Below are 57671 nucleotides of genomic sequence, written 5' to 3'. Positions count from 1 at the left end.
TTTTTAGGTGAACTAGGAAATAGAATTCCTGAATTATGTAAAGAATATGATATCGATCAAGAATTAGTAAGAGTTATTTGTGTGGAAGCAGCACCTTCTGCTTTACCAGGATTTGATCCAGAACTTGTAAAGTATGCAATGGCACACCTAGAGAAAAAAGGTGTTGAATTCATGATTGGAACAGCTATTAAAGAAGCTACTCCTGAAGGAATTAAAGTTGCTAAAGGTGAAGATGAAATAGAAGAAATTAAAGCTGCTACAGTTGTTTGGGCAGCGGGTGTTCGCGGTAACCCAATTATTGAAGCATCAGAATTTGAAAACATGCGTGGACGTGTAAAAGTGGATGCTAACTTACGTGCTCCTGGTTTGTCAGATGTATTCATCATTGGAGACTGTTCATTAGTAATTAATGAAGAAATCAATCGCCCATACCCTCCAACAGCACAAATTGCAATGCAGCAAGGTGAACTTGTAGCTAAGAATATTGCTAATTTAGTTAAAGGGAATACACATTTAGAGACATTTGTATTTGATAATAAAGGTACAGTTTGTTCTTTAGGTCATGATGATGCAATTGGGGTTGTATTTGGTAAAAAAGTAACTGGAACAACTGCTTCATTTATGAAGAAAATGGTCGATAACCGTGCTCTATTAATGGTTGGCGGTGTAGGTCTTACATTGAAAAAAGGAAAATTTAAATTCTTCTAATAGAATGGCTTTGATAAAGTTCATTTTTGTTAACAACTTTATTGATTGTAGCGGATGTACACGAGACTCCTGCGGGAACAGCACGAGCCGAAGATCCACTTGGCAATGCGGTTTTCTTTGCCAAGTTAGCTGAGGCCGTGCCCGCGGAAAGCGAGTGTACAGGAGCGAAGATCAACAACAGAGCTTATAGAATAATTTGAAATGTGCAGAGTCTTCATGACTCTGCTTTTTTTATATTTGTAGTCATCAACTGCTTCATCAATTGTCATAATATCGTCGCTGGATTTATATTGACGCTGAAGTTTAGATTAAGTAAACTGTAGTTTAGTGTTAAATCAAGGGGGTTCATGGCGATGACTTTGCCACTTCTACTAATATCTATGCTATTATTTTGTGTCTTATTTTTCGGTATCGGATTTATACTTAATATGCTTTTGCGAATGACATGGTTAATGGCATTTATTTACCCAATAATCGCTTTACTAATCATATCAGATGCGAAATTCAGTGAATATTTTACCAATACTTCTGATTCATTCTCTTCATTAGGTTACAATATTGTTCATCTAGCACCTGCTGATATTATGATCCTACTATCAGGACTCTTAGGTGCAATACTTTCAGGTCTCACAATGAGAATCTTGAGGGCAAAAGGGTATCGCATGTTTTAAACTATTCAAAAAAGGTCTCCAATAAGTCATATCAGGACTTGTTGGGGATTTTTTCATGTAAACAATTTAGTATTCCACTTTGAGCAACATAGCTAGGAAATTAATTTTGAATAACTTCTCTAAAAAAAGGAAAGGATTATCTTTGAGAGGAGTGTAGAAATGGTATTTTTGCAAAAGTGGAGTAAAAGGTTGTTAATGATTAGTTTATTCATCTTCGCTTTAAGTGTAACTGTAGAGTCAATTACAGGATTAAATACAAAAACATTTGCAGCATGGTCTATTTCTAAGGTGAATATCCAAGATGAAAATAATAACGGGTTCTTCAAGCCAATAAAATCTTTCTATACTGCACTAGGGAATTATACATATCAATTAGCATCTAGTTCAAAGATAGCTCAATCATCTGTTACGTTAGAAGACTCTGATGATTGGACAAAGTATCCTAGTAAGCAAGTTGTAGCAACTGGATATACTGCTGGAGTTGAATCTACAGGAAAGAATCCCAATCATCCAGCATATGGGATTACATTTTCTGGTGTTAAAGTAAAACGTGATTTATTTTCAACAATTGCTGCTGATCCAGATGTTTTTCCCTTAGGTACAGTACTATATATACCTGATTATGGATTTGGTGTTGTTGCAGACACAGGGTCCGCAATAAAGGGGCATACGATAGATTTGTACTATGAAACCGTTGAGGATGTCTATAATGAATGGGGAAAACGGACAGTTGATGTTTATATTATTAAAGAGGGCAATGGTACGTTAACAGAAGAAGAGCTTACAGCATTAAATGAGAATAAATCAATGCAAGTATTCCGACAACAATTTATCAAAAAGAATAAAGAATAATAAGAAAAAAGCGGTTGGGTTGCCGACCGCTTTTTTTCATCCATTCATCACAATATCGATAATCTGATACACTAGTAATGCCCAGATAATTCCTGTTAAACAACCAAAGAATACTTCAACAGGTTTATGCCCTAATAGCTCCTTCAGTTTTTTAAATTCCCTATTTTTTTCCTCCGGCGTTTTTCCATGCCACTCGTGAATATCTGTGAACATTTTTTGGAAATCAATCGCTAATCTATTTAGAACAGCAGCTTGTTCTCCAGCTTGCCTTCTAACGCCAGTTGCATCAAACATGACGATTACAGCAAATACAGCAGATACAGCAAATAAATTGGAACCAACTCCAGATTCGATAGCAATACTTGTAGTTACTGCCGATACACCTGCGGAATGGGAACTAGGCATTCCACCCGTAGATGTGATTAGTGTCCAGTCAATTTTGCGTGACATGATATAGTGGAGAGGGACTTTAATAAATTGTGCAAAGAATATTGCAGTAATTGCTGTCCAAAGAGGGAAATTTAGCAGGAAATCCATAGGAAACATCCTTTCCATAACAGTGAAACATCAACATAATTAAGTTTATGATACCACAAATAGTCCATCTTAAATCAATTTCCTTTTAGTATTTATACTTCGAAAATCGAAATAAAAATGATAATAGGATATAATCAACATTGAGGTGAGAAGAATGTTTAATGTATTACAGGGAAATGTATTTGAAACGGATCAGGAATGTGTAATAGTTGGCTTATTCGATCGACCAGAAAAATTTGCAGGGAAATTAACCAGCCTTGATGAATTATTTGCTGGTGAATTAAGTGAACTTGTGAAGTCAGGTGATATTTCTGCTAAGAGGAAAGAAGTCTCATTAATTCATGGATTAGGTAAATCAAAGGTAAAACGTTTATTATTTGTTGGTCTCGGAAAGGAAAAGGAATTAAATTACTCAGAACTTAAATTAGTATTAGGTACTGTAAGTAAAAAGCTTACATCTATGCGTATTGAATCATTTGCAGTCATGTTAGATTCATTTATATGTGAGCGAATCCCGTCCGACGATATTGCACATGCATTTGCAGAAGCATACACATTAGCTACATATGAATTCGCTAATTATAAGCAAAAATCAAATGAACCCGAAGTGAAAATTAAAGAGATAAATGTGTATACAGAGGAAGAGTCCTCAGAAATAGAATTAGCATTACAAACAGGTTATACGTATGGAAATGCAACGAATTCGGCTAGAACTCTTGTGAACTTACCTGGTAATATGTTGACACCAACTGAATTAGCTACTTATGCGAAAGATCTAGCAACAAAATATGAATTAGAGGTTGAAATATTAGACAGATCAGAGATCGAAAAGCTAGGTATGGGAGCATTTCTTGCTGTAAATAAGGGATCTGTAGAGCCACCTTATATGATTGTACTTAAATACCAAGGGAAGAAAGAGTGGAATGATGTAATAGGTCTAGTTGGAAAAGGAATTACTTTTGATACTGGGGGATATTCTTTAAAACCAAAAGATGGTATCGTTGGTATGAAAACAGATATGGGTGGAGCAGCAGCTGTACTTGGTGCAATGGAGATAATTGGGGCGACAAAACCTGAACAAAATGTTGTTGCTGTTATCCCTACTACGGATAACATGGTTAGTGGTGATGCATTTAAGCCAGATGATGTTATTACGTCTATGAGTGGTAAAACTATTGAAGTACTTAATACGGATGCAGAAGGACGTCTTGTACTTGCTGATGCAATGACATATGCAAAGCATCATGGAGCAAATTATTTAGTTGATATTGCTACATTAACAGGTGGAGTGATTGTAGCGTTAGGATTAGATAAAACTGGAGCACTTACAAATAATGAATATTTATTTGAACAGATATTAGAAGCATCGCATGAAGCAGATGAATTTATCTGGAGATTACCATACACTGAAAAAGATAAACAACGTGTTCGAAACAGTAAGATGGCAGATTTAAATAATTCTCCAGGGAGAGAAGGGCACGCTATTATGGGTGGTGCCTTTGTAGGAGAATTTGCAGAAGATACGCCTTGGGTTCATTTAGATATTGCTGGTACTGCTACGACAAAGAGTGCGCACGAGCTAGGACCTGATGGTGCTACAGGTGTAATGGTTAGAACATTAGCTATATTTATCGATAATTTTAATCCAAATAGAGAATAATGAGTAATATACGTAATCCTTAGAGCTAGAACAGCTTTAAGGATTCTTTTTTGTATATAAACTATTATGTGTAAAAATTATCCATTGACGAAAATAGGTAGAACAGGGTACACTAGTTCAGTGTTTTTAACACTCTACCAATTTAGTAAGGTAAAGTGTGTGCTGGAAAGGAGTTTTTACAAGATGAATGCAGTCGTTGTAGCTGTTCTGATTATGTTATTATTAAGTCTTTTACGTGTAAATGTCGTATTCGCACTTATTGCCGGAGCTTTTGTAGGAGGGTTATTTGGTGGGCTAAGTACAACAGAAGTTGTAGAAGCATTTTCATCCGGTGTTGGTGGAGGAGCGAAAATCGCTTTGAGTTATGCATTACTAGGTGGATTTGCAGTAGCAATTACATATACAGGTTTACCAAAATGGCTTGTTGAAAAACTGTTGAAAATTGTGAGTAATCAGGGAGATTCCCGTAGGAAAGCATTATCGAAGTCACTAATCATATTAATTATCTTAATCATTTCCTGTTTTTCTCAAAATGTTATACCAATACACATTGCGTTTATTCCTTTATTAATTCCGCCAATTTTATATATATTAAATGAGCTACAATTAGATCGTCGTTTAATTGCATGTGTGTTAACATTTGGATTAATAGCGCCGTACATTTTACTACCAGTCGGTTTTGGCCAACTCTTTCAACAGCTTCTAGTTGATAATATACAAGCGAGTGGTCTTAATATAAGTATGAATGATATTCCAAAATCCTTGCTAATTCCAGTAGGTGGAATGTTAATAGGGTTACTTTTCTCTATCTTTATTTCGTACCGGAAACCACGGAAGTATAAACAGGTTGAAATGAAGGTAAATGAGGAGGAAGAAGTAACATATTCTTATTCAAGAATTACATTTGCCATCCTTTCCATTATTGTGACAATGGTGATTCAAATCATAACGGATTCCATGATTTTTGGTGCGATGGCAGGAATAATTGTTATTTATATTAGTGGTTCAATTAAGTGGAGTGAAGCTGACCCACTATTGACAAAAGGAATGCAAATGATGGCATTCATTGGATTTGTCATGATAGCAGCATCTGGTTTTGCAGAAGTAATTGAGCAGACAGGGGATGTGGATACACTTGTTCATAGTGCAGCAAACATTATTGGAGATAATAAATCACTTGGTGCATTATTAATGCTCATTGTTGGCCTCCTTGTAACAATGGGAATTGGTTCATCCTTTTCAACGATTCCAATTATAGCGACAATCTTTGTACCATTAGCGCTAGAAATTGGATTTAGTCCACTTGCAACAATTAGTCTAGTTGGTACTGCTGCTGCGCTAGGGGATGCGGGATCACCTGCTTCTGATAGTACATTGGGACCGACATCTGGCTTAAATATGGATGGACAACATAATCATATATGGGATTCATGTATTCCAACTTTCTTACATTATAATATTCCACTAGTGATATTCGGTTGGATTGCAGCGATGGTATTATAAGAAATAATTCATTAAAATCTAGGATTGCCCATGCCATCTTCTCCTTCATTGCATAAACAGATAGAGAGATACTTTATATAAAGATGAAGGAGGTAATGATATTGCGTTATTATCGTGGTCCGGTAAGACAAGATGAAAGGTTCTTTTTCTTAGGTGCCCCGTTAATTGGTGGTTTTGTTGGTGGTTTACTAGGCAGTGCTTTAGTTAGACCACGTCCATTTGTGTACCCATATCCACCACCAGTTTATTATCCATATCCTTACGGAGGTCCAACACCATACGGGTATGGTCCATATAATTATTAAAATTGATATTAGGCTCTCTAATTTTTGGAGAGCTTTTTGTTTTTATTCCATAAATCACTATATAATTACATATATATAGGGATGAAACGGGGTGATTAATACATGGAGACTAAAAATACATTAATAGAAGCATTAGGAATAGAACTAATCGAGATAGGTCAAGGGAAAGTCATTGCTACCATGCCTGTAGATAATCGGACAAGACAGCCTGTCGGTTATTTACATGGAGGAGCTTCTGTAGCATTAGCAGAAACGGTTGCGAGTATCGGAGCTGCAGCATTAATCGATTTGGATAAAGAAATTTGCTTTGGTCTAGAGATAAATGCAAACCATATTCGCTCAAAACAAGAAGGTCTTGTGACAGCAGTAGCTGAAGTTCTACATCAAGGAAAATCAACGATGGTGTGGGATGTGAAAATCCGAGATGAAGAGGAACGGTTAATATGTGTTTCAAGGTGCACAGTAGCGATAGTTCCTAAAAAGAAATAATTTAAATTATATAAAGGCTATTGGAACAAAGAGTTTAAGGGGAAATAGAAAAAGTCGAACTTTTACTTGGATTATACAAGTTAGTTCGACTTTTGTATTTCTATATGTGAGCTCGAAAATCGCTCCTAGTCTTATAATACGTTAAAGTACCTAGCATCTGGATGTGCAAATACAATTGCAGACACAGATGCTTCAGGTTCCATCATAAATTCTTCTGTTAGTTGGACACCTATATCCTCTGGTTTTAGTAATTGGAATAGCTTTGCTTGGTCTTCTAGATTTGGACATGCAGGATATCCGAAGGAGAAGCGTTGTCCTTGATATTTAGCTGCAAATCGGTCACGCATTGTGAAATCTGTGGAATCTGGAAAACCCCATTGATCTCGTATTTCTTGATGTAATCTTTCTGCAAATGCCTCAGCGAGTTCAAGTGCAGTTGCTTGTAATGCATGACTCTCTAGGAATTTCCCTGCTGTTTTTAATTTTTCAGCTGCTTCACGAACTCCATGTCCTGCTGTTACCTGCATAAAGGCAACATAGTCCATTTCCCCACTATCAACTGATTTTAAGTAATCAGCCAAACAAAGAAACGGTGTTTTAGCTTGTCTAGGGAAGGTAAATCTCTCTATTTCTGTTTTTGAATCCGTAGGATCATAGATGATGACATCGTCGCCATCTGACTGAGCCGGGAAAAATTGATACATACCTGCTGGTTTTAAAGTATCTTCCGCTAAAAATCCAGTAACTAAATCATGAAGATCTAATGCACGCTCTTCGCCGTTTTCTAACATTTTTTCCACATTACCACGGAGTCCAAGGTGATGACCTATTAACGTACGCATATTAATATATGGATACAAATGTGATAAGGAATAGTTTCGTATTACATGTCGACGTAGATCAGATGGAATAAAAACTGGGACATTATCACGAACCGTTTTTACAGCTTTAACAGAAACATCCACATCCTTTATAGATGCTCGGTAAGCTTCTGATTCGATTCTCTTTAGTCGTTGTTCTTCCAACTCTTGTAGTAATAGAGCTTTTTCTTCATCATTTTGAAGCCTGTTTGCTATATCTAGCCCTTGCATTGCATCCTTCGCATAAATTACTGGTCCATCATATTCAGGAGCAATCTTTGTTTCTGTAAAACGGCGGGTAAGAGCAGCACCTCCGACTAAAATAGGTATATCGACACCTGCAGCTTTAAAGTCTTGTGCGGTTAATACCATTTGTTGGGCTGATTTCACAAGTAAACCTGAAAGACCAACCATATCTGGTTTTTCTTTTCGAATAACCTCAATTAATGTTGCAGGAGTTACCTTAATTCCAATATCAAGCACCTTATATCCATTATTACTTAAGATTATATCTACTAGGTTTTTTCCAATATCATGAACATCGCCTTTTACAGTGGCAAGTACAATCTTGCCTTTCCCTGAGTCATCCTCACTTTTTTCCATGAATTGTTCCAGAAAGGAGACAGATGCCTTCATAACTCCTGCACTTTGAAGAACTTCCGCAACAATTAATTGGTTATCGTTAAATAGTCTACCTACCTCAGCCATTCCATCCATCAATGGCCCATTTATAACATCTAATGGCGTGTCGTACATTTTTAATGCAGCTTCTAGATCTGGAATAAGTCCTTCTTTCGTCCCTTCGATAATATAATAAGCAAGTCGCTCTGGAACTGTTTTTGGTATATCATCTTCTGATTTTTCCTTTTTCTTATCACGGTAAAAATCTGTAAAGTCTGCAAGAGTTTGATCATTTGTATGGAATAAAAGATCATTTGCTAACTTTATTTCATTTTCAGGAATAGATGCATAGCGTTCTAATTTTTCCGTATTAACAATTGCATAATCAAGTCCTGCTTGCGTACAGTGATATAAATAGACTGCATTTAGTACTTCACGTCCAACTGGAGGGAGGCCAAAGGAAACATTACTTACTCCTAATGTTGTTAATGTACGTGGAAGTTTCTCTTTAATCAGCCTAATTCCTTCAATTGTTTCGATTGCGGATCCAATATATTGTTCATCACCTGTTCCAACTGGGAATACGAGGGGGTCAAAGATGATATCCTCCGGTTGTAGTCCCCATTTATGGACAAGTAGGTCGTAGGAGCGTTTGGCTATTTCTAGTTTCCGTTCACGTGTGACAGCCATTCCGGTTTCATCAATCGTTCCAACTACAACAGATGCACCATACTTTTTCACAAGGGGAAGGATGACATCAAAACGGTCCTCACCATCCTCTAAGTTAATAGAATTAATGATGGCTTTTCCTTGTGAAAATTTTAAAGCTGCCTCAATTACTTTTTCATCAGTAGAATCAATAACAAGAGGTACTTTTACCTTCTTAACGACTTCCTTCATAAAATTAACCATGTCTTCTAGCTCATCGCGATCTGGGTTGGCAAGGCAAATATCAATAACATGTGCTCCGCCTTTTACTTGTGCACGAGCAATTTCTGCAGCTTCTTCAAATTTACCTTCAATGATTAGTCGTTTGAATTTACGTGACCCAATAACATTTGTACGTTCACCAATTAATAATGGTCGCATCGATTCATCATAAAAGAGTGGTTCTATTCCAGAAACAGCATGCCCATGTGCCAATTCCGGTTTTTTTCTAGGTGCTTTATCATCAACAGCATCACGAATTGCACGTATATGGGCCGGTGTTGTACCACAGCAACCACCAACAATATTGAGCCAGCCTTTATCAGCAAAACCTGCTAATTTTTTTGATAAAGATTCAGGTGACTCATGATAATGTCCTTCCTCATCGGGAAGACCAGCGTTTGGATAACAGCTAACATAACTTGTCGCTAAATCAGATAGAGAACGCAAATGATCTGTCATAAATTCTGGTCCAGTAGCACAGTTTAGTCCGACAGATAGAGGTTTAATATGTTCAATGGAGATATAGAACGCCTCAATACTTTGGCCAGCAAGAGTTGTTCCCATTGGCTCGATTGTTCCGGAAATCATCACTGGGATTTCGAAACCAACTTCGTCAAAAGCCCGCTTTATCCCAAGTGTGCCAGCTTTCACATTAAGCATATCCTGGCTTGTCTCTAACAAGAGTAAGTCACAGCCACCCTCAATTAATGCTTTTGCTTGTACATAAAAGTCATCAGAAAGTTCTTCAAATGTTATTCCACCAGTCACAGACAACGTTTTTGTCGTTGGCCCCATAGCACCAGCTACAAAACGTGGCCAATCTGATGTGGAAAATTCCTTTGTACATTTTTTAGCCATTTCTGCTGCCCGGAAGTTAATCTCATATGCCTTATCTCCGAGATTGTATTCATTTAATACAATAGGAGTTCCACCGAAAGTATTAGTGGAGATAATATCGGCACCTGCTTCTAAATACTCCCGATGTATGTTGTAAACTACTTCGGGTTTTACTAGATTCAAGTATTCATTGCAACCTTCATATTCTTCTCCACCAAAATCATCCGCTGTTAAATTAGCATTTTGTAGCATCGTACCCATTGCACCATCGAAAATAAGTATTCGATTCTGAAGTTGTTGTTCAATTGATTGATTTGGCATAGGTATCTTCTCTCTCTTTCTTGTTATCGATTTGATGGATGTGCTGAACTAACTGTAAAGACATGTCATATCTTAGGAGTGGAGTTATAATATAAATACCATTAAATAAATCAGCAGCAGTATCAATTAGTTCTTTTGCAATTTGAACACCCTCTGCTGTCGCTTGTTCACGATTTTCTCCACATGCCCGCATACGCTCTAATACTTCATCTGATAGTTTTATTCCAGGTACCTCATTGTGTAAAAACTCGGCATTTCGTATGTTTGTAAGAGGCATAATACCAATGAAAATCGGTTCTGATAAATGTTTTGTTGCTTCATAGATATCAATAATTTTTTCCTTCGTATAAACAGGCTGTGTAATGAAATAATCAGCACCTTTGGCTATTTTCTTCTCTAGGCGTTGGACGGCACGGTGTAATTGGTGAACATTTGGATTAAAAGCAGCTGCGACAGAGAAATTAGCTTTCTTCCGCAATGGCTTTCCGGAAAATGAAATACCTTCATTCAGCTTTTTAATTAGTTGAAGTAAATCCATACTAGAAACATCATATACACTCGTAGCACCAGGGAAATCTCCTATTTTCGTTGGGTCACCAGTAACAGCGAGAATATCATGAATTCCAAGTGCATCCAGTCCCATTAAATGTGATTGTAGTCCAATTAAATTTCTATCTCTACACGTAATATGAGCAAGAGGACGAATGTTGTTTTCCATTTTTAAAATGGATCCCATTGCCATATTACTAATTCTCGGAGATGCCAAGGAGTTATCTGCCATTGTGATAGCATCAATTCCAGCTTCATTTAGCACTTTTGCTCCATCAATAAACTTAGTGGTGTCAAGGTGTCGAGGTGTATCTAGCTCCACAATTATAGTCCTTTTCTTTTTCGCCTTTTCATGGAGTGGTTCGTTTTTAGTTGGCTCAGCTTCTCGAATAACGATTGGTTTTTGTGGAGTGACAGTTTTCTTGTTTATTGGAGGAATTTCTCCAATTCGTTTTTTTACAGCGGCAATATGCTTTGGTGTAGTCCCACAACAACCACCGATTAAACGAACACCTTCATCACGTAGAAGGAGAGCGGCACGTCCAAAATAATCAGCTTCTGATTCAAAGACGACACGACCATCTTCTACATCAAGGAGACTTGCATTTGGAAATGCAGATAAAAATGCGTTTTTAGGTAATGTTACAGATTCAAATGCTTGGATGGTATGATATGGACCAAGTCGACAATTAACACCGACAACATCAGCACCTATCGATACAAGTTGGTGTAATGCTTCGTTTAGTGCTAGTCCATTTTGTAATACACCAGGATCATGCATAGAAACTTGAGCAATAATGGGGGTGTCTGTTAATTTTCGTAAATGAGTTACTACTGTGGATAGTTCTTCAAAATCATAATATGTTTCTAGTAAGAGTCCATCAGGATTACCTGCTAGGAGGTATTGTACTTGTTCATTTACAGATGTAATGATTTCTTCTAATGTTGCATCACTTTTGCGAATTCCACGTATGCCACCAATTGTTCCAAGGACATATTGTCCACCAGGTGCAGCTGCTTGTTTAGCAATGTTGATAGCGGCTTCGTTAATTGCTTTTACTTGGTTTTCTAAACCATGACGAGCTAGTTTAATAGCATTGGCACTATAACTATTTGTTTGAATAATATCAGCACCGGCTGAAATATACTCTTGATGAATTTTCTCTATTATTTCTGGTTTTGCAAGATTTAATTCTTCATAACAATAATCAATACCGTATGAGTATAGTAATGTTCCCATGGCTCCATCTGCGGTTAGTACATTAGATTTTAATTTTTCTAGTAAATTCATACATATTTTCTTCCTTTCGTTAAAAAAAAGCCTTCAAAAGAAGGCTTTACGAGTTTATGACATTCGTTCCTTCTCATCTTTCGAACCTAAAAAGTTCGCTGGATTTAGCACCTTGCCAGTAGGCTGGTTGCTGAAGCTTCATTGGGCCAGTCCCTCTGCTTCTCTTGATAAGAAAAGTAATTCAATTGTTAAATTATTAGAATAATCATAACGTTAGTAATATGATGATGTCAAGATGAATTTTTGTATTAAATTTACAAATGCAAGGTGATACATAAACAATTTTATTTGGATTTTATCTCTTTTGTCTTAACGTCTAAGTCGTCTTGTACACTACGCTTATGTAGTTTTACTCCTGAAAAGTAAGCAGCGCGTGCTATTAAATGACCTGATACAGGAGCAGTCAAAAAGATAAATACTATTCCCAATAAAATTCGTGGGTTTATTTCTCCGTCTGCAGAGTAAAAGTAAAGCAATGTTGCTCCTAATGTTACTAATACGCCTAGCGTTGTAGATTTGGATGCTGCATGGTTACGAGTGTATACATCAGGTAAACGCAAAACACCTACACTTGAAACAATGCTTAAAAATGTACCAATTAAAACTAGAACACATATTGTAATTTCAATCCCTGCGCTCATATTCAATAATATCCCCTTTCTGTAAGAACTTCGAAAATGAAACAGTTCCGATGAAAGAAAGGATACCAAATAAAATAATCACATCGAGAAACGCCTTTGTACTTAATAACATAGAAGCTAGTGCTGTAATTGCAGCCAAATTAATTCCCATTGCATCAAGTGCAACTACTCTATCAGGTGTAGTAGGTCCTTTTACGATACGTATTAATAAAAATAGGGATGATAGCGCAAATCCAAAAAGTGCGATTGTTAATACAGTTTCAAGCACTAGCGACTCACCTCCATAATGGTCTTCTCAAAAGTATTTCTAATACTTTTCACCGTATCTTCCACATCTTTAATATCCATTGCATGGATATAGAGTGTTTTTTTATCATTTGAAACGTTTATTACAAGTGTCCCTGGAGTTAAAGTTATTAAGTTTGCAAGCAGGGTGATTTCCCATTCTGCTGTAAGCTTTGTATCAAGAGCAAATATTCCAGGCTGAATGGTAAGTTTAGGACTTAATATATTTCTTAAAACTGCTAGGTTCGAATATATTAACTCACGTATAAAGATCAACAAGAGTTTTATTATAGCTAGTATCCGATAAAAATAAAATCGCGATGAAAAGAAGCGGCGCATAATAAATATAATCAATAATCCTAGAAGGTAGCCTACTGTAAATGTCGTTACAGAAATTGAATTTTGGAAAAACATCCAAATGGATGCTAGTAAAAAATTTAATAAAATTTGAAAAGCCACTTTTTGCATTCCTCCTTACTGTGGTTAATACAACACTGCGTCAATGTATTGTGAAGGATTAATTAGAACTTCTACAGCTTGCATGACATAAAAATTAACTGTTTCAGAAAACACACCGTACGAAACGGCAGAAATCATCAATATCACCACAGGAATGAGCAATTTCCCAACATGTATATCCTTGTTTGGTTTGCTTTTTGTTGTATCACCCCAGAAACTGTTGATAAATACTCTCATAAGAGAATAAAGAACAAACAGGCTAGATAACAAGATGATAAGTGCTCCAACTATATCGCCACTACCAAAGCCACCACTAGCAATTAATATTTTTCCAACAAATCCACTCAACGGTGGAATCCCCGCTAGGGAAAGTACAGCAAGGAAGAATACCCAACCTAGGAATGGATAATGTTTTATTAATCCACTATATTTTTCATACTTACTAGAACCAGTAATAGCAATGATGATACCTGCAAGTAAGAACAATGCTGCTTTAATAAGCATGTCATGTATTAAGTAGAAAACAGCACCACTTAAGCCATCACTATTCATTAATCCTATACCATACATAATTACACCAATGGCAATAATGATGTTATATATGATGATTTTCTTAATATCTTTGTATGCAATTGCTCCAATACAGCCTAATATCACTGTTGCTAGTGAAAAGACAATTAGAATCTCATGCGTAAATCCTTGATCGTGGTAGAAAATCAATGTGTAGGTTCTAAGTATTGAATAAACACCAACCTTAGTAAGTAATGCACCAAATATCGCCATTACTGGTGCAGGAGGTGCATAGTAAGAACCAGGTAACCAGAAGAATAAAGGGAAAATAGCTGCCTTTAGTCCAAAAACAATTAAAAATAACACTGCAATAACAGTAACAATTCCAGGCTGATTCACTTCAGCAATTCTTTCAGAAATATGGGCCATGTTTAAAGTACCGACGATAGAGTAGAGGTAACCAACAGCAATAACAAATAATGCAGAGGAGGTCACATTAACTAACAAATATTTTATCGTTTCTCTTAATTGAACTTTTGTACCACCAATAACAAGGAGTACATAAGAGGCCATTAGCATGACTTCAAAAAAGACAAATAGATTAAAAATATCACCAGTTGTAAAGGCACCATTTACACCAACTAGTAAAAATTGCACCATCGAGTAATAATAAAATTTCTCCCTTGCTTGTCCAATACCTTTAAAAGAATAAAGAATACAACACAATGCAATAAAAGAAGCTGTTGTAACAAGGAGTGCAGATAACATATCAGAGACGAGTGTTATTCCAAATGGAGCATCCCAATTACCAAGGTTTAATGTTTGAATACCATTTTTATCAACTTTATTAATCAATAGAAGGGAAGCAGTAATAGTCCCGATCATAGAAATTGTAGATATCCAGCGTTGAACAATAATTTTCTTTGAGAAAAAAATCAATATTGCCGCTGTAATTAGCGGAATTATGATTGGAAGAATTAATAAGTTAATCATTATTTTCAGTACCCCTCATCTCATCGACGTTATCTGTTTTTAGTTCTTGATACGTGCGGAAGGCAAGTACAAGGAAAAATGCGGTGACTCCAAAACTAATAACAATCGCGGTCAAAATTAGTGCTTGTGGTATCGGGTCCGTGTAACTCTCAGCATTTTCTCCAAGAAGTGGTACCGTTCCACGTTTCACACCTGCCATTGTTAGCAACAATAAGTGTGCCCCGTGACTTAAGAGTGATGTTCCAATAATAATCCTAAGTAAACTTTTTGAAAGCATTAAGTAAACGGCACAAGCAAATAATAGACCAATTAATACAGACATTAAAATCTCCATTAATCGCTCTCTCCAATCGTTTGTATAATGGTCATCGTTGTACCAACAACAACTAAATAAACCCCAATATCAAATAATACCGCTGTATGGAGCGATGTTTTTCCTAAAATGGGGAGATGAAAATAATCAAAAGCATGGGTAAGGAAGGGAACATTAAAGATTAATGCCCCAGCACCTGTTCCTATGGCAAATAATAATCCAATGGCAATCATCCATTTATAATCAATGGGAAGACTGTTTGCTACAGTCTTAATATCGAATGTTAGTAATAAAAGGATTATTGCTCCTGATGTTAGAAGGCCACCAACGAACCCACCACCTGGATAATAATGTCCAGCAAAGAAAATATGGAGTGAGAATAAAATGATAACAAATGTTACTACTTTTGTTGTTGTTTTTAATATGAGGTCATTTGTATTCATTTTTCATTCCTCCCATTAAGACGTAGTTTAATCATTCCAAATATACCTAGTGCAGCAATCCCTAATACGGCAATTTCAAACATCGTATCAAATCCACGGAAATCAACGAGAATGACATTCACCATATTACCACCACCAGCTTTATCTGCTGTATTTTCAATATAGTACTCTGATATGGATGAGAATAATTTAGTACTATGTGCTGATAATGCAACAAGGGTAACAATAACACCCACTGCGCCAGCAACAATTGCATTTGATAGCTTAAATTTTCTGTTCTCCACTCTTCTATTCATCCGTGGTAGTCGATAAAACACAAGTAAGAATAGTGCAACTGAAATTGTTTCAATTACGAGTTGTGTGAGCACTAGGTCAGGTGCTCTAAATAGAACGAAAATTAATGATACGGTATATCCTACAGCACCAAGCGCAATGATAGAAATTAATCGCGATTTTGCGATTAAAATGGTGAAAGAGGCTATCACAATAATCAATACGAGAACCACTTCATATAAGCCAATTGGCGCAAGATTAGAAGTATCTATCGTAAATGCATCTTTTTCAATTAGAGCAAAACACATGATACCAACAAATGAAATGAATATATAAATCATATAGCTTCTAATCGATCCGGTCATATATACATTTGTTAGTTTATTCGAAGCATTTTCCGTATTAACCAAACCTGTATTATACATGTGATTGAACGTAAAATTATTCGGAAACTTATCATACAACGTTCCCCATTTTGGTAACGTCTTGTACAAAATAATCCCTAGTATTACAACACCAATCGTCATGAACAATTCAGGTTTAAAACCATGCCAGAATGAGATATGCACGTCAAAATGATGTCCAGCTTCCACTAATCCAGGCATAATCGCTGCGGCTGCTGGCTCAATAATAGACTTGGACAAGAGGTTTGGAAAAAAGCCAAAAACGATAACGAGTGCTCCTAATATGATAGGTGATATGAGCATTCCAATTGGAGCTTCGTGAGGCTTTACTTCTAATTGTTCAGGCTTGAATTTTCCAGTAAATGTTCTGAAAAATAACATCATGCTGTAAACAAATGTAAATACACTTCCAATCCATGCGAAAACAGGGAAAATCATGCCCCATGTATCAAGATTGAATATATCTAAAGATAAAACATTAATCATGCCAGTGAAGAACATTTCTTTACTCAGGAAACCATTGAATGGTGGTAAACCTGCCATGGAAAATGTACCAATTAAAGCAATCGTTGCGGTTACTGGCATAATTTGAAACAGCCCACCCAACCTGCGAATATCTCTTGTGCCTGTTTCGTGATCGACTATTCCAGCCACCATAAACAAACTACCTTTAAATGTAGCATGGTTAATTAAATGGAATACTGCAGCAACCGTTGCAACCATATAAATGTTCTCGTCTAAGTGATCATAATGAAGAGCTGCTGCACCTATGCCAAGCAAAGACATGATGAGACCAAGTTGACTAATAGTGGAGTAGGCAAGAATCCCTTTTAAATCTATTTGCTTCACTGCATTGAAAGAACCCCATAGCATCGTTAATAATCCTATTCCACCGACTAACCAAATCCATAATCCTTCTTCGGCAAATACTGGACTCATTCTTGCTACTAAATAAATACCAGCTTTAACCATTGTTGCTGAATGCAGATAAGCACTTACTGGCGTAGGTGCTTCCATTGCATCTGGTAACCATATATGGAACGGGAATTGTGCGGATTTCGTAAAAGCACCTAGCAATACAAGAATTAGAGCTACAATAAAATATGGCTCCGTGCTTATATCTCCTGCCATTGCAATTATTTCGCGAACGCTAAATGATCCAGTCATTATATAAAGTAGTACGAATCCACCTAACATGGTTAGTCCACCAAATACAGTAATTAACATGGATTTTTGTGCACCATAACGTGAACCTTGTCTTTGATACCAATAGCCAATTAGTAAAAATGAAGAGAAGGAAGTAAGTTCCCAAAAAGTATATAAAACGATTAGGTTATCAGATAAAACAACACCTAACATAGCTCCCATAAACATGAGTAAATAAACATAAAAGTTTCCTAAACTTTCCTTTTCCTTAGACAAGTAATAAATGGAATACAGAACAACTAGTGTCCCTATTCCCGTGATTAATAGGGCAAATAAAAGACTTAGTCCATCTACATAAGCTGTGAAATTAATCCCTAAAGATGGAATCCAGTCGAAGGTGTCTTGAATACTACCATGATCTTTGACTTCGGGAATTCGTTGTAGGAAGTAAACAAATAATATTGCTGGTAGAAATAATACAAACCACCCTGTATGTATGCGGGGAAGATATTTATAAAATAAAGGTATAAATATAGCCAATAGAAGTGGGGCTATGATAGCTATATGTAATGGTGACAAGAAAACTCCTCCTTTTTCAATTTGTAACAAACAACATCAATAGTCTAACATGATTATAACGTAGTTTTTTATCTGTTCCATTATTATCTGCTTATATAATGATAACTATCACAAAGATAATAAATAGGAAGGAATAGATTATTGGAGAAGTAAATGTAATAATTTAGTCACAAATACAAAATAAAAAAACAGCCTCTAGAAATAAGATCTAGAGGCTGCTTTCATAATGTTGATTTACTTGTTCGGTACTATGGCGAAGACTCCACCATAATATTCCAATCGCACATATAAATAAACTACCTGTTACATAAAATACAGAAGAAATTCCTGCATGACCTGCAACAAATCCACCTAAGGCTGGACCAGTAACATTCCCTAAAAATCTGAAGCTTTGATTATAACCTAAGACTTCTCCCTGCATCTGAAGAGGAGCTTCCATTCGAATATAAGCAGTTATACATGGTAACATTCCACCAACAGCCATTCCATAAAGGAATCGTAATAGGACAAGTTGCCATAATTCTGTTACGAGTGCTTGTGGCACAATTAATATGGATGCGAGTATGAGTAAGATTAATAATACTTTTTCATATCCTATGGAGTCACCAAGTTTTCCCCATTGTCTCGTTAATAATAAATTACCAAAACCTGTGGCAGAAAAGGCAAGTCCAGATAGAAAAGCAACAGCAGTAGTTTTTGTTAAATCTTCTACATATAGAGCGAGTAGTGGTTGAATACTGAAGTTTCCAATTTGGACGATTAAAGCAACAATCATTACCATTACTAGTGCTTTGCGATTTATAATTTGTTTTAACACATCTTTTCGAGTATGCGATGCTTTTGCTTTATCTGTTTTCGATTGTTTTATTTCTTTTATTCCAAATAAAACAACAGTAGTGGCAAGTGCGACACAAATTGATGTAATGATGAATGTATATTCAAAACCAACAGCATCCGCCATGAATCCGCCAATTAGAGGACCGAATAGGCTTCCAGATACATTTCCAGTCTGTAATGTCCCCAGTACTTTTCCTGCTTCTACTTTACTAGTTTGTTTGGAGATTAATGCGATAGAAGTAGGGATAAAACCAGTAACTATCCCCATAAATAATCGAACAATAAATAGTCCAATTACACTGCTAGTAATACCCATTAAAAAGACGGATATAGCAATCCCAAATCCATTGATTAATAGGATCTTTTTAAACCCATATTTATCTCCAATTCTTCCCCAAAGAGGAGACATTAGAAAAGCACTCAGGAATGTTATTCCAAATATAAATCCAGCCCAACGTTGAATAAAATCATCACTAAAGTCCCCAAAAGTACCAATATATAACGAGATAAAAGGGATGATCATTGTCATACTGGCTGCTACAAGGAAGTTACATATCCACATGATGAGCAGATTGCGTTTCGCAATAGTAATTGAAAACACCTTCTTAATTTTTAGTGCAGCAAAGCATCATGAGCTTATACTAATTTGTTCATCATGATCTGCTGTCACATTGTTATTTAACACAAAAAGTATTTCGCCTTCCTAAATAATAGTATAAATTAATCACAAATAATTTCAACCTTATAGCTCGGATTAATTGCAGCTCATATGAATTTTTTTCGTTAATATAAAATTGTGAAAGAGACTGGGGCAAAGGAATATAGATAAAAAAATCGAACTATCATTTAATTTTAAGATAGTTCGATTTTTATCTTTTAGTGTAATGTAATTATCACGTAAGGATCAGATCTCTTTAGGAATTTATAATTAGAAGCGGATTGTATTTGTTAAGCAGGTATAGATATAGGATTTCCATACAGCTCGAATTGTATTGTAGATTCTCTTGTTATTGGAAAATTAATTAAATTGTATGTCGTACATTAATTCATATTCTTTTTTTACGGATTGTAGTGCTTCTAAACTGCGGATGTTGTATTGATTATCAGGGTCTTTTTCCAATGTTGTTTGCAATTTATTAACAGCTTCTTTTAAGGATTGTTTATAATTTGGCACTCCATCATTGTATGGTTTGACCATTTTTAATGGAATGTTTGTTTGTTCACGATATGCAAGTGCTTTGCGCTCATGAAAGAAAGGCACATCTGCTTGATTAGGGTTGTGTAAATCACCTTGTTTAGGGTGAATTAGAACAGCAAGAATTCGTACAGTGTATGTATCATCATTAATCGATGTAATTTCGCCAACGTATTTACCTGTATTTTTAAATCCAGTTACAATATCATTAATTTGCAATTTTAGTCTCCTCCTATTAATTTATTATCTTCTATTATGAAAGACTCCGATAGAAAAGTGAAGGAGGATGATTTTTTTTCTCAAATAATGTAAAGTAGTCTTCGGAGGGTTTTAGATGAAAAAGAAACTTGTATTTGGTACCGTTTTATTTCTGTTTGTAGGACTATTGTTTGCATGCGGTAAAGGTGAAGAGCTTAAGCTGGATAGTAAACAAAAAGAAGAGAGTACTGAAAAAAAAGATTCACAATCACAGGATTCACAACAAAGTGACAAATCTAATCAAAAGGCAGGAGATGCAGAAATGGCAGTATATCCACAATTATCACTAGAAGTAGCAGAAAATGAAAGATTAGTACAAATGAATACTAATATGGGTTCTATCAAAATTAAACTCTTTCCAGAAGCAGCACCAAAAACAGTAGAGAATTTCATTACTCATGCGAAAGATGGGTACTATAATGGAATCATTTTCCACCGCGTTATTAATGAATTCATGATTCAAGGTGGAGACCCTACTGGAACTGGTATGGGTGGAGAAAGTATTTATGGTGATGCATTTGAAGATGAGTTTACAATGACTCTTTTCAATATTAGAGGTGCTTTATCAATGGCAAATGCAGGCCCTAACACGAATGGTAGCCAATTTTTCATTGTGCAAAAATCTGATGCACCTGCCACTGCAGAGCAATTGAAAAATGGTGGATGGCCAGAAGAAATTGCAAAAGCGTATGAAGAAAATGGTGGTACACCTCACTTAGATCAAAAACATACAGTGTTTGGACAAGTAATTGAAGGCATGGATGTTGTTGATAAGATTGCTAATGTAGAAACAGCACGTGGGGATAAACCAGTGGATGATGTAGTAATTGAGAGTATTGATATTCTTAAGTAATGAATATAAAAAGCTGTCCAAAAGTACATTTTGGGCAGCTTTTTTATGAAGGTTTAATTTTAAAATGTTGATAGTTGATTTCCGCTCTAGGCGGACGCTTTCCGCGGGGCGAGCGGTGAGCCGCTTCAGTCGCACTGCTCCTTGCAGGGTCTCACCTGCACGCTAGTCCCGCAGGAGTCGCCGCCTGCCGCTCCAATCAACAGTGTCCGCAACTAATAGTGTGTATATATGAGGCTTTATTCCCGCAGTGGATGGGAAAAGAAGGTGCAAAATATGCTATTAGGGAAATGACGGAAGAAAAGGTTGTTGTGTTAAATTATAATAGTTGATTTCCGCTCTAGGCGGACGCTTTCCGCGGGGCGAGCGGTGAGCCGCTTCAGTCGCACCGCTCCTTGTCTAGCTCAAGCTCCTAACGGCTAACGAACGATCCATTCCTTCCCCTACGATAAGTCAACAGCGGCTCATTCCTCGCCGTGTTTCCTTTATCTCAGTCCAGGAATGTCTCCCGTTCGTACGCCGCTGATCAGTCGCCTTCGCTTTTCTATCTGCAGGGTCTCACCTGCACGCTAGTCCCGCAGGAGTCGCCACCTGCCGCTCCAATCAACAGTATCTGCTACTAATAATGTAATATATGAGGCCTTTATTCCCGCAGTCAACCATGTATCACAAAACCGGCTATACACCACAGAGGATGAAAATGGATTAAGTAGTCCATACTGATACTATCTTGCACATGGTAGGTATAGCTTTTTATTTTACGAATTAGAAGGGTTTTATTTATTGTTGTCTTTTTTCGTAATTAGAATTTTTTGCTTTCATGGTAGGAGTCTCCGTGTATTTCTTCCGCTTGTATCTTTTAATTACTGTCTTCACATATTAATTTTTTTGCAATTATTACTCTAATAAAGAAACCCGAACTAGATGATAGTTCGGGTTTTATTTATGTTTGTAATCCTTTGGGATTATCTTCGGAATTTACTGCTATCCTATTTAATGCGCGTTTTCTTTTCTAAAGTTGCTGCCTGAGATGTCTGAGACATTTTCGATTGCGATGAGTGCTTTTGGGTCTATTTCGTGTGTAATTGCACGTACGGTTGATAATTCGATTCGGGTAACGATGGAATAGATAATTTTCTTTGGCTCATTTTTATATACACCTTCGCCATGAATATAGGTAATTCCTCTACCTAATTCTTTTATTAATCGGTTAGCAATTTCTTCTGGAGTATCGGAAATAATCGTTACTGATTTTAATTCCTCTAAACCTTCAACCACAATATCAATCATTTTATAAGCAATAAAATATGTAATGATGGAATACATCGCAGTTTCCCAACTAAATACTAATAAAGCTGCAAGTGTAAAAATGAACACATTGATAATCATAACTGTTTGACCTACTGATACAGGACGCTTTTTACTAATAATAATCGCGATAATTTCAGTACCATCTAATGCTCCGCCTGTTCGAATTACCAAGCCAACACCGGTACCTAATATTACTGCTCCGATTATCGTTGCTAAAAATAAATCATTTGTAAATGGTTCTAAATGATGAAGAAAAGAAGTTGCTATGGATAATACAACTACTCCATATAAAGTATGTAAAGTAAATTTAATACCAATTTTTCTAAAGCCGATAAAAAGAAATGGTAAGTTTAGAATTATAATGAACAAACTCATTTTAAATCCAGTTAATTCTGCCCCTATAATAGAAAGTCCTATTACGCCTCCATCTAAAATAGAATTTGGCACTAGAAACAATTCTAGTCCTACAGCAGCAATAATTGCTCCAATTGTAATCATCACAATTTGTTGCACTTCTTTGAATAATCGTTTCTTCTTTAAAGTATCCATAAAACCATGCCTTTCCCTACGTGTATTCTTTTCTTTTTAAATAATACCATTTTTTATCAATTATTACCTACTTAGAAAAATTAGGAATGTTTTCAGGGATTCCCACTACATCTTTAGGTATTTCCCTAATGGGAGTACTTTGTATAAACCTTCACAATGGAAATATAGGAATAAGTACAACATCTTATGATGCATGGAGAGAAGGGGAGTGGAAGGTACTTATGAAAGGGAAATTTGGATTACGATTTTTAAAACCAACTGAAAGATATTCTGGAAACTGGTCCATCCTCGAAGAAAAAAGTAGAGATTGGGAAAATATGTACCGTAAGCGATGGTCACATGATAAGGTAGTCCGCACAACCCATGGTGTTAACTGTACAGGATCATGCAGTTGGAAAGTATTCGTGAAAAACGGCATTATTACATGGGAAAATCAGCAAATAGACTATCCATCCTGTGGTCCTGATATGCCAGAATTCGAACCGCGTGGTTGTCCACGAGGTGCATCTTTCTCTTGGTATGAATACAGCCCATTACGAGTGAAATACCCTTATATGCGTGGAAAGCTAAGGCGCTTATGGAAGAGTGCATTACAAGATCATTCTAGTCCAGTGGATGCGTGGGCAAGTATTGTGGAAGATGCTGAAAAAAGTAAGGTTTATAAACAAGCACGAGGTAAAGGTGGACATGTCCGTGTTACATGGCAAGATGCATTACAGTTAATATCTGCCCAATTACTTTATACTATTCGCAAATATGGACCCGACCGCATAGCAGGCTTTACTCCTATTCCAGCAATGTCGATGTTAAGTTATGCATCTGGTGCTCGCTTTATCTCCTTATTAGGTGGAGAGATGCTCAGTTTTTATGATTGGTATGCTGATTTACCACCAGCATCACCGCAAATATGGGGAGAACAAACCGATGTACCAGAATCATCAGATTGGTATAATGCTGGCTATTTAATTATGTGGGGTTCAAATGTTCCATTAACTAGAACACCAGACGCCCATTTTATGACAGAAGTTCGTTATAAAGGAACAAAAGTTGTTTCCGTAGCACCGGATCATGCAGAAAGTGTAAAGTTTGCAGATAATTGGATTGCTCCACACCCAGGAACAGATGCTGCTGTTGCACAAGCAATGACCCATGTTATTCTTGATGAATTTTATGTACAGCGCAAAGAGCCAATGTTCATAAACTATGCAAAGCAATATACAGATTTACCATTTCTAATTCTGTTAGATAGACATGAGGATTCCTATAAAGCTGGGCGCTTCCTACGTGCTAGTGACCTAGGAGAAGTATCGGAAAATGCACAATGGAAACCTGTAATATATGATGAAATTTCTAATAATGTCATCGTTCCTAATGGGACGATGGGACAGCGATGGGAAGAGGATTCAAATTGGAACTTAATCCTTGAAAATGAAGATGGTTCACAAATTGATCCAGCAATGAGTGTAGAGATAGTTACTTCTGAGTGGAAAGAAATAGTATTCCCATATTTTGAAAACCAGGCGAACGGTACTTTTAAACGGGATATTCCTGTGATGGAGATCACATTAGCAGACGGGTCCATTCAGTATGCTGCTACTGTATATGATTTAATGTTAAGTCAATACGGAATTCAACGTCCTAATAGTAAATTTGCAGCAACAGGATATGAAGATGCTACGTCCTTTTACACACCAGCATGGCAAGAAAAAGTAACGGGAGTAAAAGCATCAGTTGTAGTCCAAGTAGCACGTGAATTTGCACAGAATGCGATTGATACAGAAGGGCGCTCCATGATCATAATGGGAGCGGGAATTAATCATTGGTTTAACAGTGACACAATTTATCGCTCCATCCTGAATCTTGTCATCTTAACTGCATCTCAGGGAGTTAACGGTGGTGGCTGGGCGCATTATGTTGGTCAAGAGAAAGTAAGGCCAATTGAAGGCTGGAGCTCAGTTGCTTTCGCGAAGGATTGGCAAAAAGCAGCTCGTCAACAAAACGCTACATCCTTCTTCTACTTTGCAACAGATCAATGGAAATATGAAGAAGCTGGAACAGACCGATTAAAGTCACCAACTGCTGATAAAGTACATTATCAACATCCAGCTGATTACAATGTGTTGGCTGCAAGATTGGGATGGTTACCATCCTACCCGCAGTTTAATAAAAGCAGCTTGGAGTTTGCAACAGATGCTAAGGTGAATGGATTTACTACAGATGAAGCAATTGTTAAAGAAGCATACGATCAAGTTGTTTCTGGAAAAGTTAACTTTGCCGTAGAAGACCCTGATGCACCTGAAAACTTTCCACGTACTTTGTTTGTGTGGCGCTCCAATTTAATTTCTAGTTCTGCAAAAGGACAGGAATATTTTATGAAACATTTACTTGGGGCAAGTGACGGACTATTAGCAATTCCGAATGAAGACGAAAAACCTGAAGAGATTATATGGCGGGAGGAAGTAAAAGGAAAGCTAGATCTACTTGTTGCTTTAGACTTCCGTATGACTGCAACACCAATGTATGCGGATATTGTACTCCCTGCAGCTACTTGGTACGAAAAACATGATATATCATCAACGGATATGCATCCGTTCGTTCATCCATTTAATCCAGCAGTGGATCCGCTTTGGGAATCTAAATCGGATTGGGATATATATCGTGAATTAGCAAAAGTATTTTCTGAAATGGCAAAAACAGAGATGCCAGGAGTTTATAAAGATGTAGTCACTTCACCTTTAGCCCACGATTCAAAAGGCGAAATATCACAATCTTTAGGGATTGTAAAGGATTGGAAAAAAGGAGAAGTAGAAGCTGAACTAGGAAAGACAATGCCTAACTTTATAGTAGTAGATCGTGATTACACACAAATTTATGATAAATACATCACATTAGGTCCTTTACTTGCTGATGGGAAAGTCGGAGCACACGGAGTTAGTTTTTCAGTTTCAGATGAATATGAAGAATTGAAGAAGATTAATAGTGTTCATTTCGATGAAACGATTAAAAATGGATTACCTAAACTTAACACTGCTCGTCAAGCAATAAATGCAGTCCTTCATTTATCTTCTGCAACGAATGGGCAAGTCTCACAAAAGGCTTATAAGTCGTTGGAAGAAGATACCGGAGTACCATTAGTAGATATATCCCAAGATCGATCAGCAGAAAGAATTACGTTTGAAAGTATTACAGCACAACCACGTGAAGTAATTCCGACTCCTGTATTTAGTGGTTCCAATAAAGGTGGTAAACGTTATTCACCTTTTACGACGAATATTGAAAGACTAGTTCCGTTCCGCACTTTAACTGGACGCCAACATTTTTATGTAGACCATGAAATTTTCCTACAGTATGGAGAGGCGTTACCGGTATATAAACCTACATTACCTCCAATGGTATTTGGTAATAAAGACAAGAAAATAATAGGAAATAAGGATGACCTTATATTACGTTATTTAACACCACATGGAAAATGGAATATTCATAGCACATATCAAGATAACTTACACATGTTAACGTTATTCCGCGGTGGACCAACTGTATGGATTAGTAATGTCGATGCGGAGGAACATGGAATCGATGATAATGAATGGCTTGAGATATATAATCGAAACGGCGTAGTCACAGCACGAGCAGTAGTAAGTCACCGGATGCCAAAAGGGACGATGTTTATGTACCATGCCCAGGATAAGCATATTAATGTTCCTGGTTCAGAGATTACGAAAGAACGTGGTGGTAGTCACAATGCTCCAACACGGATTCATATGAAACCAACACAAATGGTAGGTGGCTATGCGCAATTAAGTTATGGATTTAACTACTATGGACCAATTGGGAATCAACGAGACGAATATGTAGCAGTACGTAAAATGAAAGAGGTGAACTGGCTTGAAGATTAAAGCACAAATTGCCATGGTGATGAATCTAGATAAGTGTATTGGCTGCCATACTTGTAGTGTGACATGTAAAAGTACATGGACAAATCGACCTGGTGCAGAATATATGTGGTTTAATAACGTGGAAACAAAGCCAGGGATTGGCTATCCAAAACGTTGGGAGGACCAAGACCTATATAAAGGTGGTTGGCAACTTCGTAATGGTAAATTAGAATTGCGATCAGGAAATAAGTTATCCAAAATTGCGTTGGGAAAAATATTCTATAATCCGGACATGCCAGAAATGAAAGATTACTATGAACCATGGACATATGATTATGAAGTGTTAACAAATGCACCTGAGAAAGAAAACACTCCTGTAGCACGCCCGAAATCGGTTATTACTGGTGAATATATGAATCTTGAATGGGGACCAAACTGGGAAGATGACTTGGCTGGAGCACATATTACAGGTCCTAAGGATCCGAATGTCGAGAAAATCGAAGAAGAGATCAAATTTAATTTTGAACAATCATTTATGATGTACTTACCACGTTTATGTGAACATTGTTTAAACCCAAGTTGTGTAGCATCATGTCCTTCTGGTGCTATGTATAAACGGGATGAGGATGGAATTGTCCTTGTTGATCAAGAAGCATGTCGTGGTTGGCGCTATTGTATGACTGGATGCCCATATAAGAAAGTATATTTTAACTGGAAAACAAATAAAGCAGAAAAATGTACATTTTGTTATCCACGTATTGAAGCAGGATTACCAACAGTTTGCTCGGAGACATGTACAGGTAGAATACGTTATTTAGGAGTATTACTGTACGATGCAGACCGAGTATTAGAAGTAGCAGCAACACCAGATGAGAAAGACTTATATGAAGCACAGTGCAGTTTATTTTTAGATCCAAATGATCCAGAAGTAATAAAACAAGCTCAAAAGGATGGAATTGCAGATAAATGGATTGAGGCAGCGCAAAATTCACCGGTATATAAACTAGCTATTGAATATCGACTAGCTTTCCCGTTGCATCCAGAATACCGGACATTGCCGATGGTTTGGTATGTGCCACCTTTAAGCCCAATTATGAATTACTTTGAAGGAAAAGATTCGATTAAAAACCCAGATATGATTTTCCCTGCCATTGAAGAAATGCGAACACCTATTGAATATTTAGCTAATTTGTTAACAGCTGGTGATACTGAAACAGTGAAAGGTGCTCTACAACGAATGGCTATGATGCGCTCTTACATGCGAGCAATCTCATCAGGTAAAGAGTTTGATGAAAGTAGACTAGAACGTGTTGGCGTAACTGCTCATCAAACAAAACAAATGTATAGATTACTAGCGATAGCTAAATACGAAGATAGATTTGTAGTACCAACATCACATCGTGAAGGTTATTTAGATCCATACCGGGCTCAAGGTGGAACTGGTTTTGATGATGGTTGTGATGGATGTGGTCCACAGCAAATTCCAAATAAATCAGGGAAACAGTTATATGAAGAAAACTTCTATGGGGGAATTTGGCGTGATTGATTTACAACAATTACATCAACATAAAGAGTTTTTTGGTTTTCTAGCTTATCAGCTGTCTTACCCTAAAAAAAGGACATTTCATCCACAATTACTAGAGGGAACTGTATCTCCCTCTAGTCCCGCTTACGAACATGTGATGAAATATTGGGAAAAAATCCATGCTTACAGTCTAGAAGAATTAGAAGAGTTATATGTAGCAACATTTGATTTTCAAAAGCGAGCAACCTTGTACATGACATACGTGAAATTTGAAGATAGTAAAGAAAGAGGGCAAATGCTAGCACGTTTAAAAGTGCTTTATGAAATGTTTGGCCTTGAAATTCCAAATGGGGAATTATCTGATAGTCTTCCATTAATTTGCGAATTTATCTATGCTGCAGACTGGTTAGGGGATCCGCGAGCAGATGACAGTTTTAAGATTCTATTAGCTGTAATAGAAGATGGAACATTCCATCTATTAAACACGCTGAAAGAGTTTAATAGTCCATATGCTCCATTAATACAGGGGTTGCGAGCGACTGTTAAGTCATGCTTGAAGAAGGGAGATCCAAAACATGTTTGAGCAATTTTTGTGGGTGATATATCCATACATTTGTGGAGTAATCTTTATTGTCGGTCACATTTTTCGTTATCGACATGACAAGTTTAATTGGACGGCTAAATCTAGTGAATTTATAGAAAAGAAACAATTAATGATAGGAAGTATTTTATTTCATGTTGGGATTATTCCAGTCATCATGGGACATGTTTCTGGTCTTGGTATCCCGAAAGAATGGATGCGAGCAATAGGAGTAAATGATCATTTATATCATTTAGGGGCAGTGTACATTGGTGGATTCTTTGGATTTGTAACATTTGCAGGAATGTTAATCTTAACTACAAGAAGATTTACAATCAAAAATGTTCGTAAATTAAGTTCTGTATCTGATTTAATTGTTAATACATTGCTTCTGTTCATCATCTGCTTAGGTATGTATGCAACATTAGTAACAAATGCCGTGCAACCTGATTTTGACTACCGTACATCCATTTCAGTTTGGTTTAGAGACTTGTTAGCATTCCATCCGGATCCAGCATTAATGAGAGATGTACCGATTTCATTTCAATTGCATATTCTTTCTGGATTTTTAATTTTTGCACTATGGCCATTTACTCGACTTGTACATGTATGGAGTGTACCATTAAACTATGTAGGACGTAGCTACATCCTCTATCGGAAAAATCGTACACATCAACAATGAAGGGGGGAGAAGACATCCACTTCTCCTCATAAGAAAGGTATAGATGATGGACAATAACATAGATTATCAAACATTAATCGATGAATTGAGAGCACAATCAGCGATAGACTTAATCGCACTGGCATTTGTTCAAACTTCACAACTTGATTATGTACTTAAATGGCAATATGCATCAGGGAATATTAATAATCGTTACAAACGTGTTGTATTACAATCAGGTAAAGGAATTGCTGGATTAGTTTATAAATCCGGTAAGCCTATGTATATAAAGGATATTACAGATAACATCATAACCGACCTATATAATTATCCAATTGTTGTATCTGAAGATCTGAAAAGATTAGTCGCATTTCCAATTTTTGAAGGGCAGCAAGATAAGGTAAAAGGTGTTATTCTTTTAGGGAATCGTGATACTAAGACGAGTGAATTAAAAGATTATCAACATGTTTATACATTATTTCTGAAACAAATTTCTGCAAGTGGTTTTAACGGGGTGAGTTGGTAATGGAAAATAAACAGATGAATGAATTAATGGAGAGATTATTCTATGAGAGTTCAGAAGCAATTTTCTTTTTTAATCGTCATAATCAACTCATCAACATGAACCCTGCAGCGGAGGAAATTTTAGATCCTTATGTAAAGGAAAATTTACTTGCGAAAGTGGATAAAGGATTTTGTTTAACATGTCGAGGGTTTACAAATGAGAAAGAAGAAATGACGTGCGAAGGTTGTTTTATGGGTAATCCAAACCAAGACTTTACATCTTTCCAAGTTTTTTTAGATACGCGTGGTAAAGGTGTTATTCCGTATATAGCGACATATCAAATAATTGATAAGCAACGTGGAATAAAAGTGTTTATGTTACGAAACTTAACTCGGCATAATCAAGTAAAAGAATCGTTTTACAAAAGTAATTTAATGCAAAGGACGATTAACGCACAGGAAAACGAAAGAAAACGTATTTCTCGTGAACTTCATGACAGTATTGCCCAAGAATTAATTAGTTCTTTAGTAGAACTCCGTGTTTTAATGTATATGGATATTTCAACAGAAGTTCGCGATAAAATAGTGGAGACGGAAGCATCTCTAAATCGTTTACTGGAAGAAGTTAGAAATCTATCCGTTGAACTTAGACCTGCATTACTAGATGATTTAGGGTTAGAAGCTGCATTCCGCACACATTTTAAATGGATTGAAAAAAACTATGGGTTACTAGTGCATTTTAATGCCGAAATGCAAGGAGCACGTTTTAATAGTGAAATAGAAACTGTGGTATATAGAATTTGCCAAGAAGCTGTATTTAATGCTCTAAAATATGCTAGGGTAGATGAAGTGAAAATCCGGCTTTTTCTTACAAAAGATAATTTGGAACTAATTGTTGAAGATGAAGGTATTGGGTTTAATATCGATGCGAAAGAAGCACAAGGAACCGGTTTAGGCCTATTTGGAATGCATGAACGAGCAGAATTAGTAGGAGCAAATCTTTCGATACAATCAGTAATTGGAAAAGGCACGATTATCCATTTGGCAATTCCATTATCGAAGAAGGTATCTAAGGAGTGGAGTACAATATGAAAATTGTAATTGCAGATGATCATGCAGTGGTTCGCAGTGGATTTACCATGATTCTTAATTTACAAGAAGATATGGAAGTTGTAGGTACAGCTGCAGATGGTATTGAAGCTCATCGACAAGTAGCAAAATACGAACCAGATATTTTATTACTCGACTTAAGCATGCCACCTGGAGAGAGTGGATTAATTGCTGTAGGAAAAATCAGTGAGGACTTTCCAAATACGAAAATAATCATATTAACGATGTATGATGATGAAGAATATTTATTCCATGCGTTAAAAAATGGAGCACATGGCTATGTGTTAAAGAATTCTCCAGATGATGAATTACTAAAAGCAATTCGTACTGTCTACAATGGTGAAACATATATAAACCCAAAGATGGCTACATCTCTAGTACGTGAATTCGTGAAGAATGACCAAAATGTTGTGGAGAATGATCCATATAAAGTGTTGTCAAAAAGAGAGCTAGAAATTTTGCCATTAGTTGCAAAAGGTTATGGCAATAAGGAAATCGCGGAAATGCTCTTTATATCCGTCAAAACAGTAGAAGCACATAAGGCGAAAATAATGGAAAAATTACATTTGAAAAGTCGACCTGAGCTAGTTGAATTTGCATTGAAGAAGAGGTTACTCCATTTTTAAATGTATCTTAAAAGGAGTTTGAAATATGACCGTTACTAATATTTTTAGGTTTAAAGAACCTTCCATGCGTATACTGGAAAATGAGCATTTATTTCTCACCCATTTAATGAATGAGTGGCACGCAATCGTATTAAATTTTGAAAAAGGTGTTTATACTCTCGAAGAAGGTAGGATGGAAATAAAGAGATTGCGAAAACTATTAGTAGAATTTATTGAGCCTTGGAAAAACCATTGTGAAAAGGAAGAAGCGTATTTCTTCCCATTACTAGGACTTTATATTGGTAAAGAGCAAGGACCGATTGTAACAATTGAAGCAGAACATGATGATATTGACGGTTACATTGGCCATTTTTTACATCACACGTTATCAAATATAGAAAATCTTACTCTAGAAGAAATGATGGACTTAGTGAAAGACGCTGGCGAAGCATATGAAGTACTAATGGTTCATTTTGTGAAAGAGGAGAGTGTTTTATTTCCGATGACAGAAAAGGTCATGAAAGCAGTAGATCAAGAAAAACTAACACAACAATTACATACAAAAATCATTTAATCGACTTTGCTAATGATAGCGAGTCTTTTTTTGTCTCTATATGATCATTTCTTCACAATACAGGGATTCCCCCGAGTAATTAAGGGAGAATCCCTATTACCAGTTGGACGTATCGTCTTTAGAATATTAACTAGATACTGATCTTAGTGACAAAGGAAAGGTGAGATTACATGATTAGGAAAGTACAACTACCACTACAATCATTAAATTTAGTTGTTGGTTTTATGGTTTGGGTAATAATTTCCTCGTTATTACCTTTTATTAGGGAAGATATTCAAATACCTCAAGAAAAAATTGCTATTTTAACGGCAATCCCAGTTGTGTTAGGTTCCGTTTTACGGATTCCACTTGGATATTATGCTAATATCATTGGAGCACGTATGGTGTTTATGATTAGCTTTATCATTTTATTATTTCCTGTCTATTATTTAAGTGAAGCAAATTCCTACATGGATTTGGTTCTTGGAGGCTTACTTCTTGGGATAGGTGGAGCGGTGTTTTCCGTAGGAGTTACTTCATTGCCTAAATATTATCCAAAAGAAAAGCATGGATTAGTAAACGGTGTTTATGGGGTAGGAAATATTGGTACAGCTATTTCTACTTTTGCTGCACCTATGTTAGCAACAAAGTTCGGTTGGTCTTTCACAATTAAATTGTACTTAGTTTTATTATTAGTGTTTTTAGTTTTAAATATATTTTTTGGTGATCGTCATGAAGTGAAAGTAAAGGCACCAATTATGCAACAAATTAAAGGTGTCATCAATAATCAGAAATTGTGGTTCTTTTCATTGTTTTATTTCATTACATTTGGTTCTTTTGTAGCTTTTACCGTATATTTACCAAATTTTCTTGTGTCCGAATTTTCCTTAGATAAAGTGGATGCAGGTCTAAGAACGGCTGGTTTTATTGCTGTTGCAACATTTTTACGTCCATTAGGTGGATGGCTTGGTGATAAGTTTAAGCCTCTGTTTATTTTAATAGGAGTTTTTGCCGTATATACATTTGCAGCTATCGTACTCGCATTCTCGCCTGGTATGGGACTATATACTGTTGGATGCATTTTAATCGGGATTTCAGCAGGAATAGGAAATGGTGTCATATTTAAACTTGTCCCTCAATATTTCAATAAAGAAGCAGGAATTGTAAATGGAATTGTCTCTATGATGGGGGGACTAGGTGGGTTCTTCCCTCCGATTATGTTAGCTGCTATTCATTCTATTACTGGTCATTATGCGATAGGATTTATGTTATTGTCACAAGTGGCATTGGCCAGCTTAATTCTCGTTATATTAATGTACTATCAAGATCGTCTTAAGCTTGTGATGGAAACAAATACGAAAACAAGTTAAATTGTTTTGAACGATTGAAATTAAAAAGCTAGTATGTATAAGCTGTATAGGAGAAATACGGACCGAATATGCAAATCGATTGTGGAGGGAAAAAGATGGTCGAAATAAGAAAGCCAATTCAAGTTTCGGAAGCTATTAACAGAGTTTTACAGCATTCTAGAGCAATGCCTACAATTACTGTCAGTTTAGACGAGAGTTACAATTCAATTCTAGCAGAGCCTATTATTGCTCAACATGATGTTCCACCATTTAATCGTTCTCCCTATGACGGCTTTGCAATTCGCTCCATTGATTCTATTGGCGCAAGTGGAAATAATCGCAAACAATTTAACGTAATCGATCATATTGGAGCTGGCCAATTAACGAGTAGGAAATTAGGGGAAAAGGAAGCAGTTCGTATTATGACTGGTGCTCCAATTCCAGAAAGTGCGGATGCTATTGTCATGCTGGAGCAAACAGTAGAACATGATGGTGGTTTTACGATAAGGAAGCCTTTTGCTAAAGGAGAAAATGTATCGCGACAAGGTGAAGATGCTCAACAAGGGGAACAACTTATTGAAGCTGGTACCATAGTCCATCCAGGTATAGTTGCGCTTTTAGCTACATTTGGATATGCGAAAGTGGATGTTGCTAAAAAACCTTTTGTAGGTATTTTATCGACAGGAACAGAGTTAATCGATGTGGATGAGCCATTACAACCTGGAAAGATACGAAATAGTAATGGACCAATGATTATCGCACAATTAAAACGAATGGGAATAGCCTCTAAATCATATGGTATGAGAATGGATGACTTAGACGTTTGTTGTCAAATTGTAGAAAAAGCATTAGAAGAATGTGATGTTCTAATTACAACTGGTGGAGTTTCAGTCGGTGATTTTGATTATTTACCTGCTATTTATGATCGACTTAAAGCAAAAGTGCTTTTTAATAAAGTAGCGATGCGCCCGGGTAGTGTTACAACAGTTGCTACTGTGAGAGGGAAATTGCTTTTTGGATTATCCGGTAATCCTTCCGCTTGTTTTAGTGGATTTGAGTTATTTGTACGCCCAGCTCTTTTGACGATGATGGGTTGCAAAAAACCATTTTTACCATATGCAAAAGCAATTTTAACGGAGGATTTCCCAAAGCCTAATCCTTTTATGCGGTTTGTAAGAAGTATTTATCGGTTTGAAGATGGAAAGGCATATATAACACCTGCAGGATTTAATAAATCTAATGCAGTTACTTCGATAGCGCGAGGAAATGCGTTCATGGTCCTTCCTGGTGGAACGAGAGGATATAAAAAAGGAACAGAGGTTGATGTGTTACTTTTAGGTGTTGAAGAAGGCGTAGATAAGTGGCAACTGCAATAACTAGTTTTTAAGTTCAAGATTTAATATATAACTAAAGTGATTGGAGCGGAAGGGGGAGCACCTTGCAAGTTAAAGGCGCCACAACCTGAGGGGCATAGTGAAAATCACATTAGTCTACAGAAAGAAGTGAATGATGATGACGGTTCAAACGATACGTGATCAATTGAATAGACCAATGCGAGATTTAAGGATTTCCGTCACCGATCGTTGTAATTTTCGGTGTTCCTATTGTATGCCAAAAGAAATATTTGGAGACGACTACGCATTCCTACCGAAAAGTGAATTACTATCGTTTGAAGAAATTGAACGATTAGCCAATATATTTGCGAAATTAGGAGTGAAGAAGATTCGTTTAACGGGTGGAGAACCACTTATGAGACGAAATATCGACGAATTAATTAAGCGACTATACGTTATTGATGGAATTGAAGATATCGGATTAACAACAAATGGAGTTCTTCTAAATGTTTACGGAGAGCGGCTAAAAGATGCAGGTTTAAAACGAATTAATATTAGCTTAGATGCACTTGACCCTAAATTATTTGGAGAAATTAATGGGCGTGGAATTTCTTCAAATTTAATTTTGGAACGAATTCAATTTGCGAAGGAATTGGGCTTTCGTGTAAAAATTAATATGGTTGTACAAAAGGGATTAAATGAACATCAAATTGTCCCGATGGCGAAGTATTGTAAGGAGAATGGACTAGAATTAAGATTTATAGAATTTATGGATGTTGGTAATGACAATGCTTGGAGTTTTAAGAAGGTAATCACGAAAAAAGAAATTATTCAACTCCTTTCTAAGGAATTTAACATAGATGAAGTGGAAAAAGATTATTTTGGAGAAGTTGCAAAGAGATACCAATATAATGATACTGAAACACAAGTAGGTTTTATTACGTCTGTATCCGAATCATTTTGTTCCTCCTGTACTAGGGCACGGTTATCATCAGATGGAAAGCTATATACTTGTCTGTTCGCAGGCAATGGTGTTGACTTGCGTTCTCTAGTACGAAGTGAGTTATCAGACGAGGAGCTAGAACAAACTATAATTGATGTTTGGGAGAAACGCCAAGACCGTTATTCCGATGAGAGAACAGAAGAAACGGCTAAAAAATATAAAAAAATCAATATGTCTTATATTGGTGGCTAAGTATTGGGGAGGAAGTAATTTGGCAAAGCATGGACCAGCGTTAGCACAACATCACGCACATCACGCAATTCATGAAGGAGCTCGTTCTGGAGCTATTCAAAAAACAGATGAATTAGTTACTTTATTAAAACAGGGTGAAATCGAAGCGGCAAAAATGGCTGCAGATGATTTAATAGAATATTGGCAAACACGTGTTATTGCCCATGCAGATACGGAAGAGTCTGGTTTTTATCAAGAAATGGTGAAAGAAAAACCAGAACTGAAAGAAGCAGTGATTGAATTAGCAAGAGACCATGAAATACTTAGAATACTCTTACGCGATATTCAACAATTAATACAGGAACATGGAATAACAAGTGATGTAATGATGAAATTTCATGCTCTTATCGCTGTAAATGAAATTCATAGTCGCGAAGAGGAGAAAACACTTTTTGATGATGAAAGATGAGACTCCAATCATTAAACAGTTGTTAACAAAAAGGAGTTTTTTATATGGTAAGTCGTAATGATCTTTGTCCTTGTGGCAGTGGTAAAAAGTATAAAAAATGTTGTATTACGAAACAAAAAGCAATAGAAACAGTAGAAGTGTTGCATGGAGTTTTACAACAGTTTTTTCATGCACATCCTACACAAAAGGAAATGGTTGATCTATATCGATGGCTGGATGGTAAGGAAGAAGCTTTAGCTGAACGTTATGATAATGAACGATTAAGTACGATTCTAGGGGACGCCTATTTCTTTACATATAAAGTGGATATTTGGATTGAATTTCTCGTAAAGCAAATCCAATCTGGTACTTTATCAGCAGAAATAAAAGAAACATTAAAAATATGGAAAAAGCCACTTCGTATATTTGGTCAAGTAATTAAAATTGAGAATGAAGAAGCGATCATTAAGGATTTGTTAATGGAAGGAAACTTTACTGTACCGATTAATGAAAGCTTTTCTGCTAATCAGAATGATTATGTATTAAGTCATTTTGTACCTGTTGATCCTACTGATACGAAGTGGATGCCACTAAATGGTGTGCTAACTTTGAATCATACTTTTACACATGTAGAGCGTGAAATAAAACAATTGGCAAATTCTTATCATGATATAGAAGACTTTTGGTTGAATTCGATAGTGGAAGCTTACTATATTTTCGGGGTGAAGCAGAAACTGGAAGACAGAGAGATATCTGATAAAGAACAGCAAGTGTTATTTGCTGTTTACAATGGCATGATTGAGATGGAAGTTAAAAGTGATGAATTAATGGCGATGTTAATTGCATATATGCATAAACATAATGTTGTAAATAATATAAAAAAGCCAGAATCGCTTGCTGCTGGAGTCATACAATATGGATTAACAGAAGGGTACTTTGATTTAGAATGGACGAAGAAAAGAATATGTGAGTACTATCAAGTATCAGCCACGAATGCATCGGCACATGAAAAAAACTTTGCCCAATTCATTGAGGAAGAATGGGAGGATGTAGATGACTCCCAGTTTAAAGGTATGGCATTTGAAGTAGGTACAGATGCTCGTCCCTCTGAATTTACGAATTGGCAACTTTATATGCATTTAAAAGAACATGAGATTACATCTGAGAATGAAATGAAACGATATATAGAAGCATATATAAATGTTCCATATGAACCAAAAAATGAGGAAGAAAAAGCACAATTTTATGTGTATGATGCATATTTTGCTGATGATCAACGATTAAAAGATAATTGTATTGAAATTGCCCATTTACTTGATTCAGAGAATGTGGATGTACTGTTATGGAATGCTGAGAAACGGGACGACAGAAGTTTGTTTAAAAAAGCAATTAACAAAGGACAAGCTTTATTTGATACATCCTCCGATGTCCCTTGGCAAGTCGTTACAAACCGTCCATACTTACGAGCGTTGTTTAAATATGGGATGTGGCTATTTGATGAAGATAGGTTTGATGAAGCTTTTACCTATTTAAATCAAATTTTACTATTGAATCCTGGTGATCATCAAGGGGTTCGTTATCCAACAGTTGCTTGTCTAATAGGATTAAAGCGATATGATGAGGCCAATAAGTTAATGGAACACTATCAAGAATCAGATAATGCTTTCTTTAGTTGGTTCCGCTGGGCCATTAGTCGTAAACAAAACTTTTTTAGTGGTGAGACTCAGGAACTTTATGAACTGGCAATGATGGATAATGGATATGTTTCCAAGTTTATCCGTGATAAATCTGAAGCACTGCCATTTCCGGGATATAAAGTTATTACACCCGATAGTCCAGAAGAAGCAAGAGTTATTTGGAATTTGTTATCTAAAATAATATGAGTGTAGCAATATTTGTTTTCACATAATTGTCGAGTTTCATATTTTTGACAGCTTGGATTTTATCCATAACGTTTGTTATAATTATGTTATACATGTAGACGGAAGGGATGAAATCCTTGTTATCAATTATGGATGCATTTTTAATCAATATGCCTTTTCTATATTTTCCGGAAGATAAATCTGAATATATTCCCGCATTTATTACAATGGCATTTTTTGTTATTGGAGCTATAGTCACACTTATATTATTCAAAAGAATTTCGAAAAAACAAGAGTTAAAAACGAAAGAATTAGAAGAGCGGATAAACCGTGAACGTCAAAAAGAGCATCAATAAGATGCTTTTTTTTATTCTCTTTTTATTAGGATAAATTATTTTTTGGATGGTTATAATGACAAAATATAGCTTATTAATTGGGGGTTTCAATGTGCGGAAATATATATTAGTTATATTTTGTCTTTTCTTAACTGCTTGTTCTACTCAGCTTCCGAAAAAAATTGAAGTTGATGTAAAAAATAGTGATGGTGATTCATTAGGAAAAATTACAATGGAGGAACAAACAGAAGGGGTAAAAATCTCTGGAGAATTAAAAGGTTTACCACCCGGAGTACATGCTATCCATATTCATGAAGTAGGTTCTTGTACGCCTCCGGATTTTCTATCAGCTGGAGAACATTTTAACCCGGAGAAGGACAAAGAACATGGTCTACTTAATCCAAAAGGTGCACATGCTGGCGATCTTCCTAATATAATCGTAGAGGACGACGGTAGTGTAAAACTTGATTTAATTGCTCCTAGCGTTTCATTTGAAGAAGGGAAGGACTCTCTTTATACAAAGGAAGGAACATCCATTGTCATCCATTCTGGAGCAGATGATGGTATGTCACAACCAGCTGGAGATGCTGGTGATAGAATAGCATGTGGTGAAATTACAAAAGACCGCCAACCAGCAGATGCAGAAAAATAAATAAACAAAACTGGAATTAAACTATAAATAGAAAGACGACTTGAAAATTTACAAATGTAATTTTTAAGTCGTCTTTGTATTTGGTGTAGCAACTACTTACTTTATTCATTACTTCTTTAATGAAGCTACACAAATGGATTTCTTTTTATTCAGTGGCTCTGTTAAAGTTCATTGTTGTTAACAACTTAGTTGATTGTAGCGGATGTACACGAGACTCCTGCGGGAACAGCACGAGCCGAAGATCCACTTGGCAAAGCGGTTTTCTTTGCCAAGTTAGCTGAGGCCGTGCCCGCGGAAAGCGAGTGTACAGAAGCGAAAATCAACAACAGAGTTTAACAGAGCTTATTCAGTAAAAGCTATTTTTAGTCGTTGTAGACCTTCTTCTATGATGGAGCGGTGACATGCGGTGTTGATGCGAAAAAAGCCTTCTCCGCCTGGACCATAAGCATTACCAAAGTTGACAGCTAATTTACCTTTTTCTAATAATCGTTTCCGGATTTCTTGATCGGTTAATCCAGTTTTACGACAATCAATCCATACAAGGTATGTTCCTTCAGGATCAATTACTTCAAGAGTAGGTAAACTATTTTTAATTTCTTTTTTTATTAACTCAATATTTGCTTGTATGTATGCAAGGGTATTATCTAACCATTCTTCACCGTGTTCATAAGCTGCTTGCATTCCTAGTATTCCAAATGTGTTTAAGGAAGTTAACCCTTGTTTTTGTTGCACAGCTACAATCTTATTACGTAAAGATTTATTTGGAGCAACAATAAAAGCGGCCTGTAACCCTGCTAAATTGAATGTTTTACTAGGAGCCATAAATGTTACGATAAAATCAGTATAAGAATTATCTAAAGACGCAATTGGTATATGGTTGTGTGGTGGTAAAGCAAGATCTGCATGAATCTCATCAGCTGCAATTAGTACATTATATTTCTTACATAGCTCAGCAATTTGAGTAAGTTCTTCTAATGTCCAAACACGCCCACCAGGATTATGAGGACTACATAATAAAAATAATTTAACCCCAGATTTTAACTTCTCTTCAAAGTCCACAAAGTCGATTTCATAATGTCCATTCTTCAATACTAATGGTGAGTTTACAACTTCACGGTTATTGTTATTTATCATCTGAAAGAAAGGAGTATAAACAGGGGATTGAAGCATAACTTTATCTCCTATTTCTGTAAATGCTTCAATAGCTAAACCGATAGCAGGAACTACACCTTGTGAAAATAAAATCCATTCGGAGTTAATTTTCCAATTATGACGTTTACTTGTCCAATTAATAATCGCATTGTTTGTTTGTTCACTAGAAATGGTATATCCAAAAATACCGTGCTCAACTTGCTTCCTCAATATATTAATAACTTCTTCGGGAGGTTGAAAATCCATATCAGCCACCCACATAGGTAATAAATCACTATCACCATAATATTTTTCCAAAGCATCCCATTTTAATGAAGCTGTATTTTTGCGGTCAATAAATGTTTCTAAATGTCTCATGCCGTTCTTCCCCCTATGTTGTGAAAAATCTTTATTTTAATAATATGTTCATTTTAGCTATATTTACAGTGAAAAGCATCATATTGGTAGTATGAACTTTTTAATTTCATCATATGTACGCATAGGCGTTTCTTCTGGAACTAAATGGCCAATATTTTTGAATATTACTAGTTGGGCATTTTGCAAGTCATTCACAAGTCGTTTTCCAACTTTTATAGGAACAATTTTATCGAATTCTCCCCATATTAGTAAACATGGAGTTGATATTGTCTGTAGTTGTTCACTAGATAAATCACCTTCACGATTGCGAATCATTTTACAAAGTGATTTGAAAATGCGATTATCCAAAAAAGGTTCAGCATACCCATTAATCATAACATCATCAATCATTTTTTTATCATAAACAACCTGATGTAGGTTACCGAGTACACCTGTTTTATTTAAATGATGTTTAATATATTTATCGAATAGCGGAATATACGATAAAAGAATATAAGAGGTTTTAAGTCTTTTCATATAACCTGAGCTACTTAATAACACGGCTTTCTTTATTTGGTTTGGTCTCTGTAATATCATGTTCAATACAATTTGCCCGCCCATGGAATGACCAACCAAATAGTACTCATAAATTTTTAATTGTTGTAGTAACTGTAGAACGGTTGTCGCTATATTTTTATATGAGTAATGAAATTTTGTGCTCTTACCACTTTTACCAAAAGGTGGAAGGTCTACAGAAATCACGTGGAAATGATTTGATAATAATTGCCCGAGTTTGCGAAAGCTGAACGATGAAGATAAAAATCCATGTAATAATACAATCGTTTCCTTTGAATTAGCACTTGCATATTCTTCGTAATAAATATCGATGTTATTTACTCGTAAATATTGTGAAGAAACGGTTACTGGCATACCTTCACCTCCTATAGATATCTTACCCTAATTACAAAGAAACTACATAAATGGTTTGATAATTATTTATAAGGGAAAATTAGATAGTAGAAATAGGTGGAATCAATCATTTCTCTATGTTAAAATTTATAATTGCGTATATTTAGGAGTAAATTCAATTTAAATTAGGAGTGTTACCATGACTACAAATTATGAAGCAGGCGCTGTGTTAGAAGGAAAAGTTACAGGAATACAGCCATACGGTGCATTTGTTGCATTAGACGAACAAACTCAAGGATTAGTTCATATTTCAGAGATTAAACATGGTTTTGTCAAAGATATAAATGAAGTACTTTCTGTCGGTGATGAAGTAAAAGTGAAAGTTTTAACTGTAGATGAAGAAAATGGTAAAATAAGCCTTTCTATTCGTGCAACGGAAGAAGCACCTAAGCAACAGGAAGCAGCGAAAAAACCACGTCGTCAAACTGCTGTTAAATTAGAAGAAGTAAATAATGAAGGATTTAACACGTTAAAAGACAAGTTACAAGAATGGATTAATCAATCCGAGAGCAGTGAATTAATAAAAAATAAATAAATAAAAAATAAAAGAGGATATCTCTATTACGGAGGCATCCTTTTTTGTTATTATAAGGTTAAGGACCACCAAATGTATCTTAATTAGAATAATTAGATTTGCGCAGGTATATGTATTAAAAAAGTGCATGCAAAATGCTATAATGAATCTGATTACACAATAAAGAGGCGAAATAATACGATGGCAGAAAATCTAAACTTATTTACATCAACACAAGAAGTAATTAAGGAAGGCCTTTATAAGCTTGGTTTTGGTGAAGAAATGTATGAATTACTAAAAGAACCAATGAGAATGTTAACAGTGAGAATTCCAGTGCGGATGGATGATGGATCTGTTAATGTGTACACAGGTTTTCGTGCACAACACAATGACTCGGTTGGCCCGACAAAAGGTGGTGTACGCTTCCATCCCGATGTAGATGAGGAAGAAGTAAAAGCAATGTCCATGTGGATGAGTATTAAGTGCGGAATTGTAAATCTTCCATATGGTGGTGGAAAAGGCGGAATTATCTGTGATCCACGAACAATGTCAATGGGAGAAATTGAACGCTTAAGCCGTGGTTATGTGCGTGCCATTAGTCAGGTTGTTGGCCCGACAAAGGATATACCTGCCCCTGATGTGTATACAAACTCACAAATTATGGCTTGGATGATGGATGAGTATAGTCGAATTCGTGAAAACGATTCACCTGGTTTTATTACTGGAAAACCAATTGTGCTTGGTGGTTCACAAGGTAGAGAAAAAGCAACTGCACAAGGTGTAACTATTTGTATTGAAGAAGCTGCAAAAAAACGTGGAATTGACTTAAAGGATGCTCGTATAGTAATTCAAGGTTTTGGAAATGCAGGTAGTTTTCTATCCAAATTTCTAAGTGATGCTGGCGCCAAAATTGTAGGTATATCAGATGCATATGGTGCACTTCATGATCCAGACGGCCTTGATATTGATTATTTACTAGATCGTCGTGATAGCTTTGGTACTGTAACAACTTTATTTGAGAATACAATCTCGAACAAAGAATTGTTTGAACTTGATTGTGATATTATTGTACCTGCTGCAGTTTCTAACCAAATTACAGCTGAAAATGCCCCAAATATTAAAGCATCGATTGTAGTAGAGGCGGCTAATGGACCAACTACAGAAGAAGCAACAAGAATTTTAACAGATCGTGGAGTTTTGATTGTGCCAGACGTGTTAGCTAGTGCTGGTGGTGTAACAGTTTCCTATTTTGAATGGGTGCAAAATAACCAAGGTTATTATTGGAGCGAAGAAGAGGTAAATGAAAAATTACGTCAAAAACTAGTCGAAGCATTCGATAATGTTTATAATACTGCCGAAAGTAGACGAGTGAATATGCGACTAGCTGCCTATATGGTAGGTTTACGTAATGTTGCGGAAGCTTCTAGATTTAGAGGCTGGGTATAATTTTAACTAATTATAGGCTACTACTTCCACACGAAATTAGTGGAAGTAGTAGCCTTTTTGCATTACTATTATCTAAAAATCGAATAAGTTCTTGAAAAAATGACAACATTCGGCTAGAGTTATACCATATAGTTTTTATGAAAATATTGTTGGAGGTTAGGAAATGGGACATATCAAGTTAGATTACTCTAAAGCTTTAGCATTTTTCGGTGAGCACGAAGTTACATATATGCAATCTGCTGTATCTGCTGCACATCAACAAATTCATGAAAAAACGGGCGCAGGAAATGATTTTCTTGGATGGGTAGACCTGCCAGTAAATTATGACCGTGATGAATTTGAGCGTATTCAAAAAGCTGCTGAAAAAGTAAAAAGTAATAGTGATGTCTTGTTAGTTATTGGTATCGGAGGTTCCTATTTAGGAGCGCGCGCAGCTATTGAAATGTTAAATCATAGTTTCTATAATGCATTATCAAAAGAACAGCGCAAAACTCCACAAGTAATTTTTGTTGGAAACAATATTAGTTCTACATATATGAGAGATGTAATGGATTTACTTGAGGGGAAAGACTTCTCTATCAATGTTATTTCCAAATCTGGTACTACAACAGAACCAGCATTAGCATTCCGTATCTTCCGTAAATTGCTAGAAGAAAAATATGGTGCTGAAGAAGCAAAAGCTCGTATCTTTGCTACAACAGATCGTGCAAAAGGTGCTTTAAAAACACTATCTGACGAAGAAGGATATGAAACTTTTGTAATTCCTGATGATGTTGGTGGACGTTATTCTGTTCTAACTGCAGTAGGATTACTTCCAATTGCTGTAAGTGGTGTTGATATTGAAGCGATGATGAAAGGAGCTGCAGATGCTCGAGAAGCATTTAGTAGCCCAGAATTAGAAGAAAATGCAGCTTATCAATATGCAGCAATCCGTAATGTTTTATATAACAAAGGTAAAACAATTGAAATGCTAATTAATTATGAGCCAGGTTTACAATATTTCTCAGAGTGGTGGAAACAACTCTTTGGAGAAAGTGAAGGAAAAGATCAGAAAGGTATTTTCCCAGCTTCAGCAAACTTCTCAACAGATCTTCACTCTCTTGGACAATATGTACAAGAAGGACGCCGTGATCTATTTGAAACTGTCATAAAAGTTCAAAATCCACGTCATGAATTAGTCATTGCTGGAGAAGAAGTTGATTTAGATGGCTTAAATTATTTAGAAGGTAAAACAGTAGACTTTGTAAATGATAAAGCATTTGAAGGAACATTACTTGCACATACTGATGGTGGAGTACCTAACCTAGTGGTAGAAATTCCAGCAATGGATGCATACACATTTGGATATTTAGTATACTTCTTTGAAAAAGCTTGTGCATTAAGTGGTTATTTATTAGGAGTAAATCCATTCGACCAACCAGGAGTTGAGGCATATAAAGTTAATATGTTCGCACTTCTAGGAAAACCAGGATTCGAAGATAAAAAAGCAGAGCTTGAAAAAAGATTAAAATAATCGGAGAGACTACCCTTGTATAACGGGTAGTCTTTTTTATGTTCACAATATGAATAAAAAACGATGTAATTGGAATACCAAATATGTACAGCTAACTTACATTTTTGGGATATGAGGGGATTGTATGGCACGCGGTTTGTTTAGAAAGAGGCAGTCTGATGCAAAACAAAGCGGTACCGAGCAACAATCTGAAAAGCTAAAAAAAAACCTAAAAGATAATTTACAAGAATTGCGGAGTTTTCTGGATAATCCGAATGATTTAGTAATTAGGGAATTTACAATTGGTGGCGAAGCGAATGTACCAATCGCAATTGCTTATATGGATGGATTAATTGATAGGCAGCTCTTTCAAGATAGTATTCTTAATAATTTACTTACGATGTCTGTGAAAAAGCAAGTAGCAGATGATAAGAATCAGCTATTTGAAGAGATATATCAAATCTTTATTTCAGTGAGCTCAGTAGAGAAAACGAATGGTTTTGAAGACTTAATCAATGCGATACTATCAGGAAAAACCATTTTCTTTTTAGATGGGCAGGAAACCGTATTATTATTTGAAACAAAAGGTGGAGAACAACGCTCGATTGATAAAGCTGTTGCCGAAACCACTGTCCGTGGACCGCGAACAGCTTTTGTTGAAAGTCTTGGTACGAATTTATCACTACTACGGAGACACATACAGAGCCCTTCACTACGTTTAAAAACATATCAAATAGGGAAGCGAACAAAGCGCAGTCTTGTTGTAGCCTATATAGACGGTGTAGTAAATCCAACTCTTTACAAAGAAGTAATTAGACGAATAGAAACAATTGATATTGATGATGCACCAGAGTCAGGATTTATAGAACAGTGGATTGAAGATAGTTTTCTATCGCCATTTCCGCAAATGGATAATACAGAAAGGTCCGATAGTGCTGTGTCTGCATTGCTACAGGGGAAAGTAGTAATTTTATTAGATGGGACTCCATTTGTCTTAATAGCGCCAGTTACATTAGGAGATATATTAAAATCGCCAGAAGATTACTATGAACGGTGGTTAATTGGGACGTTGCTACGTTCTTTACGTTATTTTGCAGCATTTATCGCTTTGTTTTTACCAGCTTTATACATTGCTTTAACGACGATGCACCCAGGTTTATTGCCGACTGATTTAGTTCTTTCGATAGCTGCTTCAAGAGAGGGAGTTCCATTCCCACCGATTGTGGAAGCGTTTCTTATGGTAATTACAATGGAATTATTACAAGAAGCAGGTATAAGGTTACCAACACCTATAGGGCCAACAATTGGAATTGTAGGTGGGTTGGTAATTGGGGAGGCTGCAGTATCGGCAGCTATAGTTAGTCCAATTATGGTAATCGTCATTGGTCTTACGGCTATTGCAGCCTTTGCAAACCCTACATTCAGTATTGGTATTACGTTTCGTATCATCCGTTTTGGCTTTATGATAGCCGCGTCTGCATTTGGACTATTAGGTATCATCCTTGTATATATTATGATAAATATTCATGTGACAAATTTGAAAAGCTTTGGAATACCTTACTCAACTCCATTTTCTCCAAGTATGGTCGGGGATTGGAAAGATTTAATTCTCCGTGCCCCGATGTCCATGTTAACGAGACGACCTATACTTCTTGACCCAGAGGACGCGAAATCTGCAAATAAAGGAGTAAAAGAGTCATGAAATCTTTTGAATACGGAGATGAGATAATTAGTAGCAAGGAATTTATGATTGCATTACCTTCGATGGTAATTGGTGTAGGAGTACTTTCCTTACCTAGAGATATTGCGAGTAATACAATTGGATCTGATGGTTGGGTTGCTTTAATAGTTTCGGGTGGTATTAGTTTAGTTATGATCTGGTTAATGGCAAAGTTAGCAGCAAAATTTCCCCGTCAATCCTTTTTTTCCTATGCATCCATCATTGTTTCTAAACCAATAGCTATGTTCATCAGTTTTTTATTTGGAATTTCTTATTTGTTCGTCTTAGCGTATGATATCCGTGTACTTGGACATACATCACAGCAATATTTATTTGATGAAACGCCAGTTGAGATTATTACCTTAATATTTTTATTCGTAGTTGTATATGCTGTTTCTGGATCCAGAGCAGCAATATTCAGGTTGAATGTGCTTTTTTTGCCAATTATCCTTTTTATCGCATTGTTTGTGTTGACGGCTAATTTCAAATGGCTTGATTTTTCCAATTTAATGCCAGCATTCAATACAGATTTGAAAGGACATTTGAAAGCGATCCATGCAAGCTCTCTTTCTTATATTGGAATGAGTATTGTTTTCTTTTATATTGCATTTGTGGATAAGCCTAAAAAGGCGCCAAAGCTAGCTATGATAGGTATGGTTATTCCGGTAGGATTGTATATTTTGGTGTATTCCATTTGTCTGCTAGTCTTTGGTCATACTGCCACATCACATTTATTGTATCCAACTCTAGATTTGGCAAAGAGGATTGAGCTACCAGGAGGAATCTTGGAAAGAGTGGAAGCTGTATTTTTCGTCATTTGGACAATGAGCGTTTTTACAACAGCAGTTATGTCATTTGATATAGCTATTTTAGCATTGAACTCAATTTTTAAAAGAATTAAAAAAATGCAACTCATTTTCATATTAAGCCCGCTTTGTTATTATATTGGGCTAATTCCAAAAAACACCATTCAGTTAAATGTATTTGGCAATATTCTTGGCACTTACATGATCTCCTTTGTTTTCATAATTACAATTTCGTTAAGCATCATCGCTAAAATTAGAAGGGTGAAGTCAAATGGTTAAAAGAATATCTCATCTCTTCTGTACGCTAATTTCTGTTTTGCTTCTCTCAGGGTGCTGGGATATGGTAAATATTGAAGAAAGAGGTTTTATAGTAGCGATGGCGGTAGACTTGGCGGAAGAAAATGAGAGTGCAAAAGGTCATCATCGATTACTATTAACAAGTCAAATTGCTGTCCCACCTAATTTAGGGACGCCTAGTAACAGTGGCGCAGGTGGTAAAGGTTATATGAATTTATCAGCTAGTGGAGAAAGTATGTATGCAATAGCCCAAGATATTGCAAATCAAACAAATAAGATTCCATTTTTTGAGCATGTAAAACTAGTAGTGATTTCGGAGGAAGTAGCAGCAATTCCTGAGTTGTTTGCTAATGTAATGGATGTTTTGATTCGAAATCGCGATACGAGAAGAGGAATTAAAGTCCTTATTGCAAAAGGAAAAGCAAAAGATATATTAAATATTGAACCTGAAAACGAAAAATTACCTACTCGTTATATTAACAAAATTCTAGATAATAGCCTAACTAAAACTGGAGAAATTAGGCCAGTAAGGGTAGGCGATATTCATGAATATTTGCTTACTGGAAGTAGTTTTGTATTAGCAAAAATATCATCTGGAGACAAGAAGTTAAATTTTGAGGGAGGGTCTGTTTATAACGGACATGCTAAAAAAACTACCGGAAGCTTAAATATGGATGAGATGTTAGGTTTTGATCTCATCATTGGTGAAAATGTACGAGGACCAATTGTGTTTGATTTTAATGATCAGTTAACGGTCTACTCCATCAGGGGAGCGAATAGTAAAATAAAAATAAATGATCAAAATCCCCAAAACTTAGATATCACAATAACGATAAAATTAGAAGGTGAAATCCAAGAAACCTTTGGCACTGTTTTACTAAAAGAAAAAGGAGTAATTAAAGGCTTAGAACGGGCAATAACGAAGAAAGTAGAGGAAATTACGAAAAAAACGATTCATAAGTCGCAAAAAGATTTAGAAACAGATATTTTTGGAATGGAGAATAAGTTGAAAAAATTTCATTATGATACTTGGAAAGAGCTACATAACAATTGGGATCATGGTGAGAATTATTTCTCTAAAAGTAACATACACGTGAATGTTACCGTGAAAGTGCGCACTGACGGTGTTGTCGATATATCAAAAGATAAGAAGGTGAAGTGATATTCTTGATAGATTCATTCCTTGGATTTCTACCAAGTAAATTAATACTTATTTGCACAATCCTAGCTTTTCTGGTGCCATACTCTATATATAAAACTAATCAAAAATTAAATGAAAATGGAGACCCACCGTGGAAGAAAGAAAATTCTAATCAGGAGTAGGTTGATGTACAAATATAGTAGTTTTTGAAAAAGACCGGTACAAGCACCAACGGAAATTTAGCTATTACAAGCCATTAAAACATTACCATCTATATCTTTAAAATTAAAATAGGCAAAATCACCTATCCGTTCTATTTCTTTAGCAATTTGTATCCCTTTGTTTTTAATGTAGTGATATGCTTCATCAATATCTCTGACGTAAAAGTTAAATAATGCGTGTTCTGAAGGATTCAATTTAAAACTCGGGTCAAACTTATGATCATCTAAAGTAAGACCAGTTTCTGATGTTACGGGAATATTGTAAACAGGTGATTTAACTTCGTCCATATTAATACTTAACCCAAGTAAATCACTATACCATTTGGCAGATTTTTTTAGATCACTAACATGAATAAATACAGTATTTACTTTACATGTAATTGGAGATTTAGTTGAATTCATACTTATTCCCCCTGTTAATTTCTTTGTATATTAATATTCAACAAAAATTAACAATACCCTTTAAAAAACCTAGAGAGGTTTCCATTAAATTACTATCCGTTTCTATATATTAAACAGCCAAAAGCGCTCATTTTGAAGGTTAATTATCAAAATAAGCGCTTTCCTTGTGATTATTACCGAAATGGTGCAGATAATAATTATAGTGTAAATAAAACCCGTTTCCATTTCGAAGGATTTTGTGTTAACCCCGAAGTTATATTCACTGTCTTATATATTAATTGTTTAAAAAAATGCCAGTTGATAAACTATACATAATATATAATCGATTATATATTATGTATAGTTTGATAATTTAGAAAGACGCATTCCTGTGATACAGAGCACATTTATGAGTTGATTTAAAAGCTAGCAAACTACTCGGAACTATTTGTCATGTATCAAACGATATCATTTAAAATGGCGCTTATCATTCGATATCAAGAGGTTTTCTTGGAGTTGAATATTATCGCTAGTTTATAAGGGGGATTTAAGTGATCAAAGAGAGCAAAAGTATCATTTTGACAAAAACGATGAAATTAGTTGTAGATTCTGAAAGAGGGACTTACAGTGCATGGCTGACAGATGGTTCACCACTTTTACTGAATGCAGTAAGTAAAGTGAAGTGGAAAGGAGGAGAGCTTTCTTCCGCAGACGATGTGAGGAGAAAGATCAGAGAAGAAAGTATATCCGATCAAAATGGACAAGGTCGTCAGGTGATAATGACATGTATAGATGAAGTTAGGAAATGTACGTTAACGGTAAAAGTGAAAGTCTATGATGATTTGCCTGGGGTTTTCAGTGAGGCAGTAGCATCAAATGAAGGGTCAGAACCACTTTCGATTATCGACCTTCAACCATGTGTAGCAATCCCAATGGACGAAGGGGCTGTCTATATCCCTCAGGAGCACAGTTGGCGAATTGGGCTATTGACGAACGGGTATATGTTTATGGATCCAGGCCGCGTAGAGTCAATTATGATTGGACGAAGTGTGCAAAGTAGATGGAATATAGCGGCGGTAAGCGAGGCAACAGGGAACGCTATCGTAGCGGGATACGTTACCTTTGATGTGTCCGAGGGAGAGGTCATTGTTGAAAGTGATTGGAGAGTTCAACCGCTATCCGGCACATTTGGGCTTGGACTTACATCGCGTTCCAATTATGCTCCAAAGGTTACATTGCCGGTTGGTGGTGAGTTGAGTACCGATTGGTTTGGGATAACGTGGGGAGACAGTGTCCATAATGCGTTAATTCAATATGCAGATTATATCCAGGCTCATTATCAGATAAAACCGAAGGACCCTTTAATGGGATGGTGTTCTTGGTACTACACTTTTCATAATACGTCTGAAGAAGAAATATTGCGTAATGCTCGTTTCATTGCGAAACATCTTAAGGACTATGGCTTAAATGTCGTTCAAATTGATGACGGATACCAGCAAAGACACGGTGACTGGGAAGCTAATGAGCGATTTCCGAATGGAATGGGCTCGCTTGCGGACGAAATACGTAAATTGGGATTGAAGCCAGGACTATGGGTCGCGCCTTATAGCTTGGATCCGGAATCTGATGTAGCCAAAAAACACCCAGAATGGTGCGGGAAAAAAATGAGTGGCGAGCGAAAAGAAGTAGGAAGTGGGTTTGCACTCGATCCAACGCATCCAGAGGCCCTTGAGTGGTTGAAAAGCCAATTGAGGAAGATTCGCCATGAGTGGGGCTATGAAATGGTGAAGATTGATTTTTCTTACAGCAGTATTTTAGAAATTGAAGAGTTCTATGATAATACGCAAGGTCGCGCAGGTGCTTACCGGGCAGGATTACAAGCGATTCGTGATGCTATCGGTAATGATTGTCATCTATTGGACTGTGGCCCGATGAATGCTGTTGGCATAGCAGACAGTTGGCGGATTGAATGGGATTTCGATCGTCTAAACTGGCGACAATATACAAAGGAATTGGAAAGTAATGTTCCGGCAATCGCCAAGCGTTATTATATGCACAACCGTCTGTGGTCGAATGACCCTGACATTATCGGCTTTGGTTTATTAGATGAGGATCAAGGTCGTTCTGTGGCTTCTGTGATGGCATTATCAGGCGGTACCGTCATCAGTGGTGATCAATTATATGCACTGCCAGATGCCAAGTTGGATTTGCTTAAAAAAATTCTTCCTGTATACGGGGAAGCGGCGCGTCCACTCGATCTTTTTGAATCAGATTATCCTACACTGTATCAATTAAATGTCGAGCAGCCATTCGGAACATGGACAGTTCTGGGCGTGTTTAATTGGAGTGAATCAGCTTCGACGAGAAGGGAAATCAACATCAAAGATATATGGTCTAATGCTAGTGGGACGAATCAGCTAGTATACGAGTTCTGGTCACAACAATTAGTGAAAGTTTCATCTGATGGTATTTTTACTGTAGATTTGAACCCTGGCGAATGCGCTATTTTTGCTATTCGCGCGAGAGAAGAGCACCCTATGTTGATTGGGACAGATCGTCATGTCCTCCAAGGTGCAGTTGAGTTGAATGAATTAAACTGGGATAATTCAACATTAACCCTTTCTGGAGAGCTTAACGGTATTGCTGGTACGAGTCCAACACTTACAATTTGGGTACCAGATGGTTATGCAGCAACACAATGTGAAATTAATGGGGAAACAGTCAGACCAGGAGAGGTATACAAGAACTTGCTAAAGGTAAGATGTGAAAGCAAAATCACTGGGACTCAGCCATGGTCAGTGACTTTTAGTAAATAGCTTCACACTAATCATGCTCTATCTTATGTTCTAAAAGTATTTTAATAAGATTTTACTCAAACTGGCATGAAATAGTAATGAAATTTATCATCACGGAAGGAACAGGGTAATGGATTGTGACTTATCACATCTATTACCCTTTATTCCATTTTTGGGATTGCTGGCATTTTCTGAGGTGTCCTTCTCTACTATACAAAGGAAAGAAAAATAATCGAGTATCCCATATCAGTATTTTAATTGTGAACAAAAGGGCAGGATTATGATATTTATGTGTTGAAATTCTTACTATCAAATTTAGTTTTGGAGTGGTAGTATTGAAAAAATTAACAATACAATTATTTGAATATCATGTATGGGCAAACAAAAAATTAATTAAACATTTGAGGTCTCTTCCCGAAGAAGTCTTTGTAAATCAAGTGAACAGCGTGTTTCCTACGATTGCTGAAACATTTGGTCATATGCTTGCAGTGGATGAAATGTGGTATTTGCGATTAAAAGGGGTGTATTTGCAACAAATTGGTCAAAAGAAATTAAATACAATTGAAGAAACTGAATATAAATTGGATGATTTGTATGATGATATCAACCATTTCTTTATAAATATAGAAAGTGTTGAAAATACAGTCGTTTATAAAAATACTAAAGGTAATCAATTCAATAACAAAGTTTTTGAAATCGTTCAACATATCGTAAACCATGGAACGTATCACAGAGGAAATATTGCAGCGATGATCAGGCAATTGGGTCACGAGGGGACATCGACTGATTATATTTTTTATTTACGAACGATTAATAATATAATTTGATGAAAAAAACAGGGAAATATAAATTAATAACAATTGTACCGGGAGATTATAATGGGCAATAATAGCTTTTATTATTTTATTATTAAACTAATTGGTGCGATAATTAAAAAGAATCAATTTACAGTTCGATGTTAAAATTAATGATACAGTTAGAAAGATTAATTTTTAAAAGTGAGTAGGTGAACAACATGATTGAGGTAAAAACATCTTCACTTAGTGATGGAGAATTCAATAGAGGGGTATTTGCTACACGTGATATTAATAAAGGAGAGCTTTTACATGAAGCACCTGTAATTTCTTATCCCAACGACCAGCATCAACACATCGAAAAAACCATACTCGCTGATTACGCTTTTGAGTATGGGGAAAACCATTCTGCTATACTTCTTGGTTATGGAATGTTATTTAATCATTCTTATGAACCTAATGCAAATTATGAGATTGATTTTAAAAACCATACATTTAATTTCTATGCTTACAGAAATATAAAAAAAGGCGATGAGATTCTAATTAATTATAATGGCGATGTTGATGACAAAGACCCACTGTGGTTTAATCAGGATTAAAAAAAATAGAAAAGTATATTAAAACTTTGCCATTTATCCTATATATTTTGTGAAGTAATGTACTTAAATTAACGGGTGCAATACTTGAAGAAGGAGAAGCACCCTTTCTTCTTGAATTTATTAAAGGGACAGGTTAGTTGAAGAAATAAACCACGGTCACATTGATTTTAAATTAAGTAAAACTCATTTGGAGGACCAAAACTTGAATACTGAAATTTGAGTTTTACTGAAAGAAGAATCAAAGCTTCTTATGTTATTAGGCTATATAATGATGTAGATTGGTGGAAAGAAAGACAAGAACAAGATATTGAAGATATGTTAAACAAAGTACAATCAGTGGGAGCCTGGAAGGACGAAACTTTATTTGGTTTCACAAGGGCAGCTTCAGATGGGAAATTTGGAACTTATAATGAAGATGTAGTTTATTCATAGGAAGATATAGGAACAAAACTTATAAAATTATTAGATGAACTTTTGCATATTGATGTAATCAGTTTGTTTTGTCAGGAAAATTTAATACCTTCTATGTAGAAAATGGTACCCAAAAAGTATTTCAACAGTAAATATAATTGGACAAAAAGAAAGAACCCTTGATATACAAGGGTTCCACGTATGGAGAATAGCGGGTTCGAACCGCTGACCTCTTCGCTGCCAGCGAAGCGCTCTCCCAGCTGAGCTAATCCCCCAAAACAATTCACGTATATAATTATTATAGTAACTTTCTGTGAAAGTGCAAGGGCTATTAACTAATTATTTCAATTCCTTTTACATGGTCAATATACGAAATTGTGTAATATATACTTGTGACTGTTTGTTTTGAATTTACTCGGGCTTTTAATTCTAATAAATGTAATGGTTGTTCCTTCAAGTCTTTAATTCTTGTTTGAATAACATTAATTTTTTCTTCCTGTAACTTATGGAGAACTTTTTCAATACTCTCTTGGTGATCAACCGTGATTTTTATTAGTAACTCTTTTTTGAACATTTTCTTTGGTCCAAGTTTCGCCATAGTAAAGGGGATAAGCTCAACGCTAATAATAAGAAGAACGACTCCTGCTACTGCCTCAGAATAAAATCCTGCCCCAACAGCTATTCCAATTCCGGCTGCTCCCCAAATCATTGCAGCTGTAGTTAAACCTGATATGTGATCATTCCCTCTTCGCAAAATTACACCTGCACCGAGAAATCCAATCCCGGATACTATCTGGGCAGCGAGTCTAAGTGGATCCATCTGAATTCTTACATTATCATTCCCAGGAAACATATATGCAGATTCAATTGACACTATTGTAAGCAAACAACTAATTATTGAGATAACAAGACTTGTCTTTAGGCCGAGTGGTTTTCTTTTTAACTCTCGTTCAACTCCGATAATGAGACCGAGTAAAGCGGAAATACCTAATTTAATAATTAAATCAATATCGATGAAGTCCATTATTTATTCACTCTCCTATCACAATTCTTGTTTATAATAGATTACAATTTAATAATAGATTACAATATGAATTGGTAAAAAAATAATACAACTTCCCCTTAAGGAGTAACATATGAATTCATTCAAAGTGAACCCCTATTTTGCTGTTATATTAGGTGTAATAACAGTATCAACTTCTGCTATTTTTGTGAAGCTGTCATCCGCAAATGCAGAAGTAATAGCGTTTTATAGGCTATTTTTTAGTGTATTAATTATGATACCATTATTTTTTCCAAAGTATATGAAAACGCTGAAACAATTTAACCTAAAAGTATGGATATACACGATTTTAGCAGGTGTTTTTCTGGCATTTCATTTTATACTTTGGTTTGAATCGTTAAACTACACTTCTGTAGCAAGTTCTACTGTCCTAGTAACGCTTCAGCCACTGTTTGCGTTTGTTGCTACATATTTTTGGTTTAAAGAAAAGTACTCGTTTAAGGCAATATTGTGTGGACTCATTGCAATTTTGGGAAGCTTCGTTATTAGTTGGGGAGACTTTCAAATAAGTGGAACAGCACTGTTTGGTGACATGTTAGCTTTAATTGCTTGTGCTCTCATAACGGCATATTTATTGCTAGGACAAGTAGTTAGAAATCAAATATCGCTTATACCTTATACATTTATTGTTTATTTGATTAGCACAATTGTTTTATTTATATACGTTCTTATATCTAAATCAGCATTTTACCCATATCCAGTTGAAGATTGGGGATATTTTATTTTACTTGCTATTTTCCCAACATTGCTGGGACATAGTTTATTTAATTGGGCAGTAAAGTGGGTATCTACTTCTATTATTTCGATGGCCATCTTATTTGAACCAGTTGGGGCAGCACTTCTAGCATATTTTATTTTAAAAGAAGATCTTATTTGGACTCAATGGCTAGGTGGGAGTACAATAATTGCAAGTGTGTTAATTTTTCTGCGAGATAATTATAAGAGAAAAACCATTCCCGATGATGGTAATGGTTTTTAAAAGAAATATTATGCAAAGTTAATTTACACAAACAAATATGTCATAAAAGAAAATACAAAAGCCATTATGGAAGAAAATATAAATGTGCCTCCATATACTTTTTCTTCTGCATCAGATATACGTAGTGCTTCAATATAAGAATAACTAAACAAGTATAAGGTCATAATTATTGTAATAATAAAAGCAATATTCGTTAGCACAATGTTTATACTCCTTTTTAATGTAGTTTATGATGGTTAGTTTTATAAAATGAATGGATAGAATAAAAAAATATTAAAAAATCTATTGCCTTCAAATAAAATACGTGATATATTATAACTCGTCCGAAAGACACGGACATGATGAAAAAAAGAAATTAAAAAAATGTCTTGACTGACTGAAATAACTTATGTTATTATAGAAAAGTCGCTGCAAGACAGCAACGAAGTTTGATCTTTGAAAACTGAACGAAACGAAGCGTTAACAATAATTAAGTAAGACCAGCAATTTTGAGCTACAAACTTCAATGAGAGTTTGATCCTGGCTCAGGACGAACGCTGGCGGCGTGCCTAATACATGCAAGTCGAGCGGACTTTTTGGGAGCTTGCTCCCGAAAAGTTAGCGGCGGACGGGTGAGTAACACGTGGGCAACCTGCCTGTAAGACTGGGATAACTTCGGGAAACCGGAGCTAATACCGGATAACTTCTTCCTTCGCATGAGGGGAGGTTAAAAGACGGTTTCGGCTGTCACTTACAGATGGGCCCGCGGCGCATTAGCTAGTTGGTGAGGTAACGGCTCACCAAGGCGACGATGCGTAGCCGACCTGAG

General features: G+C 36.0%; 52 protein-coding genes, 1 tRNA gene, 1 rRNA gene and 1 riboswitch (1 of these 55 running past the window's edge). Of the genes, 35 read left to right on the top strand and 19 right to left on the bottom strand.

From position 1 onward, the window contains the following. The 3 genes from ACFPM4_RS06115 to ACFPM4_RS06105 all read left to right on the top strand — a co-directional run. Positions 1–708, top strand: partial view of an NAD(P)/FAD-dependent oxidoreductase gene (locus ACFPM4_RS06115; protein ID WP_144929154.1) — the 3' portion only. 510 nt of this gene lie to the left of the window's left edge; only the last 708 of its 1218 coding nucleotides appear in the window; its start codon lies off the left edge, out of view; it ends in the stop codon at positions 706–708. 347 nt (positions 709–1055) lie between these two features. Then, positions 1056–1379, top strand: coding sequence for a YuiB family protein (locus ACFPM4_RS06110; RefSeq protein ID WP_144927112.1), 324 nt, complete (start codon positions 1056–1058; stop codon positions 1377–1379). Positions 1380–1538: 159 nt separating this feature from the next. Then, on the top strand, positions 1539–2231 hold the full coding sequence (locus tag ACFPM4_RS06105; protein WP_144927115.1) for a 3D domain-containing protein: 693 nt from the start codon (positions 1539–1541) through the stop codon (positions 2229–2231). A gap of 36 nt (positions 2232–2267) precedes the next feature. Here ACFPM4_RS06105 and ACFPM4_RS06100 read toward each other — a convergent pair whose 3' ends face one another. Beyond that, on the bottom strand, positions 2268–2768 hold the full coding sequence (locus ACFPM4_RS06100) for a divergent PAP2 family protein (RefSeq protein WP_144927118.1): 501 nt from the start codon (positions 2766–2768) through the stop codon (positions 2268–2270). Between the two features lie 154 nt (positions 2769–2922). Between ACFPM4_RS06100 and ACFPM4_RS06095 the strand changes: the two genes are divergently transcribed. From ACFPM4_RS06095 to ACFPM4_RS06080, 4 genes are all read left to right on the top strand, one after another. Further along, a complete protein-coding gene (locus ACFPM4_RS06095; protein ID WP_382349047.1) occupies positions 2923–4428 on the top strand; it encodes a leucyl aminopeptidase in 1506 nt (501 codons plus the stop codon). A gap of 183 nt (positions 4429–4611) precedes the next feature. Beyond that, positions 4612–5931, top strand: a complete 1320-nt coding sequence (locus ACFPM4_RS06090; RefSeq protein WP_382349044.1) for a Na+/H+ antiporter family protein — start codon at positions 4612–4614, stop codon at positions 5929–5931. A 101-nt stretch (positions 5932–6032) separates the two neighbouring features. After that, the gene (locus ACFPM4_RS06085) at positions 6033–6236 is read left to right on the top strand and encodes a hypothetical protein (RefSeq protein ID WP_144927127.1); all 204 of its coding nucleotides are present in this window, start codon (positions 6033–6035) and stop codon (positions 6234–6236) included. A gap of 102 nt (positions 6237–6338) precedes the next feature. Further along, positions 6339–6725, top strand: a complete 387-nt coding sequence (locus ACFPM4_RS06080) for a hotdog fold thioesterase (RefSeq protein WP_144927130.1) — start codon at positions 6339–6341, stop codon at positions 6723–6725. A gap of 131 nt (positions 6726–6856) precedes the next feature. Here the strand turns inward: ACFPM4_RS06080 and metH are convergent, their stop codons facing one another. The 11 genes from metH to kapB all read right to left on the bottom strand — a co-directional run bounded on the left by metH (position 6857) and on the right by kapB (position 20431). After that, positions 6857–10294 (bottom strand): methionine synthase, encoded by a 3438-nt coding sequence (gene metH, locus ACFPM4_RS06075; RefSeq protein ID WP_382349039.1) that lies wholly within the window; start codon positions 10292–10294, stop codon positions 6857–6859. Further along, the gene (locus tag ACFPM4_RS06070; protein ID WP_144927136.1) at positions 10275–12134 is read right to left on the bottom strand and encodes a bifunctional homocysteine S-methyltransferase/methylenetetrahydrofolate reductase; all 1860 of its coding nucleotides are present in this window, start codon (positions 12132–12134) and stop codon (positions 10275–10277) included. Before ACFPM4_RS06070 ends, metH begins: the two co-directional genes overlap by 20 nt. Positions 12135–12204: 70 nt before the next feature. Continuing rightward, positions 12205–12308, bottom strand: a riboswitch (SAM riboswitch). A 110-nt stretch (positions 12309–12418) separates the two neighbouring features. Then, a complete protein-coding gene (mnhG, locus tag ACFPM4_RS06065; protein ID WP_144927139.1) occupies positions 12419–12775 on the bottom strand; it encodes a monovalent cation/H(+) antiporter subunit G in 357 nt (118 codons plus the stop codon). Next, positions 12759–13022, bottom strand: coding sequence for a Na(+)/H(+) antiporter subunit F1 (locus ACFPM4_RS06060; protein ID WP_382349093.1), 264 nt, complete (start codon positions 13020–13022; stop codon positions 12759–12761). Before ACFPM4_RS06060 ends, mnhG begins: the two co-directional genes overlap by 17 nt. 20 nt (positions 13023–13042) lie before the next feature. Beyond that, complete coding sequence (locus ACFPM4_RS06055) at positions 13043–13519, bottom strand: Na+/H+ antiporter subunit E (RefSeq protein ID WP_144927209.1); 477 nt, start codon at positions 13517–13519, stop codon at positions 13043–13045. Positions 13520–13543: 24 nt separating this feature from the next. Beyond that, on the bottom strand, positions 13544–15022 hold the full coding sequence (locus ACFPM4_RS06050; RefSeq protein ID WP_144927145.1) for a Na+/H+ antiporter subunit D: 1479 nt from the start codon (positions 15020–15022) through the stop codon (positions 13544–13546). Further along, positions 15015–15356 (bottom strand): Na(+)/H(+) antiporter subunit C, encoded by a 342-nt coding sequence (locus tag ACFPM4_RS06045; RefSeq protein ID WP_144927148.1) that lies wholly within the window; start codon positions 15354–15356, stop codon positions 15015–15017. The genes ACFPM4_RS06050 and ACFPM4_RS06045 overlap by 8 nt, the downstream gene beginning before the upstream one ends. After that, a complete protein-coding gene (locus tag ACFPM4_RS06040; protein WP_144927151.1) occupies positions 15356–15778 on the bottom strand; it encodes a Na(+)/H(+) antiporter subunit B in 423 nt (140 codons plus the stop codon). The genes ACFPM4_RS06045 and ACFPM4_RS06040 overlap by 1 nt, the downstream gene beginning before the upstream one ends. Then, positions 15775–18180 (bottom strand): Na+/H+ antiporter subunit A, encoded by a 2406-nt coding sequence (locus tag ACFPM4_RS06035; RefSeq protein WP_382349032.1) that lies wholly within the window; start codon positions 18178–18180, stop codon positions 15775–15777. Before ACFPM4_RS06035 ends, ACFPM4_RS06040 begins: the two co-directional genes overlap by 4 nt. 208 nt (positions 18181–18388) lie before the next feature. Beyond that, positions 18389–19609 carry an MFS transporter gene (locus ACFPM4_RS06030; RefSeq protein ID WP_382349090.1) on the bottom strand — a complete coding sequence of 407 codons (1221 nt, stop codon included), beginning with the start codon at positions 19607–19609 and terminating at the stop codon, positions 18389–18391. A gap of 426 nt (positions 19610–20035) precedes the next feature. Continuing rightward, entirely contained in the window at positions 20036–20431 is a 396-nt protein-coding gene (gene kapB / locus ACFPM4_RS06025) for a kinase-associated lipoprotein KapB (protein ID WP_382349029.1), read from the bottom strand. 115 nt (positions 20432–20546) lie between these two features. Between kapB and ACFPM4_RS06020 the strand changes: the two genes are divergently transcribed. After that, positions 20547–21323, top strand: a complete 777-nt coding sequence (locus tag ACFPM4_RS06020) for a peptidylprolyl isomerase (RefSeq protein ID WP_382349026.1) — start codon at positions 20547–20549, stop codon at positions 21321–21323. Positions 21324–22313: 990 nt separating this feature from the next. Here ACFPM4_RS06020 and ACFPM4_RS06015 read toward each other — a convergent pair. Next, complete coding sequence (locus tag ACFPM4_RS06015; RefSeq protein ID WP_382349023.1) at positions 22314–23180, bottom strand: YitT family protein; 867 nt, start codon at positions 23178–23180, stop codon at positions 22314–22316. A 221-nt stretch (positions 23181–23401) separates the two neighbouring features. Between ACFPM4_RS06015 and ACFPM4_RS06010 the strand changes: the two genes are divergently transcribed. From ACFPM4_RS06010 to ACFPM4_RS05940, 15 genes are all read left to right on the top strand, one after another. Continuing rightward, positions 23402–27076: a nitrate reductase subunit alpha gene (locus tag ACFPM4_RS06010; RefSeq protein WP_382349020.1), complete on the top strand. Its 3675-nt coding sequence runs from the start codon at positions 23402–23404 to the stop codon at positions 27074–27076. Next, positions 27066–28601, top strand: coding sequence for a nitrate reductase subunit beta (gene narH, locus ACFPM4_RS06005; RefSeq protein WP_382349017.1), 1536 nt, complete (start codon positions 27066–27068; stop codon positions 28599–28601). Before ACFPM4_RS06010 ends, narH begins: the two co-directional genes overlap by 11 nt. Then, the gene (gene narJ, locus ACFPM4_RS06000) at positions 28594–29163 is read left to right on the top strand and encodes a nitrate reductase molybdenum cofactor assembly chaperone (RefSeq protein WP_382349014.1); all 570 of its coding nucleotides are present in this window, start codon (positions 28594–28596) and stop codon (positions 29161–29163) included. Before narH ends, narJ begins: the two co-directional genes overlap by 8 nt. Further along, a complete protein-coding gene (gene narI, locus ACFPM4_RS05995) occupies positions 29156–29842 on the top strand; it encodes a respiratory nitrate reductase subunit gamma (protein ID WP_144927176.1) in 687 nt (228 codons plus the stop codon). Before narJ ends, narI begins: the two co-directional genes overlap by 8 nt. Before the next feature lie 46 nt (positions 29843–29888). Further along, positions 29889–30347 (top strand): GAF domain-containing protein, encoded by a 459-nt coding sequence (locus ACFPM4_RS05990; RefSeq protein ID WP_382349011.1) that lies wholly within the window; start codon positions 29889–29891, stop codon positions 30345–30347. Further along, entirely contained in the window at positions 30347–31417 is a 1071-nt protein-coding gene (locus ACFPM4_RS05985) for a sensor histidine kinase (protein WP_382349008.1), read from the top strand. Before ACFPM4_RS05990 ends, ACFPM4_RS05985 begins: the two co-directional genes overlap by 1 nt. Next, positions 31414–32061: a response regulator gene (locus ACFPM4_RS05980; RefSeq protein WP_144927185.1), complete on the top strand. Its 648-nt coding sequence runs from the start codon at positions 31414–31416 to the stop codon at positions 32059–32061. Before ACFPM4_RS05985 ends, ACFPM4_RS05980 begins: the two co-directional genes overlap by 4 nt. A 25-nt stretch (positions 32062–32086) precedes the next feature. Then, positions 32087–32614, top strand: a complete 528-nt coding sequence (locus ACFPM4_RS05975; protein ID WP_382349004.1) for a hemerythrin domain-containing protein — start codon at positions 32087–32089, stop codon at positions 32612–32614. Positions 32615–32784: 170 nt separating this feature from the next. Further along, positions 32785–33963 (top strand): nitrate/nitrite transporter, encoded by a 1179-nt coding sequence (locus ACFPM4_RS05970; protein WP_382349001.1) that lies wholly within the window; start codon positions 32785–32787, stop codon positions 33961–33963. Between the two features lie 95 nt (positions 33964–34058). Beyond that, the gene (locus tag ACFPM4_RS05965) at positions 34059–35318 is read left to right on the top strand and encodes a molybdopterin molybdotransferase MoeA (RefSeq protein WP_382348998.1); all 1260 of its coding nucleotides are present in this window, start codon (positions 34059–34061) and stop codon (positions 35316–35318) included. A 136-nt stretch (positions 35319–35454) separates the two neighbouring features. Continuing rightward, positions 35455–36471 carry a GTP 3',8-cyclase MoaA gene (moaA, locus tag ACFPM4_RS05960; RefSeq protein WP_382349087.1) on the top strand — a complete coding sequence of 339 codons (1017 nt, stop codon included), beginning with the start codon at positions 35455–35457 and terminating at the stop codon, positions 36469–36471. 19 nt (positions 36472–36490) lie between these two features. Continuing rightward, positions 36491–36919 (top strand): hemerythrin domain-containing protein, encoded by a 429-nt coding sequence (locus tag ACFPM4_RS05955; RefSeq protein ID WP_382348995.1) that lies wholly within the window; start codon positions 36491–36493, stop codon positions 36917–36919. Between the two features lie 44 nt (positions 36920–36963). After that, positions 36964–38781 carry an SEC-C domain-containing protein gene (locus ACFPM4_RS05950; RefSeq protein WP_382348992.1) on the top strand — a complete coding sequence of 606 codons (1818 nt, stop codon included), beginning with the start codon at positions 36964–36966 and terminating at the stop codon, positions 38779–38781. Between the two features lie 128 nt (positions 38782–38909). Next, the gene (locus ACFPM4_RS05945; protein ID WP_186324841.1) at positions 38910–39116 is read left to right on the top strand and encodes a hypothetical protein; all 207 of its coding nucleotides are present in this window, start codon (positions 38910–38912) and stop codon (positions 39114–39116) included. A gap of 91 nt (positions 39117–39207) precedes the next feature. Continuing rightward, positions 39208–39747 (top strand): superoxide dismutase family protein, encoded by a 540-nt coding sequence (locus ACFPM4_RS05940; RefSeq protein ID WP_144927206.1) that lies wholly within the window; start codon positions 39208–39210, stop codon positions 39745–39747. A gap of 342 nt (positions 39748–40089) precedes the next feature. Here ACFPM4_RS05940 and ACFPM4_RS05935 read toward each other — a convergent pair whose 3' ends face one another. Continuing rightward, entirely contained in the window at positions 40090–41256 is a 1167-nt protein-coding gene (locus ACFPM4_RS05935) for a MalY/PatB family protein (RefSeq protein WP_382348987.1), read from the bottom strand. A gap of 78 nt (positions 41257–41334) precedes the next feature. Continuing rightward, positions 41335–42165 (bottom strand): alpha/beta fold hydrolase, encoded by an 831-nt coding sequence (locus ACFPM4_RS05930; RefSeq protein ID WP_382348984.1) that lies wholly within the window; start codon positions 42163–42165, stop codon positions 41335–41337. Positions 42166–42343: 178 nt separating this feature from the next. On the opposite strand from ACFPM4_RS05930, the gene yugI reads away from it, so the two are divergent. The 6 genes from yugI (at position 42344) to ACFPM4_RS05900 (ending at position 49641) form a co-directional block, all read left to right on the top strand. Continuing rightward, entirely contained in the window at positions 42344–42739 is a 396-nt protein-coding gene (gene yugI / locus ACFPM4_RS05925; RefSeq protein ID WP_144928707.1) for a S1 domain-containing post-transcriptional regulator GSP13, read from the top strand. A gap of 180 nt (positions 42740–42919) precedes the next feature. After that, positions 42920–44164, top strand: a complete 1245-nt coding sequence (locus tag ACFPM4_RS05920; protein ID WP_144928709.1) for a Glu/Leu/Phe/Val family dehydrogenase — start codon at positions 42920–42922, stop codon at positions 44162–44164. A gap of 163 nt (positions 44165–44327) precedes the next feature. Further along, on the top strand, positions 44328–45677 hold the full coding sequence (locus ACFPM4_RS05915; protein ID WP_382348980.1) for a glucose-6-phosphate isomerase: 1350 nt from the start codon (positions 44328–44330) through the stop codon (positions 45675–45677). A gap of 124 nt (positions 45678–45801) precedes the next feature. Further along, positions 45802–47358, top strand: coding sequence for a spore germination protein (locus ACFPM4_RS05910; RefSeq protein ID WP_382348977.1), 1557 nt, complete (start codon positions 45802–45804; stop codon positions 47356–47358). Further along, entirely contained in the window at positions 47355–48461 is a 1107-nt protein-coding gene (locus tag ACFPM4_RS05905) for a GerAB/ArcD/ProY family transporter (protein WP_382348974.1), read from the top strand. Before ACFPM4_RS05910 ends, ACFPM4_RS05905 begins: the two co-directional genes overlap by 4 nt. Then, positions 48454–49641, top strand: coding sequence for a Ger(x)C family spore germination protein (locus ACFPM4_RS05900; RefSeq protein ID WP_382348971.1), 1188 nt, complete (start codon positions 48454–48456; stop codon positions 49639–49641). The genes ACFPM4_RS05905 and ACFPM4_RS05900 overlap by 8 nt, the downstream gene beginning before the upstream one ends. Positions 49642–49859: 218 nt before the next feature. Here ACFPM4_RS05900 and ACFPM4_RS05895 read toward each other — a convergent pair whose 3' ends face one another. Then, entirely contained in the window at positions 49860–50243 is a 384-nt protein-coding gene (locus ACFPM4_RS05895; protein ID WP_382348968.1) for a VOC family protein, read from the bottom strand. Positions 50244–50773: 530 nt separating this feature from the next. On the opposite strand from ACFPM4_RS05895, the gene ACFPM4_RS05890 reads away from it, so the two are divergent. From ACFPM4_RS05890 to ACFPM4_RS05875, 4 genes are all read left to right on the top strand, one after another. After that, the gene (locus ACFPM4_RS05890) at positions 50774–53038 is read left to right on the top strand and encodes a glycoside hydrolase family 36 protein (RefSeq protein ID WP_382348965.1); all 2265 of its coding nucleotides are present in this window, start codon (positions 50774–50776) and stop codon (positions 53036–53038) included. Between the two features lie 314 nt (positions 53039–53352). Continuing rightward, positions 53353–53844 carry a DinB family protein gene (locus ACFPM4_RS05885; protein ID WP_382348962.1) on the top strand — a complete coding sequence of 164 codons (492 nt, stop codon included), beginning with the start codon at positions 53353–53355 and terminating at the stop codon, positions 53842–53844. 188 nt (positions 53845–54032) lie between these two features. Beyond that, a complete protein-coding gene (locus ACFPM4_RS05880; RefSeq protein WP_382348959.1) occupies positions 54033–54410 on the top strand; it encodes an SET domain-containing protein in 378 nt (125 codons plus the stop codon). Between the two features lie 216 nt (positions 54411–54626). Beyond that, entirely contained in the window at positions 54627–54842 is a 216-nt protein-coding gene (locus tag ACFPM4_RS05875; RefSeq protein ID WP_382348956.1) for a hypothetical protein, read from the top strand. Between the two features lie 181 nt (positions 54843–55023). Here the strand turns inward: ACFPM4_RS05875 and ACFPM4_RS05870 are convergent. Both ACFPM4_RS05870 and ACFPM4_RS05865 read right to left on the bottom strand, forming a co-directional pair. Then, a tRNA-Ala gene (locus tag ACFPM4_RS05870) sits at positions 55024–55096 on the bottom strand. Between the two features lie 56 nt (positions 55097–55152). Then, positions 55153–55845 carry an MgtC/SapB family protein gene (locus tag ACFPM4_RS05865; protein ID WP_382348953.1) on the bottom strand — a complete coding sequence of 231 codons (693 nt, stop codon included), beginning with the start codon at positions 55843–55845 and terminating at the stop codon, positions 55153–55155. A 112-nt stretch (positions 55846–55957) separates the two neighbouring features. Here ACFPM4_RS05865 and ACFPM4_RS05860 point away from each other — a divergent pair, with 112 nt between their 5' ends. Further along, positions 55958–56863, top strand: coding sequence for a DMT family transporter (locus ACFPM4_RS05860; protein ID WP_144928727.1), 906 nt, complete (start codon positions 55958–55960; stop codon positions 56861–56863). A gap of 23 nt (positions 56864–56886) precedes the next feature. On the opposite strand, the gene ACFPM4_RS05855 is transcribed toward ACFPM4_RS05860, so the two are convergent. Next, positions 56887–57063, bottom strand: a complete 177-nt coding sequence (locus ACFPM4_RS05855) for a hypothetical protein (protein WP_186324895.1) — start codon at positions 57061–57063, stop codon at positions 56887–56889. Between the two features lie 301 nt (positions 57064–57364). Between ACFPM4_RS05855 and ACFPM4_RS05850 the strand changes: the two genes are divergently transcribed. Then, positions 57365–57671, top strand: a 16S ribosomal RNA gene (locus tag ACFPM4_RS05850); the annotation flags it as partial.

The organism is Lederbergia graminis (assembly GCF_042655485.1).
GTDB classification, from domain to species: Bacteria; Bacillota; Bacilli; order Bacillales; family Bacillaceae_C; genus Lederbergia; species Lederbergia graminis.
This window is presented reverse-complemented; position numbering and strand designations above follow the sequence as displayed.

What these genes read in the sequence shown, in the direction of transcription:
- ACFPM4_RS06110 (WP_144927112.1), top strand. Translation starts at nt 1,056, where the DNA reads ATGGCGATGACTTTGCCACTTCTACTAATATCTATGCTATTATTTTGT.
- ACFPM4_RS06105 (WP_144927115.1), top strand. Translation starts at nt 1,539, where the DNA reads ATGGTATTTTTGCAAAAGTGGAGTAAAAGGTTGTTAATGATTAGTTTA.
- ACFPM4_RS06100 (WP_144927118.1), bottom strand. Translation starts at nt 2,768, where the DNA reads ATGGATTTCCTGCTAAATTTCCCTCTTTGGACAGCAATTACTGCAATA.
- ACFPM4_RS06095 (WP_382349047.1), top strand. Translation starts at nt 2,923, where the DNA reads ATGTTTAATGTATTACAGGGAAATGTATTTGAAACGGATCAGGAATGT.
- ACFPM4_RS06090 (WP_382349044.1), top strand. Translation starts at nt 4,612, where the DNA reads ATGAATGCAGTCGTTGTAGCTGTTCTGATTATGTTATTATTAAGTCTT.
- ACFPM4_RS06080 (WP_144927130.1), top strand. Translation starts at nt 6,339, where the DNA reads ATGGAGACTAAAAATACATTAATAGAAGCATTAGGAATAGAACTAATC.
- metH (WP_382349039.1), bottom strand. Translation starts at nt 10,294, where the DNA reads ATGCCAAATCAATCAATTGAACAACAACTTCAGAATCGAATACTTATT.
- ACFPM4_RS06070 (WP_144927136.1), bottom strand. Translation starts at nt 12,134, where the DNA reads ATGAATTTACTAGAAAAATTAAAATCTAATGTACTAACCGCAGATGGA.
- mnhG (WP_144927139.1), bottom strand. Translation starts at nt 12,775, where the DNA reads ATGAGCGCAGGGATTGAAATTACAATATGTGTTCTAGTTTTAATTGGT.
- ACFPM4_RS06050 (WP_144927145.1), bottom strand. Translation starts at nt 15,022, where the DNA reads ATGATTAACTTATTAATTCTTCCAATCATAATTCCGCTAATTACAGCG.
- ACFPM4_RS06045 (WP_144927148.1), bottom strand. Translation starts at nt 15,356, where the DNA reads ATGGAGATTTTAATGTCTGTATTAATTGGTCTATTATTTGCTTGTGCC.
- ACFPM4_RS06040 (WP_144927151.1), bottom strand. Translation starts at nt 15,778, where the DNA reads ATGAATACAAATGACCTCATATTAAAAACAACAACAAAAGTAGTAACA.
- ACFPM4_RS06020 (WP_382349026.1), top strand. Translation starts at nt 20,547, where the DNA reads ATGAAAAAGAAACTTGTATTTGGTACCGTTTTATTTCTGTTTGTAGGA.
- ACFPM4_RS06015 (WP_382349023.1), bottom strand. Translation starts at nt 23,180, where the DNA reads ATGGATACTTTAAAGAAGAAACGATTATTCAAAGAAGTGCAACAAATT.
- ACFPM4_RS06010 (WP_382349020.1), top strand. Translation starts at nt 23,402, where the DNA reads ATGAAAGGGAAATTTGGATTACGATTTTTAAAACCAACTGAAAGATAT.
- narI (WP_144927176.1), top strand. Translation starts at nt 29,156, where the DNA reads ATGTTTGAGCAATTTTTGTGGGTGATATATCCATACATTTGTGGAGTA.
- ACFPM4_RS05990 (WP_382349011.1), top strand. Translation starts at nt 29,889, where the DNA reads ATGGACAATAACATAGATTATCAAACATTAATCGATGAATTGAGAGCA.
- ACFPM4_RS05985 (WP_382349008.1), top strand. Translation starts at nt 30,347, where the DNA reads ATGGAAAATAAACAGATGAATGAATTAATGGAGAGATTATTCTATGAG.
- ACFPM4_RS05980 (WP_144927185.1), top strand. Translation starts at nt 31,414, where the DNA reads ATGAAAATTGTAATTGCAGATGATCATGCAGTGGTTCGCAGTGGATTT.
- ACFPM4_RS05975 (WP_382349004.1), top strand. Translation starts at nt 32,087, where the DNA reads ATGACCGTTACTAATATTTTTAGGTTTAAAGAACCTTCCATGCGTATA.
- ACFPM4_RS05970 (WP_382349001.1), top strand. Translation starts at nt 32,785, where the DNA reads ATGATTAGGAAAGTACAACTACCACTACAATCATTAAATTTAGTTGTT.
- ACFPM4_RS05965 (WP_382348998.1), top strand. Translation starts at nt 34,059, where the DNA reads ATGGTCGAAATAAGAAAGCCAATTCAAGTTTCGGAAGCTATTAACAGA.
- moaA (WP_382349087.1), top strand. Translation starts at nt 35,455, where the DNA reads ATGACGGTTCAAACGATACGTGATCAATTGAATAGACCAATGCGAGAT.
- ACFPM4_RS05950 (WP_382348992.1), top strand. Translation starts at nt 36,964, where the DNA reads ATGGTAAGTCGTAATGATCTTTGTCCTTGTGGCAGTGGTAAAAAGTAT.
- ACFPM4_RS05945 (WP_186324841.1), top strand. Translation starts at nt 38,910, where the DNA reads ATGGATGCATTTTTAATCAATATGCCTTTTCTATATTTTCCGGAAGAT.
- ACFPM4_RS05935 (WP_382348987.1), bottom strand. Translation starts at nt 41,256, where the DNA reads ATGAGACATTTAGAAACATTTATTGACCGCAAAAATACAGCTTCATTA.
- ACFPM4_RS05930 (WP_382348984.1), bottom strand. Translation starts at nt 42,165, where the DNA reads ATGCCAGTAACCGTTTCTTCACAATATTTACGAGTAAATAACATCGAT.
- yugI (WP_144928707.1), top strand. Translation starts at nt 42,344, where the DNA reads ATGACTACAAATTATGAAGCAGGCGCTGTGTTAGAAGGAAAAGTTACA.
- ACFPM4_RS05920 (WP_144928709.1), top strand. Translation starts at nt 42,920, where the DNA reads ATGGCAGAAAATCTAAACTTATTTACATCAACACAAGAAGTAATTAAG.
- ACFPM4_RS05915 (WP_382348980.1), top strand. Translation starts at nt 44,328, where the DNA reads ATGGGACATATCAAGTTAGATTACTCTAAAGCTTTAGCATTTTTCGGT.
- ACFPM4_RS05910 (WP_382348977.1), top strand. Translation starts at nt 45,802, where the DNA reads ATGGCACGCGGTTTGTTTAGAAAGAGGCAGTCTGATGCAAAACAAAGC.
- ACFPM4_RS05905 (WP_382348974.1), top strand. Translation starts at nt 47,355, where the DNA reads ATGAAATCTTTTGAATACGGAGATGAGATAATTAGTAGCAAGGAATTT.
- ACFPM4_RS05900 (WP_382348971.1), top strand. Translation starts at nt 48,454, where the DNA reads ATGGTTAAAAGAATATCTCATCTCTTCTGTACGCTAATTTCTGTTTTG.
- ACFPM4_RS05895 (WP_382348968.1), bottom strand. Translation starts at nt 50,243, where the DNA reads ATGAATTCAACTAAATCTCCAATTACATGTAAAGTAAATACTGTATTT.
- ACFPM4_RS05880 (WP_382348959.1), top strand. Translation starts at nt 54,033, where the DNA reads ATGATTGAGGTAAAAACATCTTCACTTAGTGATGGAGAATTCAATAGA.
- ACFPM4_RS05865 (WP_382348953.1), bottom strand. Translation starts at nt 55,845, where the DNA reads ATGGACTTCATCGATATTGATTTAATTATTAAATTAGGTATTTCCGCT.
- ACFPM4_RS05860 (WP_144928727.1), top strand. Translation starts at nt 55,958, where the DNA reads ATGAATTCATTCAAAGTGAACCCCTATTTTGCTGTTATATTAGGTGTA.